Origin of the sequence: Salmonella sp. 3C, assembly GCF_025426275.1 — a bacterium.
Taxonomy (GTDB): domain Bacteria; phylum Pseudomonadota; class Gammaproteobacteria; order Enterobacterales; family Enterobacteriaceae; genus Salmonella; species Salmonella enterica.
In genome coordinates, this window is record NZ_CP104858.1 from 460,993 (window position 1) to 518,663 (window position 57,671).

Annotated in this window: 52 protein-coding genes and 1 pseudogene (2 of these 53 only partly in view); 19 read left to right on the forward strand and 34 right to left on the reverse strand. The window is 53.9% G+C overall.

Going from position 1 to position 57,671, the window contains the following annotated elements; genetic code table 11:
- A pseudogene (locus N7E69_RS02090) lies at nt 1–4,687 on the reverse strand (alpha-2-macroglobulin family protein); it reaches 248 nt to the left of the window's first position.
- A 208-nt stretch (nt 4,688–4,895) separates the two neighbouring features.
- On the opposite strand from N7E69_RS02090, the gene sseA reads away from it, so the two are divergent.
- Complete coding sequence (gene sseA, locus N7E69_RS02095) at nt 4,896–5,738, forward strand: 3-mercaptopyruvate sulfurtransferase (protein WP_000205241.1); 843 nt, start codon at nt 4,896–4,898, stop codon at nt 5,736–5,738.
- Here the strand turns inward: sseA and N7E69_RS02100 are convergent.
- The gene (locus N7E69_RS02100; RefSeq protein WP_012535673.1) at nt 5,718–5,942 is read right to left on the reverse strand and encodes a hypothetical protein; all 225 of its coding nucleotides are present in this window, start codon (nt 5,940–5,942) and stop codon (nt 5,718–5,720) included. The two genes, sseA and N7E69_RS02100, sit on opposite strands and share 21 nt — an antisense overlap.
- 41 nt (nt 5,943–5,983) lie before the next feature.
- Between N7E69_RS02100 and N7E69_RS02105 the strand changes: the two genes are divergently transcribed.
- Together N7E69_RS02105 and timP are read left to right on the forward strand one after the other, a co-directional pair.
- Nucleotides 5,984–6,652, forward strand: a complete 669-nt coding sequence (locus N7E69_RS02105) for a DUF5066 family protein (protein ID WP_000355382.1) — start codon at nt 5,984–5,986, stop codon at nt 6,650–6,652.
- A 415-nt stretch (nt 6,653–7,067) separates the two neighbouring features.
- Nucleotides 7,068–7,184 (forward strand): small toxic inner membrane protein TimP, encoded by a 117-nt coding sequence (gene timP, locus N7E69_RS02110; RefSeq protein WP_242627550.1) that lies wholly within the window; start codon nt 7,068–7,070, stop codon nt 7,182–7,184.
- A gap of 36 nt (nt 7,185–7,220) precedes the next feature.
- Here timP and sseB read toward each other — a convergent pair whose 3' ends face one another.
- From sseB to trmJ, 11 genes are all read right to left on the reverse strand, one after another.
- Nucleotides 7,221–7,997, reverse strand: a complete 777-nt coding sequence (sseB, locus tag N7E69_RS02115; RefSeq protein WP_001533245.1) for an enhanced serine sensitivity protein SseB — start codon at nt 7,995–7,997, stop codon at nt 7,221–7,223.
- Between the two features lie 109 nt (nt 7,998–8,106).
- The gene (pepB, locus tag N7E69_RS02120; RefSeq protein ID WP_000133534.1) at nt 8,107–9,390 is read right to left on the reverse strand and encodes an aminopeptidase PepB; all 1,284 of its coding nucleotides are present in this window, start codon (nt 9,388–9,390) and stop codon (nt 8,107–8,109) included.
- A 177-nt stretch (nt 9,391–9,567) separates the two neighbouring features.
- Nucleotides 9,568–9,768 carry a Fe-S cluster assembly protein IscX gene (iscX, locus tag N7E69_RS02125; RefSeq protein ID WP_000523621.1) on the reverse strand — a complete coding sequence of 67 codons (201 nt, stop codon included), beginning with the start codon at nt 9,766–9,768 and terminating at the stop codon, nt 9,568–9,570.
- An 11-nt stretch (nt 9,769–9,779) separates the two neighbouring features.
- Nucleotides 9,780–10,115, reverse strand: a complete 336-nt coding sequence (gene fdx, locus N7E69_RS02130) for an ISC system 2Fe-2S type ferredoxin (RefSeq protein ID WP_001124466.1) — start codon at nt 10,113–10,115, stop codon at nt 9,780–9,782.
- A 1-nt stretch (nt 10,116) separates the two neighbouring features.
- Complete coding sequence (hscA, locus tag N7E69_RS02135; protein ID WP_001196651.1) at nt 10,117–11,967, reverse strand: Fe-S protein assembly chaperone HscA; 1,851 nt, start codon at nt 11,965–11,967, stop codon at nt 10,117–10,119.
- Nucleotides 11,968–11,979: 12 nt separating this feature from the next.
- Nucleotides 11,980–12,495 (reverse strand): co-chaperone HscB, encoded by a 516-nt coding sequence (hscB, locus tag N7E69_RS02140; protein ID WP_000384398.1) that lies wholly within the window; start codon nt 12,493–12,495, stop codon nt 11,980–11,982.
- Nucleotides 12,496–12,690: 195 nt separating this feature from the next.
- A complete protein-coding gene (iscA, locus tag N7E69_RS02145; protein ID WP_000028952.1) occupies nt 12,691–13,014 on the reverse strand; it encodes an iron-sulfur cluster assembly protein IscA in 324 nt (107 codons plus the stop codon).
- A gap of 28 nt (nt 13,015–13,042) precedes the next feature.
- A complete protein-coding gene (iscU, locus tag N7E69_RS02150) occupies nt 13,043–13,429 on the reverse strand; it encodes a Fe-S cluster assembly scaffold IscU (protein WP_000331704.1) in 387 nt (128 codons plus the stop codon).
- A 27-nt stretch (nt 13,430–13,456) separates the two neighbouring features.
- On the reverse strand, nt 13,457–14,671 hold the full coding sequence (gene iscS, locus N7E69_RS02155) for a cysteine desulfurase (RefSeq protein ID WP_000775263.1): 1,215 nt from the start codon (nt 14,669–14,671) through the stop codon (nt 13,457–13,459).
- A gap of 180 nt (nt 14,672–14,851) precedes the next feature.
- A complete protein-coding gene (gene iscR / locus N7E69_RS02160) occupies nt 14,852–15,346 on the reverse strand; it encodes a Fe-S cluster assembly transcriptional regulator IscR (RefSeq protein ID WP_001241346.1) in 495 nt (164 codons plus the stop codon).
- Between the two features lie 159 nt (nt 15,347–15,505).
- Nucleotides 15,506–16,237, reverse strand: coding sequence for a tRNA (cytosine(32)/uridine(32)-2'-O)-methyltransferase TrmJ (gene trmJ / locus N7E69_RS02165; protein ID WP_000940039.1), 732 nt, complete (start codon nt 16,235–16,237; stop codon nt 15,506–15,508).
- 118 nt (nt 16,238–16,355) lie between these two features.
- On the opposite strand from trmJ, the gene suhB reads away from it, so the two are divergent.
- The 5 genes from suhB to asrC all read left to right on the forward strand — a co-directional run bounded on the left by suhB (nt 16,356) and on the right by asrC (nt 21,187).
- A complete protein-coding gene (gene suhB / locus N7E69_RS02170) occupies nt 16,356–17,159 on the forward strand; it encodes an inositol-1-monophosphatase (RefSeq protein WP_000553467.1) in 804 nt (267 codons plus the stop codon).
- Between the two features lie 144 nt (nt 17,160–17,303).
- Complete coding sequence (locus N7E69_RS02175) at nt 17,304–18,116, forward strand: alpha/beta hydrolase (protein WP_000174951.1); 813 nt, start codon at nt 17,304–17,306, stop codon at nt 18,114–18,116.
- A 181-nt stretch (nt 18,117–18,297) separates the two neighbouring features.
- On the forward strand, nt 18,298–19,341 hold the full coding sequence (asrA, locus tag N7E69_RS02180; protein ID WP_000985209.1) for an anaerobic sulfite reductase subunit AsrA: 1,044 nt from the start codon (nt 18,298–18,300) through the stop codon (nt 19,339–19,341).
- A 3-nt stretch (nt 19,342–19,344) separates the two neighbouring features.
- Nucleotides 19,345–20,163, forward strand: a complete 819-nt coding sequence (asrB, locus tag N7E69_RS02185; protein WP_000017587.1) for an anaerobic sulfite reductase subunit AsrB — start codon at nt 19,345–19,347, stop codon at nt 20,161–20,163.
- A gap of 10 nt (nt 20,164–20,173) precedes the next feature.
- Nucleotides 20,174–21,187, forward strand: a complete 1,014-nt coding sequence (asrC, locus tag N7E69_RS02190) for a sulfite reductase subunit C (RefSeq protein WP_000020685.1) — start codon at nt 20,174–20,176, stop codon at nt 21,185–21,187.
- On the opposite strand, the gene N7E69_RS02195 is transcribed toward asrC, so the two are convergent.
- A complete protein-coding gene (locus N7E69_RS02195; protein ID WP_000111020.1) occupies nt 21,188–22,174 on the reverse strand; it encodes a nickel/cobalt transporter in 987 nt (328 codons plus the stop codon).
- Nucleotides 22,165–22,803 carry a DUF1007 family protein gene (locus N7E69_RS02200; RefSeq protein ID WP_000805728.1) on the reverse strand — a complete coding sequence of 213 codons (639 nt, stop codon included), beginning with the start codon at nt 22,801–22,803 and terminating at the stop codon, nt 22,165–22,167. The genes N7E69_RS02195 and N7E69_RS02200 overlap by 10 nt, the downstream gene beginning before the upstream one ends.
- Before the next feature lie 125 nt (nt 22,804–22,928).
- On the opposite strand from N7E69_RS02200, the gene csiE reads away from it, so the two are divergent.
- Complete coding sequence (csiE, locus tag N7E69_RS02205; RefSeq protein WP_001751209.1) at nt 22,929–24,206, forward strand: stationary phase inducible protein CsiE; 1,278 nt, start codon at nt 22,929–22,931, stop codon at nt 24,204–24,206.
- Here the strand turns inward: csiE and N7E69_RS02210 are convergent.
- Together N7E69_RS02210 and glyA are read right to left on the reverse strand one after the other, a co-directional pair.
- Nucleotides 24,201–25,340: a 3-phenylpropionate MFS transporter gene (locus tag N7E69_RS02210; RefSeq protein ID WP_001173728.1), complete on the reverse strand. Its 1,140-nt coding sequence runs from the start codon at nt 25,338–25,340 to the stop codon at nt 24,201–24,203. The two genes, csiE and N7E69_RS02210, sit on opposite strands and share 6 nt — an antisense overlap.
- A 195-nt stretch (nt 25,341–25,535) precedes the next feature.
- Nucleotides 25,536–26,789 (reverse strand): serine hydroxymethyltransferase, encoded by a 1,254-nt coding sequence (gene glyA / locus N7E69_RS02215; RefSeq protein ID WP_000919178.1) that lies wholly within the window; start codon nt 26,787–26,789, stop codon nt 25,536–25,538.
- A gap of 324 nt (nt 26,790–27,113) precedes the next feature.
- Between glyA and hmpA the strand changes: the two genes are divergently transcribed.
- The 5 genes from hmpA to dtpD all read left to right on the forward strand — a co-directional run bounded on the left by hmpA (nt 27,114) and on the right by dtpD (nt 35,465).
- A complete protein-coding gene (hmpA, locus tag N7E69_RS02220; protein ID WP_000883146.1) occupies nt 27,114–28,304 on the forward strand; it encodes an NO-inducible flavohemoprotein in 1,191 nt (396 codons plus the stop codon).
- 181 nt (nt 28,305–28,485) lie between these two features.
- Nucleotides 28,486–30,030, forward strand: a complete 1,545-nt coding sequence (gene cadC / locus N7E69_RS02225; RefSeq protein WP_001187144.1) for a lysine decarboxylation/transport transcriptional activator CadC — start codon at nt 28,486–28,488, stop codon at nt 30,028–30,030.
- Nucleotides 30,031–30,390: 360 nt separating this feature from the next.
- Complete coding sequence (gene cadB / locus N7E69_RS02230; protein WP_000100008.1) at nt 30,391–31,722, forward strand: cadaverine/lysine antiporter; 1,332 nt, start codon at nt 30,391–30,393, stop codon at nt 31,720–31,722.
- A gap of 82 nt (nt 31,723–31,804) precedes the next feature.
- Nucleotides 31,805–33,949 (forward strand): lysine decarboxylase CadA, encoded by a 2,145-nt coding sequence (gene cadA / locus N7E69_RS02235; RefSeq protein WP_001100658.1) that lies wholly within the window; start codon nt 31,805–31,807, stop codon nt 33,947–33,949.
- Nucleotides 33,950–34,004: 55 nt separating this feature from the next.
- On the forward strand, nt 34,005–35,465 hold the full coding sequence (dtpD, locus tag N7E69_RS02240; RefSeq protein WP_000856793.1) for a dipeptide permease DtpD: 1,461 nt from the start codon (nt 34,005–34,007) through the stop codon (nt 35,463–35,465).
- Nucleotides 35,466–35,513: 48 nt separating this feature from the next.
- Here dtpD and glnB read toward each other — a convergent pair whose 3' ends face one another.
- The 5 genes from glnB to purL form a co-directional block, all read right to left on the reverse strand.
- A complete protein-coding gene (gene glnB / locus N7E69_RS02245) occupies nt 35,514–35,852 on the reverse strand; it encodes a nitrogen regulatory protein P-II (protein WP_000717694.1) in 339 nt (112 codons plus the stop codon).
- Nucleotides 35,853–35,928: 76 nt separating this feature from the next.
- On the reverse strand, nt 35,929–37,263 hold the full coding sequence (gene glrR, locus N7E69_RS02250; protein ID WP_024131115.1) for a two-component system response regulator GlrR: 1,335 nt from the start codon (nt 37,261–37,263) through the stop codon (nt 35,929–35,931).
- The gene (qseG, locus tag N7E69_RS02255; RefSeq protein ID WP_001054240.1) at nt 37,263–38,027 is read right to left on the reverse strand and encodes a two-component system QseEF-associated lipoprotein QseG; all 765 of its coding nucleotides are present in this window, start codon (nt 38,025–38,027) and stop codon (nt 37,263–37,265) included. The genes glrR and qseG overlap by 1 nt, the downstream gene beginning before the upstream one ends.
- A gap of 1 nt (nt 38,028) precedes the next feature.
- Entirely contained in the window at nt 38,029–39,459 is a 1,431-nt protein-coding gene (gene qseE, locus N7E69_RS02260) for a two component system sensor histidine kinase QseE/GlrK (protein WP_001676035.1), read from the reverse strand.
- A gap of 649 nt (nt 39,460–40,108) precedes the next feature.
- Nucleotides 40,109–43,996, reverse strand: coding sequence for a phosphoribosylformylglycinamidine synthase (purL, locus tag N7E69_RS02265; RefSeq protein WP_000970028.1), 3,888 nt, complete (start codon nt 43,994–43,996; stop codon nt 40,109–40,111).
- A 21-nt stretch (nt 43,997–44,017) separates the two neighbouring features.
- On the opposite strand from purL, the gene N7E69_RS02270 reads away from it, so the two are divergent.
- Entirely contained in the window at nt 44,018–44,251 is a 234-nt protein-coding gene (locus N7E69_RS02270; protein ID WP_001747289.1) for a hypothetical protein, read from the forward strand.
- Nucleotides 44,252–45,796, forward strand: coding sequence for a membrane-bound lytic murein transglycosylase MltF (gene mltF / locus N7E69_RS02275; protein ID WP_000734241.1), 1,545 nt, complete (start codon nt 44,252–44,254; stop codon nt 45,794–45,796).
- Nucleotides 45,797–45,846: 50 nt separating this feature from the next.
- Here the strand turns inward: mltF and tadA are convergent, their stop codons facing one another.
- The 4 genes from tadA to murQ are packed head-to-tail and all read right to left on the reverse strand — an operon-like array spanning nt 45,847 to nt 49,327.
- The gene (gene tadA / locus N7E69_RS02280; RefSeq protein WP_001134563.1) at nt 45,847–46,398 is read right to left on the reverse strand and encodes a tRNA adenosine(34) deaminase TadA; all 552 of its coding nucleotides are present in this window, start codon (nt 46,396–46,398) and stop codon (nt 45,847–45,849) included.
- 24 nt (nt 46,399–46,422) lie between these two features.
- A complete protein-coding gene (gene yfhb / locus N7E69_RS02285) occupies nt 46,423–47,058 on the reverse strand; it encodes a phosphatidylglycerophosphatase C (RefSeq protein ID WP_000253558.1) in 636 nt (211 codons plus the stop codon).
- A gap of 3 nt (nt 47,059–47,061) precedes the next feature.
- The gene (locus tag N7E69_RS02290) at nt 47,062–48,423 is read right to left on the reverse strand and encodes a PTS transporter subunit EIIC (protein WP_000361647.1); all 1,362 of its coding nucleotides are present in this window, start codon (nt 48,421–48,423) and stop codon (nt 47,062–47,064) included.
- Nucleotides 48,424–48,433: 10 nt separating this feature from the next.
- On the reverse strand, nt 48,434–49,327 hold the full coding sequence (gene murQ / locus N7E69_RS02295) for an N-acetylmuramic acid 6-phosphate etherase (protein ID WP_001048537.1): 894 nt from the start codon (nt 49,325–49,327) through the stop codon (nt 48,434–48,436).
- Nucleotides 49,328–49,442: 115 nt separating this feature from the next.
- Between murQ and N7E69_RS02300 the strand changes: the two genes are divergently transcribed.
- Nucleotides 49,443–50,291: a MurR/RpiR family transcriptional regulator gene (locus N7E69_RS02300; RefSeq protein WP_000995694.1), complete on the forward strand. Its 849-nt coding sequence runs from the start codon at nt 49,443–49,445 to the stop codon at nt 50,289–50,291.
- Between the two features lie 38 nt (nt 50,292–50,329).
- On the opposite strand, the gene N7E69_RS02305 is transcribed toward N7E69_RS02300, so the two are convergent.
- Together N7E69_RS02305 and N7E69_RS02310 are read right to left on the reverse strand one after the other, a co-directional pair.
- Nucleotides 50,330–51,247, reverse strand: coding sequence for an oxidoreductase (locus N7E69_RS02305; protein ID WP_000684029.1), 918 nt, complete (start codon nt 51,245–51,247; stop codon nt 50,330–50,332).
- Nucleotides 51,248–51,268: 21 nt separating this feature from the next.
- Nucleotides 51,269–52,465, reverse strand: coding sequence for an OFA family MFS transporter (locus tag N7E69_RS02310; RefSeq protein ID WP_001276364.1), 1,197 nt, complete (start codon nt 52,463–52,465; stop codon nt 51,269–51,271).
- Nucleotides 52,466–52,580: 115 nt separating this feature from the next.
- On the opposite strand from N7E69_RS02310, the gene N7E69_RS02315 reads away from it, so the two are divergent.
- Nucleotides 52,581–53,507 carry a LysR family transcriptional regulator gene (locus N7E69_RS02315; RefSeq protein WP_001022463.1) on the forward strand — a complete coding sequence of 309 codons (927 nt, stop codon included), beginning with the start codon at nt 52,581–52,583 and terminating at the stop codon, nt 53,505–53,507.
- A 37-nt stretch (nt 53,508–53,544) separates the two neighbouring features.
- On the forward strand, nt 53,545–53,805 hold the full coding sequence (locus N7E69_RS02320; protein ID WP_001196291.1) for a YfhL family 4Fe-4S dicluster ferredoxin: 261 nt from the start codon (nt 53,545–53,547) through the stop codon (nt 53,803–53,805).
- Between the two features lie 111 nt (nt 53,806–53,916).
- On the opposite strand, the gene acpS is transcribed toward N7E69_RS02320, so the two are convergent.
- From acpS to lepB, 6 genes are all read right to left on the reverse strand, one after another.
- Nucleotides 53,917–54,297 carry a holo-ACP synthase gene (acpS, locus tag N7E69_RS02325; protein ID WP_000986043.1) on the reverse strand — a complete coding sequence of 127 codons (381 nt, stop codon included), beginning with the start codon at nt 54,295–54,297 and terminating at the stop codon, nt 53,917–53,919.
- Entirely contained in the window at nt 54,297–55,028 is a 732-nt protein-coding gene (gene pdxJ / locus N7E69_RS02330; RefSeq protein WP_000818972.1) for a pyridoxine 5'-phosphate synthase, read from the reverse strand. Before pdxJ ends, acpS begins: the two co-directional genes overlap by 1 nt.
- Nucleotides 55,029–55,039: 11 nt before the next feature.
- A complete protein-coding gene (gene recO, locus N7E69_RS02335; RefSeq protein WP_000399387.1) occupies nt 55,040–55,768 on the reverse strand; it encodes a DNA repair protein RecO in 729 nt (242 codons plus the stop codon).
- Between the two features lie 11 nt (nt 55,769–55,779).
- A complete protein-coding gene (gene era / locus N7E69_RS02340; RefSeq protein ID WP_000102230.1) occupies nt 55,780–56,685 on the reverse strand; it encodes a GTPase Era in 906 nt (301 codons plus the stop codon).
- Nucleotides 56,682–57,362 (reverse strand): ribonuclease III, encoded by a 681-nt coding sequence (gene rnc, locus N7E69_RS02345; protein ID WP_001068341.1) that lies wholly within the window; start codon nt 57,360–57,362, stop codon nt 56,682–56,684. Before rnc ends, era begins: the two co-directional genes overlap by 4 nt.
- Before the next feature lie 273 nt (nt 57,363–57,635).
- Nucleotides 57,636–57,671, reverse strand: partial view of a signal peptidase I gene (lepB, locus tag N7E69_RS02350; RefSeq protein WP_000002559.1) — the 3' portion only. The gene runs 939 nt beyond the window's last position; only the last 36 of its 975 coding nucleotides appear in the window; the start codon falls outside the window, past its right edge — the gene reads right to left on this strand; the stop codon is at nt 57,636–57,638.

Consider the following 57,671-nt stretch of genomic DNA (forward strand, 5'->3'; position numbering starts at 1 on the left):
TCTCCGGCAGGCTGGCGCTGCTGTCAGCCAGATTCTGGTTTTCCAGCTCCAGCCCGGCCGGGAGCAGGTCCACCACCAGCGCATCCGGCACATTGCGATCGGCCACTACCGTTAACCAGACCAGCACCAGTTCGCCGCTACGCAACGAGGACAGCGATTTACGCTGACCATCGGTCCCCAGTATTTGTCGTTCAATCTGCAAAACGTTGCTGGCAGGCTCAGGCGCAGATGAGGGATAGCCGCTGCTATCCAGACGCAGCCATAGCGGCTGGCTACCGGTGTTCGTCACCTCAAGGGCGGCCAGCTGGTCAGCATCCAGATTACGGGTCAGCGCCTTGTCGCCCGACAGCGGCTGCGCCTCTAACGAGGTCTGCGCCTGCCAGGCGCCCGCGCTGGCCTGTCGCGAATGCGCGGCGAGGAACAAGGCATTGTTCTCCTGGGTAGAGAGCCAGCGCTGACCGAAGGCCTGCTCAGAAAGCGAGCTTAATAGCGCGTTTTGCGCGTCCGGTCTGAGGTTGTTCTCTTCCAGTAACGACAACATCAGAGCGTTATCGCGCAGAGAACTGCCGTAATCCGCTATCCATTGCCGTTCGTCCTGACGCGGCGTATTCAGAGTCAGCGTAATGGCCTCTTCGCCGCGTCTGGCATCACCCATCGTGTTTAACGCGATGCCCAATTGCATCAGCGGCAGTCCTGAAGCCGCCTGACTACGGCGCTCCCAGATTTCGCGCAGCGCGCCGAGCGGCGCTTTCTGCTGACGCGCCAGTACCAGCGCGGCGTAAGCCTGAGCGGCAAAAGTACTGGCCTGGGTATTATCGCTATAACGAATCAGCATCGTACCGGGATCCTGCAGATAGCGCAGCAGTCGCTCATTGCCCCGGTTAATGGCCTCCGGCGGGACGCTATATCCCTGCTCGCCCGCGCGAATGAGGAAATCCATCGCGTAGGCCGTTAGCCAGGGCTCTTCCGCCCCATTTTCATCCCATAGCGCAAAACCGCCGTTATCACGCTGCATCTGTAGTATGCGGGAGATGCCGATATCCACCGCGGCGCGCCGTTTTTCATCGCTATCGCCGGTAATACCGAGCGACTGCAATTGAGCGGCATTGGTATACAGCGCCGGGAATAACCCGCTGGTGGTTTGTTCCAGGCACCCGTACGGATATGCTTTCAGCTCGCGAATGTAGCGCGCCAGATTGAGCGGCGGTTTTCCGCTTAACAGCAGTTGTCCCTGTAACGTGGCTGGCGAGACGTTTGCCAGATGCTGCTCTGGTACATGCCAGCTCTCTCCCGGCGCCAGCGCAATGCCGCTATTTACCGTTTGGGCAGGCCAGGCCGGACGCACGCCGATTTGCCACTGCTTATGCTGCGCGCCGAGGGTTTCTCCCGGCAGATTCAGACCGCTAATGGTCGCCTGGATTTCGCCTTCGCCAAAACCTTCCAGCGCACGTACCGGAACGAATAAGGTGGTGCGCACGCCCGGCGCCAGGTTGACCGGTTGCGGCTGTTGACTAAGCAGTTCCAGTAACCCACTGGCGGCGAGCGCAATATTCAGCGTCTGCGGGCGGTCGGTCAGATTGGTGACGTCCAGCACCAGTCGCGAAACATCCCCTCCCGCCAGAAAACGCGGCATATTCAGCTCGGCAATCACTGGCGCGGCGACAACGACTTTGCTTTCGCCGCGACCAAAATCGTCCGCTGTCCATGCCTGCGCCATAACCCGCAGTTCGCCGTTAAAGTCGCCAATCGGCAGCGTTACGACCCCTTCGCCCTGCTCATTGAGCGTGATCGGCTGCGCCTGCTGCGCGATGATATTGACATGGTTTACCGGCGGTTTTCCGCCGCGCTTAAGGTCGTCGCCATCGCCGCCAAAACGCAACGCCGCCAGCCGCCCCTGCCCTTCAATGACCTGGCCGTAAATATCGTAGATATCCGCACCGTAGCGTTTTTGACCGAAGAACGCCTGCCACGGGTCCGGCGTCGCGTAATCGGTGATATTCAATACGCCGCTATCGACCGCGGAGACCAGCACGTTGATCTGTTTTGGCATTTCGCCGTGTTTAACGCTGGCTTTCACCCTGACGGTGAGCGGCTGATTCGGGCGCATTTTAGCCGGGCTTTCCAGCGCCAGATCGAGGCGGCGGTTTTCATCCCCCAGCGGTAGGTGTAGTAACCCCACGGCGCGTTTTGGCGTCGCGGAACGAGATTTATCGCCGGGACGCACCACCAGCGTACTGAGATAGAGATCGTGGCGATTCCAGGTTTTATCCACCGGAATCGTGAGCTCCAGACCTTGTGCCGGCACATCGATCGCCTGCCACCACAGCGGACCGTCGCTGGACTCCACCATCGCATAACCTTTACCAGCGACCGGCGCGGCGATATGCAATTTCATGGTATCGCCTGGACGATAACTCGCTTTATCCAGTTTGAGGGTGACGCGATCCGGACGCGCCGCGCCGCTACCGTCGCTGTTATCCTGCCAGCTATAGCCGGCCCAGAAACGAACGCTGCTGACCGTCTCATTCGGCGCTTTGACCTCCAGACGGTACGCGCCCCATTCCACCGGGAAGCTGACTTTTCCGGTTTCATCCGCGTTCAGATCCAGCGTCTGCTCGCCCTCCACCAGATCTTTTTGATCAAACTGCGACTGCCAGCCTTCGCTTTCCGACCAGTTCCAGTAATAGTCGCGACGCTCGCGGATGAGCCGCACCTGTAAACCGGACACCGCTTTTTTCTCGCCCTGCGCGTTGGCGTAAACAATATCGAATGCGGCGTTGCTGTCTTCGTCGACAATCGGTTGATTAACGGTGGTATCCGTACGGTAGTCGTATACCGCTTTGGCGGCGAACTGTGGACGAATTCCCGGTAACGTATCGGCAGGCCAAATCGCCTGCTCTACGCGACGAGTGACCGGACGACCGCCAGACTCCAGCAGGCTGGCCTGTAGAATTACCTGCAGCGGCGAATGCGCTTCTTGCCACTGGCTGGCAGCACTCACTTCACCACGTCCGCCTTTATCCAACGTCAGTTGAACTTCGTCCAGGCTGCGCGAAAGATTCTCTTCAGCAATATTGCCGAACTGGAAGCCAGGCAACGCCGCGACAGCGTCGCGCAGCGGACGCAGGAAAAGTTGCCCTTGCAGGGTATTGCCGTTAGCAGGCGCGCCATACAAGTAATAGCCGACAACGGAGAATTTCACCTCATCCGCAGGCGCCAGCGGCGTTTTTTGCGCCGTCAGGTTGAGCGCCATCCGCTCCGGCATAAAGTCTTCCACGTGGAAATCCCAACTCCGCAGCAAATTATCGCCGGTGTTGGCGCGGACATGCCACAAGCCGGTCGGCGCGTTGATATCCAGCGGATAATTCAAACGGTATAGCCCGTTTTCCGCCTGGCTGACGACGGTACGCATCACCTGTCCGTCTGGTTTTACCACTTCCAGCTTAACGGGTTGATCGGGCAGCGTTTTACCGTCGCTATCGCGCAGTAATCCGTTGAGGATAACCGTTTCGCCCGGGCGGTAGAGATCGCGCGGGCCGAACATAAAGAACTGCTTGCTGTAGCCGGGCGCGCCAGCGACATTAAATTCCGACAGATCCAGAGCCGGAAGCGTGAGATCGAGCAGCGTGGTCTGCTCCTCTTTACGCGCCAGTAATAGCGCCGCCGCTTTATCAGCCTCCAGTTGCACATGTCCCTGCGCGTCGCTCGTCGCCTGCGCCAGCGTCTGACCTTTATCATTCAGAAGAACGATCTCAATTCCCGACTGCGCCGCGCCGTTTTCCAGGCTTTGCGTAAAGATATCCAGCCGATTATGGTAACGGTGCGCGGACACGCCGATATCGCTAAGGGTAAACAACGTAGCGGCATTACTATAGTTGTAGTGTCCAGCCTGATTCATTACCGCCACATATACGCCCGCCTGTTGCAGCGGCTTAATATCGCTTAATGGCAGCAGCAGTTTCTCACGCGTATTGCGCGCCGGATTAAGATCAAAACGACCGGTATAAACCAGATCCGCCATTTTCAGCAGATGGTCGGACTCCCAGTTAGAGAGAGAACTACGGTACTCCCACTGGCTGACAAATGACGCCAGCGATCCGGGCTTAACGCGGAAAAAGTTCACATCAACGTGGTTGACGTTAAGCGCCATGACCGGCAGTCCTTCCGCTATTTTCCCCGGTAGCAGCGATCCCCGGCTGGCAAAGCCGACGCTGGGCTGGACATCACGCGTGGTAATCGTTTTTTCATAAGACTTGCCGAAGGTGGCGTTATTCAGCGCCTTAACGGCGGGATCAACCGTGACCACCAGCACGCGTTCAGGTTCCAGATGACGTAACCTTAGCTCTTTTAAATTTGGCGCCAGCTCCCATGCGCCGTCAACGCTGCCGCTTTTCTTATCAACCACGTGAACCACACGGGAGAAATCCTGTTCAGGATCTAAAGGAATTGAAAACGTCAGCACCAGCGTCGCCGCGCCGTCAAGCTGCGCTTCGGAGGCGTCTAATAGCGTGAGCGCTTTGCCCTAGCTTTGCTGCGCCAGCTTTTGTAGCTGTGCCGGGTCTTGCGCGGGCGAGGGCTGCGCTACGGCTGGCGCTTCGCTTTTAGTCGTCGGGGCGGTTTTATCGTTGTTATCGCATCCCGCCAGCGCCAGCATGATCATGCAGGCCACCACGCGTAAATGTTTCATCTTTCATCCCTGGCCTTAACGGCCTGTCAGCAACGGTTGATGAGATATTATGCGCGAGAAATTTTATTGTGTAAGTCCGTATTACTGTGATGATGCGAAAATTTTACGCAGAAATGTGGTTTCGCCAGCCAAAACAGCCTCTTCTACTTGTCCCTTTTCGGGAAACGTCCGACAATTTGACCATAATCAGGTAACAATGGAGATGCCCATGACCACCGCCTTTTTTGTCGCCGCCGACTGGCTTGCCGAACATATTGATGATCCGGAAATACAGATTCTTGACGCCCGTATGGCGCCGCCAGGACAGGAACATCGTGATATGGCGGGCGAATATCGCGCCGGACATATTCCCGGCGCGCTGTTTTTTGATATTGAAGCGCTTTCCGATCGCGCATCGCCGCTGCCGCATATGATGCCGCGCCCGGAAGCGTTTGCGGTGGCCATGCGTGAACTGGGTGTTCGCCAGGATAAACACCTGGTCATATACGATGAAGGCAATCTGTTCTCCGCTCCGCGGGCATGGTGGATGCTGCGCACGTTCGGTGCCGAGAAAGTGTCCATTCTGGCGGGCGGACTGGCGGGCTGGCAGCGCGACGAATGGCTATTGCGCGAAGGCGAAGAAGCGCATGAAGGAGGCGAGTTTGAGGCGAAATTCGCGCCGCAAGCCGTGGTGCGTCTCACCGACGTATTGCTGGCAAGCCATGAAAAAACCGCGCAAATCGTTGACGCGCGTCCGGCGGCGCGTTTTAACGCTCAGGCTGATGAACCGCGTCCGGGACTGAGGCGCGGACACATTCCTGGCGCGCTAAACGTCCCGTGGACGGAACTGGTGTATGAGGGCGAATTAAAGACCACTGACGAACTGAATGAGGTTTTTTTCAGCCACGGCGTGAGTTTCGACAGACCGATTATCGCCAGCTGCGGTTCCGGTGTGACGGCCGCGGTCGTGGTGCTGGCGCTCGCCACGCTGGATGTGCCTGACGTCACGCTTTACGATGGCGCGTGGAGCGAATGGGGCGCGCGTACCGATTTACCGGTTGAACCCGCTTAATATCTGCCATGCCGGATGGCGCTCACGCTTATCCGGCCTACCGTTCAGGCTGATGTAAAACGATCTACAGACATTGTTTTTATTCAGCTCTTTTCCACTGTCCTGCAAACGGGCATTATTTTCTCTTAATAAAATCCTATTTTTTATCGGTAAATACTTTACGCCGGGTATAAGGAGTATCATCACCGCTGTTTTGGTTTTCACCGGGAAATAACTCCTGTAAATATAATTTTTAAGGATGGAAAATGGATATTTCACGCGCTAATTTAATTGAGTTAGTTAAAAAGGTTAATCGCAATAAGGTGCCTAATCCTATGCCTGCCGAGGAAATAAGTCGTCTGCGAGTGCGTAAGTATCGCGATCCGCAAAATACGGAAACCACTGAGTTACCTGAAAGCCTGAAGGCGCTACTGGCCTACGACCGCGATCTACTTAGCAATTATAATATGCCTGTGATTGAAACATTACAAAGATCTATTGATAAAGAGGGAGTAATTCATTCTTACTCCCCTGATGAAGAGGCGTATTACGGCGCTGGCATGGATAGCTCAGGTATTGATATTGAAGATCTGATGCCTGTCTGGAGTAACGATCCCCGTCTTCCGGCATTAATTCGTATCGATCATGTCGGCGATCAGGCCATTTTTATCTATATCACAGAACGGGATGCCAACGGCGAATACCCTATTGCCCGCATGGAACGAAATGAATTCTGGCTGGCGGAGTCTTCTCTGGTGGAATATCTCTATAATATTATTTCGGGCGCTAAAGACATTGGCTTTACCGAAGAGGATTTACATTTTTCGCAATGGAAGGCACAGCAAAAAATGAATGAAAAACGCGATGCCGCTTTACTTGACCTGGAGGATTATCATGAGGCGTTTTGGGCAAAACTGGACGCGCTCGTCGATTAATCGACATGCTGTCGGGTGGCGCTCACGCTTATCCGGCCTACCGTTCAGGCTGATTTAAAACGAATCTACATAAATTCGGTTTAAGCAGGTCACAAAAAAACCGCTCAATTGAGCGGTTTTTTTGTGCTGGTCCGGTTCGCGGCCTTTCCAGCAGGCTTTGTTGCCATAGCAACGCAGGCACACCGTAGGGGATTAATACTCCCTTTTAAGGGAGCAAATGTCAATATAATTTATCAGGAAACTATTCAACATTTGAGGTATTATCTTTCCCGGCCCTTTCCGCCGTCTCGCAAACGGGCGCTGGCTTCAGGAGAGGATAACCCATGGCCGTAAGCGCAGGCACACCGTAGTGCCTGCTATCACGGCATTATCGCCAGCGGTGCTGCCGTGATGCGGTCTTCGCAAGGACCGCAACATGAAGGTACGATGCTTTTGTGTCGTGCTTCTTGTTTCTGGCACGTTGTGTCTTCACGCAGACAGAAGCTACCCAGGTAGCTCTGTTCCCGTAACGCTCAACGTCCAGAGCAGGTAAGCCAGGAGGCCGCCCTGTTGGGCGGCTTTCTTTTCTTCAGATGATGCGGTTCTGTTTAAAATCGCGCAGGAACCCGCCCCAGCGGCGCTCGTAGAACGGCGCGATATGCTCAGTGATAAAGTGGCTGATACCCTGCTCGCCCTTCCTCACCTGACAAATATCGATCGGTTCGTCACCCGGTAACGTGTCGGTCGCCACATTGCCCGCTGCGTGAATGATCTCTTCAATTTCGCCGTCAGCCTCAATGCCAATCAGCAGATTGGGTTGGGCGTCCGCATGTTCTTTAATCGCGCAGAGAAATGCGCGTTTCACCGGTTTGATGGTTTTAAACAGCGTAGTGAGGGAATCAATCATCTGCGACGGCGGCTCGGCCACTTCGGATAAAATAAGCGACTCGCCGCCTTCCAGCACTTCCTGCGTACTTAACGGACTGCCTTCCTCAGCGAGAAGCAGGCTGATTTCACGCGGCATAAACTCTTTGCCGGTCGGCAATTTAGCGTTGAGGAATAGCGTTTCGCCAAGCGTCATTTCAAACAGCGTGCGCGCCGGCATCACCACAAATGCCTGTTCGTCTTCCACGGCCTGCTGCAGCGCCTCCAGAGAAGTAAAGAAGGGAATGACGGTCGTGCCGTCTTCTTTTTCCCAGTGCTGCAAATCCAGAGCGCTGTCTTCCACTATCGCCTCGCCTTCGGCAGCGCTTCCCGGCACCCAGACGGTGGACTCCAGTAAGGTACGGAAAAATGCCGGACGATGCGCGGGCTCAGTCGCCGCTTTCTCCAGCAAGATTTCTAATTCATTTTTAGTTTCGGACATAGGAATCACAAATTATGTATATGGGTTGTAGGCCTGATAAGACGCACGGCGTCGCCATCAGGCAAAATGCCGGGTGGCGCTTCGCTTACCCGGCCTACAAAAACACCGCTCAGGCGGTCAGCAAATTCGCGATGGTGCGCACACCCAGACCGGTTGCCCCGGCAGCCCACTGCTCAACCGGCGCTTTGCGATAAGTGGCGGAACAGTCAATGTGCAGCCAGCCTTCGCGGTAATTTTCAACAAAGTGCGACAGAAAACCCGCGGCGGTGCTTGCCCCAGCGGGATACGCCGCGCTGCCGGTGTTGTTCAGTTCCGCAAAGTTAGACGGCAGCTGGTTACGGTGGAACTCCGCCAGCGGCAGACGCCAGAACGGTTCATTCTCTTGCGCCGCGCTGGTCAGCAAGCGCCCCGCCAGCGTATCGTCAAAACTGAATAGCGCATGATAGTCGTTACCCAGCGCCGTTTTCGCCGCGCCGGTTAACGTCGCCATATCAATGATTAGCTCCGGGTGTTGCGCGCTGGCGTCAATCAGGCCATCCGCCAGTACCAGTCGCCCTTCCGCATCGGTATTCATGACTTCGACATTCTTACCATTACGGTAGCGAATAATATCGCCCAGTTTAAACGCATTGCCGCTGATCAGATTATCGGCGCAGCACAGGAACAGTTTTACGCGTTTATTCAACCCACGGGTAATGGCGAACGCCAGCGCGCCCGTTACTGTCGCCGCGCCGCCCATATCGGATTTCATTGAGTCCATAAAAGCGCTTTGTTTGATACTGTAGCCGCCGGAGTCAAAGGTGATACCTTTACCGACCAGGCAGGCATAAACCGGCGCATCTTTGTCTCCCGTCGGGTTGTAATCCAGCGCCAGCAGCACCGGCGGACGCTCAGAACCACGGCCTACGGTATGCAACCCCATATAGTTCTGCTCGCGCAGATCTTCGCCTTTGGTGATACGGTAAGTGACGCTATCGCACGCGACGCTGCACAGCAGATCCACCGCGCGCTGCGCCAGTTGCTCCGGTCCAAGCTCTTCCGCCGGAGCATTAATGGTGTCGCGCACCCAGTCAATAATGGTCAGGCGGTTATCCAGCTCCTGACGTTGGGCATCGTCTAAATCCGGCCACATTACGGTACGGACGCCTTTTGGTCCTTTATAACCCGCCCAGAATGCCCAACAACGCTCGATATCCCATCCTTCGCCTGTCAGCGCGACCTGTTTTATTCCCAGGCCGTCGATTTTACGCGCCGCACGCTGGATCAACCCCAGATCGTCTTTACCGTTAAGATGCAAGGTAATACCGTCGTTATTAATACTGTAAGTGGCTTTATCGCCCCAGCGCGCATCGGCAGGCTGCGTGGAAAGCGTAATTTTCATGGCTTCTGTCATTGTTATTTTCCTTATTAGCAAACGGGCCGCCGTAGGGCAGCCCGTTAGATCTTTTGCTAAATGATTCGCGTTGCAGGAAGGCGGCAAGTGAGCGAATCCCCGGGAGCATAGCAAACTATGTGACTGGGGTGAGCGAACGTAGCCAACGCACCTGCGGCGAGGATCATGACGCAAAAATTACTCTGCTTCATCCAACCAGACTAGCAGAATCGCCTCCAGAATTTTTTCATTGGATGCGTTAGGGTCGTCGTCAAAATCGTCCAGTTCGCAGATCCACTGATGCAGATCGGTGAAACGAACGGTTTTAGGATCGACATCAGGATATGCGTCGTATAACGCTTCGCCGATCTCGCGGCTATCGGTCCACTTGAGTCCCATACTACCCTCTGTTAATGCTCACGCGCATGGTTGATTGTGTAACGTGGAATTTCGATAACCAGATCGTCGTCGGTAACGCGGGCCTGGCAGCTCAGTCGACTTTCCGGCTCCAGCCCCCACGCTTTATCCAGCATATCGTCTTCTTCTTCCGAACTTTCCGGCAAGGAGTCGAAGCCTTCACGTACAATACAGTGACAGGTGGTGCAGGCGCACGATTTCTCACAGGCGTGTTCAATCTCGATGCCGTTGCGCAGCGCAACGTCAAGAATGGTTTCACCGGTCTCAGCTTCCAGAACTGCGCCATCCGGACAAAGATCCTGATGAGGCAGAATAACAATCTTCGGCATGTTAAACCTCGTCTACGGAATGGCCTTTCAACGCGCGACGAACCGACTGGTCCATGCGGCGAGCGGCAAATTCCTGGGTTTGTTTATCTACGTTTTTAATGGCTTGTTCTATGGCGTCAACATCATCGCCTTGTGCGACCGCGCTTAAATGTGCGGCGGCATCATCAATGCATTGACGTTCTGCGGCGCTTAACAGCGCGGCGTCGGCAGTTAGCGCGCCGGTCAAACTTTCCAGCACGCGCGCGGCTTCGACTTTTTGCTCCGCCAGCATACGCGCTTTCACGTCCTGCTCGGCAAAACTCATGGAATCCTTGATCATCGAGGCGATTTCGCCATCGGTCAGGCCATAGGAAGGTTTGACCTGAATGGAGGCCTCGACGCCGGTGGATTTTTCCATTGCGGTGACGCTCAACAGGCCATCGGCGTCTACCTGGAAGGTCACGCGAATATGCGCCCCGCCCGCCGGCAGCGGCGGAATCCCGCGCAGCGCAAAGCGCGCCAGCGAGCGGCAGTCCTGCACCAGTTCGCGTTCGCCCTGCATCACATGGATAGACATCGCGGTCTGGCCGTCTTTGAAGGTGGTGAAATCCTGCGCGCGCGCCACCGGGATAGTGGTGTTGCGCGGAATGACTTTTTCCACCAGGCCGCCCATCGTTTCCAGCCCAAGAGAGAGTGGAATCACGTCCAACAGCAACATTTCGCTGTCCGGCTTGTTGCCGACCAGAATATCGGCCTGAATCGCTGCGCCGATAGCGACCACTTTATCCGGGTCAATAGCGGTTAACGGCGTGCGGCCAAAAAATTCGCCCACCCGCTCACGCACCAGCGGTACACGGGTCGAACCGCCGACCATGACCACTTCCAGAACGTCCTGGGGATCAACGCCGGCATCTTTCAATGCGCGACGGCAGGCCAATAGCGTGCGCTTAACCAGCGCGGAAATGAGATCGTTAAACTGCTCGCGAGTGATCTCCCCCTGCCAGCCCGCAACGTTAACTCGAACAGTATCGGCATCGCTTAAGGCGATTTTCGCGGCAATCGCGGCATCCAGCAATTCGCGCTGAACGCGATTGTCGCTACGATCGGCAATTCCCGCCTGCTCGCGAATATAGTCCGCCAGCAGATGGTCAAAGTCGTCGCCGCCGAGCGCAGAATCACCGCCCGTCGCCAGCACTTCAAACACCCCGCGGCTCAGGCGTAAGATAGAGATATCGAAGGTACCGCCGCCGAGATCGTAAACAGCAATAACGCCTTCTTTGCCTGAGTCCAGACCGTAGGCAATCGCCGCCGCCGTCGGTTCGTTGAGCAGGCGCAGTACATGCAGGCCTGCCAGCCGCGCGGCGTCTTTCGTTCCCTGACGTTGGGCATCATCGAAATAGGCGGGAACGGTAATCACCACACCATCCAGCTCGCCGGAGAGCGATTCGCTAGCCCGCGCGGCCAGAGCTTTGAGAATATCAGCCGATACGCGTACCGGATTGAGCAATCCAGCCGCCGTGTCAATCATCGGCAGTCCATTAACGCTTGCCTTAAACCGGTAAGGCAGATGCGGATAGCGCGCCTGGATATCCGCCAGCGAGCGTCCCATCATGCGTTTCACAGAGCTGATAGTGTTGGCCGTATCCTGCGCGGCATTGTCACGCGCAGCGTAACCGACCGTATGGCCCTGCTGCTGATAGTGAACCACTGAAGGCAACAGGTGGCGCCCTTCGTGGTCAGGCAGAGTTTCCGCCTGGCCGCTGCGAACCGTCGCAACCAGAGAGTTGGTAGTGCCTAAGTCGATGCCCGCCGCCAGACGACGCTGATGCGGCGCGGCGCTCAGACCAGGCTCACTAATTTGTAATAAGGCCATGTTAGATTCCAGTTAAAAATCGAGCAGCTTTTCTTCGAGTTGTTCTGCGCTGCTTCGCAGTTTATCGAGAAACCGCAGTTTGCGCACCGTATCCGCCGCCGCGTCCCACGCGGCGTTGTCCAACTGTTCCACCATTTGCTGAAGACGAGCATCAAACATCTTTTGTACGCGTTTGATGAAGCTTTCCAGCCGCACGTCGTCTTTTGATTGTTCGATATCGTCCAGCTCTTCGCGAAGCGTGAGTTGTTCCATCAGAAACGCGGTGTCGCGTACCGTATGTTGCTCGCTGGCCAGATCGAACCCGTGTAAGGAAAGCAGATACTCCGCGCGCGTCAAAGGGTGACGCAGCGTTTGCCAGGCCTGGTTGATCGTGGCGGATTGCTGGACGGCGGCAAGCTGCTGCGCCTGAGTGCCGTTGGCAAATTTGTCAGGGTGATACTGGCGTTGCAGATCCTGAAAACGAAGGCTCAGCGCCTGGGTGTCAATCTGATAACGGGCTGGTAAGCCAAAGAGGGTGAAGTAATCCATAACATTCTCAGGGATAGCCTGTCAGAACAAACCCCACACGCAGGCGACCACGGTGGGGTTATACCTTCTTACTTCGCGCCGCAGATGCGTTGTCTGCGCGGGTTCCCCCAGTCATTTACTCAAGTAAGCGCCTGGGGATTCACTCGCTTGCCGCTTTTCTACAGCACGAATGCTCGATATAACAGCGGAACACGGTTACACGTGGAAGCTTTCGCCGCAACCACACTCATCTTTCACATTCGGGTTGGAGAATTTAAACCCTTCGTTCAGACCTTCTTTTACGAAGTCCAGCTGTGTACCGTCCAGAAATTGCAGGCTCTTGCCGTCAACCACTACCTTAACGCCTTTGTCTTCAAACACGGTGTCTTCCGCCGTTGGCTCGTCAACAAATTCCAGTACATAAGCCATACCTGAGCAGCCGGAGGTTCTCACGCCCAGACGCAGACCAAACCCTTTACCACGGTTGGCCAGGAAGGTATTAACTCGCGCTGCTGCACTGTCGCTAAGTGTAATCGACATAACAAAACCTCAATGTTAACGTTCTATTTTATTTCGCTTCGCGTTTGCTTTTGTAATCCGCAATAGCGGCTTTAATCGCGTCTTCCGCCAGAATAGAGCAGTGAATTTTCACCGGCGGCAGTTCCAGTTCGTCTGCAATGTCGGTGTTTTTAATCGCCTGCGCTTCGTCCAGGGATTTCCCTTTCACCCACTCCGTTACCAGAGAACTGGAGGCGATAGCGGAACCGCAGCCGTAAGTCTTGAAGCGCGCGTCTTCAATGATACCTTCATCGTTAACTTTAATCTGCAACTTCATGACGTCGCCGCAGGCCGGCGCGCCAACCATGCCGCTTCCCACGTTATCGTCGTTGTTGTCAAACGACCCTACGTTACGCGGGTTCTCATAGTGATCGATTACTTTTTCGCTGTAAGCCATTATAAATTCTCCTGATTCCGATACCGATTAATGATGTGCCCATTCGATGCTGTTCAGATCCACACCCTGCTTGTACATTTCCCACAGTGGAGAAAGGTCACGCAGACGGCCAATGGATTTACGAACCAGATCAATGGTGTAGTCGATCTCTTCTTCAGTGGTAAAACGACCTAAAGAGAAACGGATAGAGCTATGCGCCAGTTCGTCATTCATGCCCAACGCACGCAGCACGTAGGACGGTTCCAGACTGGCGGAGGTGCAGGCGGAACCGGAAGAGACCGCCAGGTCTTTCAGCGCCATGATCAGCGACTCGCCTTCAACGTAGTTAAAGCTCACGTTGAGAATGTTTGGCGCGCCCTGCTCAAGGTCGCCGTTCAGGTAAACTTCTTCAATATCTTTGATGCCGTTCCACAGACGGTTACGCAGACCGCGCAGACGGGCCATTTCGGTCTCCATCTCTTCTTTCGCGATACGGTAAGCTTCGCCCATGCCGACAATCTGGTGGACAGGCAGAGTACCAGATCGCATACCGCGTTCGTGCCCGCCGCCATGCATCTGCGCTTCAATGCGAATACGCGGCTTACGACGCACATACAGCGCGCCAATGCCTTTCGGACCATAAATTTTATGACCGGAGAAGGACATCAGATCCACTTTCAGTTGGCTCAGATCGATAGGCAGTTTGCCCACGCTCTGGGTGGCATCAACGTGGTAGATGATACCGCGCGCGCGGCACATTTCGCCGATGGTCGCGATATCCTGCACCACGCCGATTTCGTTGTTCACGTGCATGATGGAAACCAGAATGGTGTCGTCACGCATCGCTGCTTCGAGCTCGTTGAGATCGATGATGCCGTTGCGCTGCGGCGCCAGGTAGGTCACTTCAAACCCTTCGCGCTCAAGCTGACGGCAGGTGTCCAGCACCGCTTTGTGCTCGGTCTTGCTGGTGATGATGTGCTTGCCTTTTTTCTGATAAAAGTTGGCAGCGCCTTTGATCGCCAGGTTATCGGACTCCGTCGCCCCTGAGGTAAAGACGATTTCACGCGGGTCGGCGCCGACCAGTTCAGCAATCTGGTTACGGGCGATATCTACCGCCTCTTCAGCCTGCCAGCCAAAACGGTGTGAACGAGACGCCGGGTTCCCAAAGGTTCCGTCCAGGGTCAGAAACTGCATCATTTTCTCGGCAACACGCGGGTCCACCGGCGTGGTTGCGGAGTAGTCGAGATAAATCGGTAATTTCATTGCTCTTAAACTCCGTACATCACTCAATGCAAGGAATCAGGCAACCGGCTGGATGTACGACCGTGTTGACGGGACGTCCGCGTCCCGGCCTGATTCTGAATTCTTTTTTACGCTTCATCCTTCAGACGACCGCGGCATTCACCGCATGAGGCCGCCAGAAGAGATGGCGTAATATTTTAATTAAGCGCGTAATTTAACGTCGATAGCGTCCTGCGCACGACCACTGGCGCGCGGCGCGTCATGCGTGTGCTGGCGACCAGACACATCCAGAACTTCCTGGTTATTCACCAGCTCGCCTAAGGTAATATTGTTGAGAAAACCGGTCAGGCGATCGCTTAAATCACGCCACAGCGCATGGGTCAGGCATTTATCGCCGCCCTGGCAGCCGCCTTTGCCCTGGCAACGGGTCGCGTCAACGGATTCATCAACCGCGCTGATCACTTCGCCGACCGCGATACTGCCAGCATCTTTACCCAGCAGATAACCGCCGCCCGGCCCGCGTACGCTGGAAACCAGACCGTTTTTACGTAAACGGGAAAATAGCTGTTCCAGATAAGAAAGGGAAATCCCCTGACGTTCAGAAATATCAGCCAACGGTACCGGGCCCGCTTCGGAGTTGAGCGCAACGTCTAACATTGCGGTCACGGCATAACGCCCTTTAGATGTCAGTCTCATGTCTTACTTAACCTCAAACTCGCCCCTGCCCGGGGTTTTTTATTGTAAAATGGGGGTATTGCATAGCAGGGACAAGTCTGACATTCCCGAGTAATTTGGTCAACTATTTACTTGAGTAAATTAGTCAGGTATTTAGCGTTCCGTGCGATATTGATGCGGTTACTTGCCTTTATTCTGCTGCTCAATAGACGCCAGAATCCCACGCAGAATATTCAACTCCTGGCTTTCCGGGCGGGCGCGGGTAAACAGACGGCGCAATTTATTCATCACCTGCCCCGGATGGTTTTCGCGAATAAAGCCAGTGGAGAGCAACGTCTGCTCCAGATGGCCGTAGAAGCGTTCAAGATCGTCCACCAGCGGATACGGCGTCTCTTCATGATCTGCCGCGTCGCCGTTTTCCTGCGTCGCCAGCCAGGCCATGCGGACTTCATACGCGATGACCTGTACCGCCATCGCCAGATTCAACGAGCTGTACTCCGGGTTAGCGGCAATAGCGACGTGATAATGGCATTTTTGCAACTCATCGTTAGTCAGCCCGACACGCTCACGACCAAAAACCAGCGCAACCGGCGTATTTGCCGCTTCCGCCACGCTTTTTAAGCCGCACTCGCGCGGATCAAGCATCGGCCACGGCAAAGTGCGGGAACGGGCGCTGGTGCCGACCACCAGGCTACAGCCAGCCAACGCTTCATCCAGCGTATCGACGATCTGCCCATTACCGATCACATCGCTGGCGCCTGCCGCCAGGGCGATGGCCTGGGAGTCCGGTTTCACCAACGGGTTTACCAGCCACAGGTTGGTTAAGCCCATGGTTTTCATAGCGCGAGCCACAGAGCCCATATTGCCGGTGTGGGAGGTTTCCACCAGCACAATTCGAATGTTTTGCAGCATTGTCTTTCTTCAGCTAAAGATTATTCTGACATCTTACCATAAAACCAAGACAGATTCCGATCTCGCTGCTATACTCTGCGCCGTTTTCCCGTTCTTTAACATCCAGTGAGAGAGACCGATGCATCCGATGCTGACCATCGCCGTGCGCGCAGCGCGCAAGGCGGGTAATGTAATTGCCAAAAACTATGAAACTCCGGACGCTGTAGAAGCGAGCCAAAAAGGCAGTAACGATTTTGTGACCAATGTAGATAAGGCCGCTGAAGCGGTGATTATCGACACCATTCGCAAATCTTACCCGCAACACACTATTATCACCGAAGAAAGCGGTGAGCACGTTGGCACAGATCAGGATGTTCAATGGGTTATCGATCCGCTGGATGGCACCACCAACTTCATCAAACGTCTGCCACACTTCGCTGTTTCCATTGCTGTACGCATTAAAGGCCGTACTGAAGTGGCTGTCGTGTACGATCCGATGCGTAACGAACTGTTCACCGCCACCCGCGGTCAGGGCGCGCAGCTGAACGGCTACCGTCTGCGCGGCAGTACCGCTCGCGATCTGGACGGCACTATCCTCGCTACTGGCTTCCCGTTCAAAGCCAAACAATACGCGACCACCTACATTAATATTATCGGCAAGCTGTTCACCGAATGCGCCGATTTCCGCCGCACCGGTTCCGCCGCGCTGGATCTGGCCTATGTGGCTGCAGGTCGTGTCGATGGTTTCTTTGAAATTGGCCTTCGTCCGTGGGATTTCGCCGCGGGCGAACTGCTGGTTCGTGAAGCGGGCGGTATCGTCAGCGATTTCACCGGCGGTCATAACTACATGATGACCGGTAATATCGTGGCGGGGAATCCGCGCGTCGTTAAAGCCATGCTGGCGAATATGCGCGACGAACTGAGCGATGCGCTGAAGCGCTAAGTCTCTTCGGCGGATGGGGCCACTCATCCGCCGTGCCTTTTCAGGCGTTTTTCCTAAACACAGCCTCATCGCTTTGCTTGCCTGCATGTTTTTGTACGATCGCTCCCTGCTCCGCTATTGGCATAAAGCGGCAAGGAAGCGAACATGACCCTTCAACATACCCGACGCATCGTCAAATCCCTTTTTATTCTGTTTATCATTGTGGTCTGTATTTATCTGCTACCCCGCGTAGCGATCAATGCCTTTTATTACCCGGACAATAAAGTCTATGGGCCAACCCCTGCCGAAGCTGAATCCATTACCTTTACCGCCAAAGATGGCACGCATCTGCACGGCTGGTTTATTCCCACTGCTTTCGGCAGGCCGGAAAACGCCGTCGCGACGGTGATTCATGTCCATGGCAACGCCGGAAATATGTCGGCGCACTGGCCGTTAGTCAGTTGGCTGCCAGAACGCAACGTAAACCTGTTTATGTTTGATTACCGTGGTTTTGGGCGGCATCGCGCCGACGTTAACCCCGAGCGCCTGGTACTGCTGGGGCAGAGCCTGGGCGGCAATAATGTACTGGCCGCCGTAGGCCACTGCGTAGGCTGCGCAAATATGCGCTACGCCGACCAGGCGGGCATACGTGCGATTATCCTTGACTCAACGTTTTTATCCTATTCCTCCATCGCCAACCAGATGATCCCGGGCAGCGGCTATTTGCTTGATGACCGCTATAGCGCGGATCGCAATATTGCCAGCGTCAGCCCCATTCCGGTATTGATTCTTCATGGCACGGCAGACCATGTTATTCCCTGGCAGGACAGTGAGAAATTGTATGCCCTCGCCCGGGAGCCCAAACAAAAAATCTTCATTCCTGACGGCGATCACATTGATGCTTTTTCCGGACGTTATGCAAACCTTTACCGTGATGCAATGATTAAATTTATTCAGACCGCGCTATCCGCTAAATAGCGCGACGCTGTATATATGCATATTTTATGATTAAGAATATATTTATTATACCGATAGTAAAAACCATTTTTTCCCGTTAGCGAAGGCGGTGGATTAGCGCTAGCGTAACAGTAATATTCAACTGATTTTTATAACAATTTATTTTCATTTGTTTTTCCTGAATATTACTGTGGAGTATGTGATGGCTATCAAAATTACGCCTGACGAGTTTAGTTTGCTTATCCAGCGATTAAACAAAAAATGGCGCGTGTTTGCCCCGTCCGCAGAGTTTCGCGGCGGACGTTTTTCCGACACTGACAACATTATTTATCAACGGATTAGCGGCTGGCGCGATCTCATCTGGCACGAGAAATCGCACATGTCGCCGAATACCATTATCGCCCCTATCACCGAAACGCTCTTTTATTTCGATAAAGACACCATTCAAATTGCCGAGACAGACACTTCCCCGATAATCATCTTTGCCCGCGCCTGCGACATTAACGCCATGTCGCGGCTGGATTATATGTATTTATCAAATGGGAATAATTCCGATTACAGTTACCAACTGCTACGGGAGCATATTCGTTTCGTCCTTATTGAGTGTGAAGAAAGCTTCGAAAATTGTTTCTGCGTCTCAATGGGTACCAATAAAACTGACTGTTATAGCGCCGCCATGCGTTTTAGCGATGAGGGCGCGCTTGTCAGCATCCGCGATCCCTTTATCGAGGCGGCGATACAAGGGCTGGGGCAGGAGGCTGACTATACCCCCTCTTTCGTCAGCGAAAACCGGGAAACCGTCGTCACGCCGGACAGCGTTTGCCGCGATCCGCAAAAAATTCGCGACATTCTCACCCGCCACCCGCTATGGGACGCCTACGACAGCCGCTGCATCAGTTGTGGCCGCTGCACTACCGGGTGCCCAACCTGTACCTGCTATAGCGTCTTTGACGTCGCCTATGATGAAAATCCGCAGCGCGGCGAACGCCGTCGCCAGTGGGCAAGCTGCATGGTGCCGGGCTTTAGCGACATGGCCGGCGGTCATGGTTTTCGCGAAAAACCCGGCGAGCGTCTGCGCTACCGCGCCCTGCATAAGGTCAATGACTACAAAGCGCGCAACGGCATTGAACATATGTGCGTCGGCTGCGGCCGCTGCGACGATCGCTGCCCGCAATACATCAAATTTTCTTTGATTATCAATAAAATGACCGCTGCCGTTCGGCAGGCGCTGGCAGAGGAGGCATAACGCATGTCACATTGTTCCTGTCATGATAAACCGCAGCACAGTTTGCTGCCTGCGGCGTACCGCATCCTCAGTATTACTCGCCACACGCCGCTGGAGTGGAATTTCCGCGTGGCCGTCGATTTTCCCGCGCACTGGGGGCAATTTGTTGAGGTGTCGCTGCCGCGCGTCGGCGAAGCGCCCATCTCCGTTTCCGACTACGGCGACGGCTGGATAGATCTGCTGATTCGTAATGTCGGAAAAGTGACCAGCGCCCTCTTTACGCTGAAAGAAGGCGACAACGTGTGGCTACGCGGCTGCTATGGCAATGGCTATCCGGTCGATACGCTGCGCCATAAGCCCTTACTGGTTGTCGCAGGCGGTACGGGCGTCGCGCCGGTGAAAGGCTTAATGCGCTATTTCGTTGAGAATCCCCAGGAAATTGGTCAACTGGATATGATTCTCGGCTATAAAAATCGCGATTGCGTGCTGTACAAAGAAGAAATGGCGACGTGGCGCGGCAAACATAATCTGGTACTCACGCTGGATGAAGGCGAGGCTGATGACCGTTACCAGATTGGCCGGGTGACCGATCGGCTTGCCGACATGACGCTTAGCGATATCGACACTATGCAGGCCATCGTCGTTGGGCCGCCAATAATGATTACCTTTACCGTAAAAATGCTGCTGCAAAAAGGGCTCAAGCCGGAGCAAATCTGGGTGGACTACGAACGCCGGATGGCCTGCTCCGTCGGGAAGTGCGGCCACTGCCGTATGGGCGAAGTGTATGTCTGCACCGACGGTCCGATATTTAACTACGCCGTCGCGCAACGTTTTGCCGATTAAGGAGAACATCATGAGCATTGATATTGATATCATTAAAGCCCGTGCGAAAAACGAATATCGCCTGTCAAAAGTGCGCGGCGAAGCCATGATCAGCGTCCGCATTCCCGGCGGTATTTTGCCCGCGCATTTGCTAACGGTGGCGCGTGACATCGCCGAAACCTGGGGCAACGGACAAATTCACCTCACTACCCGCCAGAAGCTGGCGATGCCGGGTATCCGTTACGAAGATATCGACAACGTGAACGCTGCGCTGGAGCCGTTTCTTCGCGAGATTGAAATAGAACTGTGCGACGTCCAGGTTGAGGATACCAAAGCGGGCTATCTCGCTATTGGCGGGCGAAATATTGTCGCCTGTCAGGGGAACCGCATTTGCCAGAAAGCCAACACTGACACGACCGGTCTGTCCCGTCGTCTTGAAAAACTGGTCTATCCCAGCCCTTATCATCTCAAAACGGTCATCGTTGGCTGCCCGAATGATTGCGCGAAGGCGTCAATGGCCGATCTGGGAATTATTGGCGTGGCGAAAATGCGCTTCACTGCCGATCGCTGTATCGGCTGCGGCGCCTGCGTGAAGGCCTGTAGTCACCACGCGGTAGGCTGCCTGGCGCTGAAGAACGGCAAAGCGGTCAAAGAAGAGTCCGCCTGTATCGGCTGCGGCGAGTGCGTGCTGGCCTGTCCGACGCTGGCCTGGCAACGTAAGCCGGATCAGCTCTGGCAAGTCCGTCTGGGCGGACGCACCAGTAAAAAGACGCCGCGCGTCGGCAAGCTCTTCCTCAACTGGGTGACTGAAGATGTGATAAAGCAGGTGATCGTTAACCTGTATGAATTTGAAAAAGAGATGCTCGGCGGAAAACCGATCTATCTACATATGGGCCATCTGATCGACAAAGGCGGCTATCTGCGTTTTAAAGAACGGGTACTGCGCGGCGTTCAGCTCAATCCGGAAGCGATGGTCGCCGAACGCATTTACTGGGCCGAAGACGAATCCGTCGCGCGGATGCATCTCAAACCCGCCGGACACTAATCAACCACGCCATGGCCGCAGCCCGCCCACAGGCTGCGGCACGCTAAACCACATGACCAGCGCCGCAACAAGCAGTATGCCCCCTCCGGCCAGCGCCAGCGTTGACCAGCCTACCTGCCGCCATAACGCCGGCGCTTTGTTTCCACTGAGTTTCACCGCCAGATCACGAAAAGTGTGTACCAGCAGCGCCAGCGAGGTAATCGTTAGCGAGGTTCCCGCCGCCATCGCCAGTACCGACGCCATTCCCCAGCTAAAAACGCCAATCACTTTACTGAATAACAGCACCATTATCGCGCCGGAACAGGGCCGCATCCCCATAGACAGTACGATCATGAGTCGCGCGCGCCAGTCATCGCCGCTATGCAATTGTTCCTGCGTCGGTAAATGCTGATGTCCGCAGCCGCATTTTTCATGGTGAACATGGCGCGGCGTAAAAGCGATAAAGACAGGTTTACGTAGCAGCGCGCGTAACCTTTTTATGGCCCGCCAGCACAGCAAAATGCCCAGCCCGCCAACTAACGCATAGCTCCCCTTTTCCAGCCAGAAGCCGCTCAGATGGAGCTGCCTGGCCGGAAGTTGCAATACGGTCAGCACGCCCACCACCAACCCGATAGCCACGAGCCCCTGTAATAACGCGGCGGCGAGGGTTAACACGATACTCGATTTCAACTTCGAAGGATGCGTCGCCAGCCATGTCGCGATCACCACTTTGCCGTGTCCCGGCCCCAGCGCATGAAGCACGCCATACATAAAACTCAGCAGAAGCAACGATCCGCCCGCCCGCTCAGGATGCGTCGCCACCGCATTAAGCAGCGCGCTCAACTGCTGATTTACGTCCCGCTGCCAAAGAGCGCTTTTCAACATCACCTGCGGCCAGGCCTGCCATATCCACAGACCGCCAACCAGCATCAGCAGCAGGAATAACGCCAATGGCCACAGCGAGAGCCAGCGTCGCCCCGGAGTGCGTTGAGAAAAAATTACTGACATTGCAAGGTCACCGTTTGGGCAAACTGTTTACCTAAATCCATATCCTCCGGCGGCGCGTCCTCTTTATCCAGCGACTGGGCGAAACGTAGCGTCTCTTCGCCGGGCGCAGGAGTATAAACCTGAATCCGACACTTTTCGCGCAGCGGTTCCGGCATCGTGATATCGCTGTCCTGGTCATAATGCATATCGACATAATAAGAGGGATCAAACGTTGAAAAGGTATAAGTCTGTCCGCTTAACGGCTGCGGTTCAGCCAGCGGTAGCGTAAAGGTCAATACCGCCTGATGCGCGTCACGCGTCATACCGTATTCTGTCGGCCTGTTTTTAAACTTCACTTTCGCGCCATTGCGCCACACTTCTGTAAAGTAGTGCTGCCCAAGTACGTTAGCCATCACTTCCGCCGCCAACTTTTTCCATATTTCTGACCCCGGTGCCGCGTTTCCGGCGTCATACAGCAGATCTGCGGACGTCAGCGCGTCCATTGTCCAGCGCATTTTTAACGCCACAAATTGCTCATTTTCACTGACCACCTGCGTTTGCAGACGGATGAAGCTGTGCGGATGCGCCGCCGCCACGAAAGATAAAACGGCAAGAAATAGTGTTAAGGCGCTGCGTTTCACTGGCTTCATCTGTTCCTCGCGATAAAAATTCTGTGACACTCCTCAGCATTCCTGGCCTAAAAGCACGCTTATCACATTTTTCACACGCAAACTTTAGCTATCCTTACCAGACAAACTAACGGGAGACCTGACAGATGATGCCGACAATTGCCCCACCATCTGTACTTTCCGCTCCCCAGCGCCGCTGTCAGGTATTGCTGACGCTTTTCCAGCCGGAGCCAATTGCCACGGTGGAAATCTTCAGCGCGCTTAATGGCGTTGATGATGATACTGCCCGTGAGGATATCACTGAGACAAGCCTGGAGATCCAGCGCTATCATCGCCTTGCCATCACAACATGCCAGAACGGTTGCTATCGGATCGAAGGTACAGCACTCGATCAGCGCCTTTGCCTTTTACACTGGCTCAGGCGCGGCCTGCGTTTATGCCCGACCTTCGTCACGCAACAGTTTACCCCGGCCTTAAAAAACGCGCTAAAGCAGCGCGGTATCGCGCGTCCGCTGTATGACGATATTAATCTGCACGCGCTCATCAATCTGTGCGCCCGCCGGTTGCAAAAACCATTTGAACATCGCGACGTGCAGTTCCTGCGTCTCTTTTTACAGTATTGTCTGCTACAACACCATGCCGGCATCACCCCGGAATTCAACCCTGTGCAGCAGATTTGGGCGCAGTCGTGCGCGGAATATCCACTCGCCCAGGAAATTGGTCGTCACTGGCAGCGCCACGTGATGCAGGCCGCACCGCTCAATGAAGCGCTGTTTATGGCGTTACTGTTTTCAATGATTCGCCTCCCCGACCCGATTCGCGACACGCATCAACGGGCGCAGCAACTGCGACTGGAGGTGGCGCGGCTGGTGCTGCGCTTTCGAGAAAAAGGGAACGTACGCTTCAGCGACGAACAAGGGCTTAACGATCAGCTGTATGTCCATCTCGCCCAGGCGCTGAACCGAAGTTTATTCACGATTGGCATCGATAATACGCTTCCGGAAGAGTTCAACCGTCTTTATCCGCGTCTGGTTCGCACCACACGTGAGGCGCTCGCCGGGTTTGAAGCCGAATATGGTATCCACTTTTCCGAGGAAGAGACGGGGCTGGTGGCAGTGATTTTCGTCGCCTGGCTAATGCAGGATAACGATTTGCATGAGAGACAGATCGTATTGTTAGCGGATAAAAATGATGCGCTGGAGACGCATATTGAGCAGCAACTGCGTGAACTGCCCCTGTTGCCGCTGAATATCAGACGGCTATCGCTCCAGGCATTTCAAAAAGAGGGATGCCCGCGCGGCGTAGCGCTGATTGTTACCCCTTACGCCACGCCGCTACCGCTCTTCTCACCGCCATTAATTCATGCGGATCGCACCCTCACAGAGCACCAACAGCAGCAGATCCGCAAGATCCTGGAATCATGACGCGGCAACCACTTTGGGCCGAAGGAAGATAGCGGGCAATGCCACCAGCGCCATAATCCAGAACACGCCGCCGCCCAGATGTTGATACAGAAAACCGGCAAATACCGTCATAATCGCGATGCTGCCGCCCATCGCCACAGCGGAATAGACGGCCTGCAAACGAATCACCTCGCTTCCCTGACGCGCAGCGATATAGCGCATGGCGGCCAGATGGCAAACGGTAAACGTGCCACAGTGCAGGATTTGTATCACAATCAGCCACGGAAACGCCGTACTCCAGCCCATCAGTCCCCAGCGTACCACGCCGCACACAGCGGAAAGCAACAGCAAGTCGCGGGCGCTAAACCGGCGAAATAGCTTTTTACTCAGGGCGAAAATGATCACTTCCGCCACCACGCCCAACGACCATAAATAGCCGACCGCCGATGCTGAATAGCCAGCCCCCTGCCAGTAGATGGCGCTAAAACCGTAGTAGGCGGCGTGCGCCCCTTGCAGCAAACAGACGCAGGCGAGAAAACGCCAACTTTGTGCCACCAGCGTACGCCAGGCGGGCCAGCCTGCGCTCTCCTGCTGACGGCTTTCCCCTTGCGGCGGCACGCTGGGACGTAACAACATACCCAGCAACATCGAGGCGACGCCGAGCGTCAGTAGCGCCAGAATCGCCTGGTAATCGTATAAACTCACCAGCTTACCGGTCAGCGCCGACCCTATCACGAAGGCGATGGACCCCCACAGCCGCACCCGACCATAGTCCAGGGTAATTTGCTTTTGCCAGGTATTGGCCAGCGCATCGGTCAGCGGCACCAGTGGTGAAAAGAAGAGGTTAAACCCAACCATCACCACCATTAGCCACGCGACATGCGTTCCTGCCCAAAATGCCAGCGCAAATACCAGCGTCAGCAATGCCAGTACGCGCAGCGCGGAGATCAACCGCGAAGGATCGCTTACGCGAGGCGCAATGAGCAGACTACCGAGAAAACGCGCGACCAGACCCACGCCCAGCAGAAGACCGATGGTTTCCGGCGTTAGCCCAAGACCTTTGAGCCAGACGCTCCAGAAGGGCAGAAAAATACCGTAACTAAAGAAGTAGGTGAAATAACTGAGCGCCAGCCAGCGCGTGGAATGCAATGCCATGATTCCCTCCCGTTTGGAGGCGATAGTCTGGCGGTAAACGGTTGCGCTGGCAAGGGTAACATAAGGTTAACAGGCGGAGGGAGAAGTTCAAACGGCAACGCCGCCGGATAATGACTTCCGGCGGCGTCACGTTATGGCGCATAAGTAATGCCCGACAGACGCAGCGCCATCGGGCCATTTACACAACACAAACGCTTACGCGTAAACCGGGAAGCGGGCGCAGATATCCAGCACTTTCGCTTTCACGCGTTCAATGGTGGCTTCATCATTGATGTTGTCCAGCACGTCACACATCCAGCCAGCCAGCTCTTTCACTTCCGCTTCTTTGAAGCCGCGACGAGTAACCGCCGGAGAACCAATACGGATACCGGAGGTCACGAACGGGCTCTTAGGATCGTTCGGCACGCTGTTTTTGTTCACGGTGATGTTAGCACGGCCCAGCGCGGCGTCAGCTTCTTTACCGGTCAGGTTTTTATCCACCAGGTCCAGCAGGAACAGGTGGTTCTCAGTGCCGCCAGACACCACTTTGTAGCCGCGGTTCAGGAACACTTCCACCATCGCTTTGGCGTTTTTCGCCACCTGCTGCTGGTAAACTTTGAACTCCGGCTCCATCGCTTCTTTCAGCGCTACCGCTTTACCCGCGATCACGTGCATCAGCGGGCCGCCCTGCGCGCTTGGGAAGACGGCGGAGTTCAGTTTTTTATACAGCTCTTCATCGCCGCCCTTCGCCAGGATCAGGCCGCCGCGCGGACCCGCCAGGGTTTTGTGGGTGGTGGTGGTGACAACGTGAGCGTGCGGAACCGGGTTCGGGTAAACGCCTGCGGCAATCAGGCCCGCCACGTGCGCCATGTCGACAAACAGGTATGCGCCGATGCTGTCAGCGATTTCACGCATTTTTGCCCAGTCAACCACGCCGGAGTAGGCAGAGAAGCCACCGATAATCATCTTCGGCTTGTGCTCTTTGGCCAGCTTCGCCATCTCGTCATAGTCAATTTTACCGGACTCATCGATACCGTAAGGTACGATGTTGTACAGTTTACCGGAGAAGTTAACCGGGGAGCCGTGAGTCAGGTGGCCGCCCTGCGCCAGGTTCATACCCAGAACGGTGTCGCCCGGCTGCAGCAGCGCGGTGTAAACAGCGAAGTTAGCCTGAGAACCGGAGTGCGGCTGCACGTTAGCGTAGTCGGCGCCGAACAGTTCTTTCGCGCGGTCGATAGCCAGCTGCTCAACGACATCAACGTATTCGCAACCGCCGTAGTAGCGCTTGCCCGGATAACCTTCAGCGTATTTGTTGGTCAGCTGAGACCCCTGCGCCTGCATCACGCGCGGGCTGGTGTAGTTTTCGGAGGCGATCAGTTCGATGTGCTCTTCCTGACGTACTTTTTCCTGCTCCATAGCCTGCCACAATTCGGCATCATAATCGGCAATGTTCATTTCACGCTTTAACATCCGCATCTCCTGACTCAGCTAACAATAAAATTTGTGCCTGAAAAGGCAGTCCGTGGGACTTCGGCCAACAGTATAACCGAATCATTCTTCGATAACAGGTCTTGACAAAGGTTTTTACGCAAACGATTACCTATGCGTCAGATAAGGGTTTCCTGAACGAGAGCCTGACGAATTTCAACGGATTTCTTTTCAGCTTTGTGATGCAGATTTTTCACGTTGTTACCTCCATAACGTAAAGCAGAGAAGATCCATTTACAATGCAAGGGTATTTTTATAAGATGCATTTGATATACATCATTAGATTTTCACATAAAGGAAGCACGTATGCTTGACGCACAAACCATCGCTACAGTAAAGGCCACCATTCCCCTGCTGGTTGAAACAGGACCGAAACTGACCGCCCACTTCTACGACCGTATGTTTACGCATAACCCGGAGCTCAAAGAAATCTTCAATATGAGCAACCAGCGTAACGGCGATCAGCGTGAAGCCCTGTTTAATGCTATCGCGGCCTACGCCAGCAATATCGAAAATTTACCGGCGTTGCTGCCGGCGGTAGAAAAAATCGCGCAGAAGCACACCAGCTTCCAGATTAAGCCGGAGCAGTACAACATCGTCGGGACGCATCTGCTGGCGACGCTGGACGAAATGTTCAACCCGGGCCAGGAAGTGCTGGACGCGTGGGGCAAAGCCTATGGCGTACTGGCTAACGTCTTTATTCATCGGGAAGCCGAGATTTATCACGAGAACGCCAGCAAAGACGGCGGCTGGGAAGGCACGCGCCCCTTCCGCATCGTTGCGAAAACCCCGCGTAGCGCACTGATCACCAGCTTTGAGTTTGAACCGGTCGACGGCGGTACGGTGGCGGAATACCGTCCCGGGCAGTATCTGGGCGTCTGGCTGAAGCCGGAAGGTTTTGCGCATCAGGAGATCCGCCAATATTCACTGACCCGTAAACCCGATGGCAAAGGGTACCGTATTGCCGTGAAGCGTGAAGACGGCGGCCAGGTATCAAACTGGTTACACCATCACGCCAGCGTAGGCGATGTGGTACATCTGGCTGCGCCGGCAGGTGACTTCTTTATGAATGTCGCCGCTGATACCCCCGTTTCGCTGATTTCCGCTGGCGTCGGCCAGACGCCGATGTTAGCGATGCTCGATACGCTGGCGAAAGAACAGCATACCGCGCAGGTGAACTGGTTCCACGCGGCGGAGAACGGCGACGTCCATGCGTTTGCCGACGAAGTGAGCGAGCTGGGCCGTACACTGCCGCGTTTCACTGCCCATACCTGGTACCGCGAGCCGACTGAGGCCGATCGCGCCCAACGCCTCTTCGACAGCGAAGGGCTGATGGATTTAAGCAAACTGGAAGCCGCGATCAGCGATCCGGCAATGCAGTTCTATCTTTGCGGCCCGGTAGGCTTTATGCAGTTTGCCGCAAAACAACTGGTTTCACTTGGCGTGAATAACGAAAACATTCATTACGAATGCTTCGGCCCTCATAAAGTGCTGTAATTGCAAGAAATCCGCTGAAAAAACGGGCGTTATCGTTAAGGCGAACGCCCGTTTTCCTCCCTGTTCTCCTGCTTATTGCGCTGCTTTTTATGCCTTTCTTTTACAAAAAAGGGGAATAAAAAAAGTCTGTGCAAATCGTGTTATTATTAACGTTTGACTTAGCTCGTTAGGGCATCTTTTTATGCAGCAACCTGTTGTACGCATTGGAGAGTGGCTGGTTACACCTTCTGTTAATCAGATCAGTCGTCAGGGACGCCAGATTACTCTTGAACCACGGCTGATCGATCTTCTGATGTATTTTGCGCATCATCCGGATGAAGTGTTAAGCCGGGATAACATTATTGATCATGTCTGGATGCGCACCATCGTGACCAACCATGTTGTCACCCAAAGCATTTCTGAACTACGCAAATCATTAAGAGATGGCGGAGACAGCAATGCTGAATACATCGTTACCGTACCTAAACGCGGCTATAAGCTGACGGCGCCGGTTATCTGGTGCGAAGAAAATAGCGATGAGATCGATAATTCATCAACGTCGCCGCCGCCGCCGATCGCAGCAACGAATGCAGAACCGACAGAGGGGGCTACTGCCGCTACGCCTGTGCCGCCCGCTTCTTTGCAAACGCCGACTAAAAAGGCGAAAAAGCCGCGTATCGCCGCTTTCTGGACGTGGGTGATGTTCCTGCTCTCGCTGGCGACGCTGGTGGTATTTATCGTGATGTCGGTGGTAGATCATAATGCCGCGGTAACAAAAACGCGGTTATTACTTAACCCACGAGATATAGATGTTCGTTTTGAAGGCGGCAATTCCTGTAATAACTGGGTCTCGCAGGAGTCCTACGCCATCGGTCTGGGCGGCTTAATCACCGACCTGCTGAACACCTACTCGACTTTTATGGTGCACGATAAAACCAATTACCGGGTCAATGAGCCAAGCAGCTCCGGTAAGACGTTAACCATTCAGTTTGTCAATCAGCGCCACTATCGGGCGCAGCAGTGCTTTATGTCTGTAGTGCTCATTGATAACGCCGATGGTTCAACCATGCTGGATAAGCGTTATTTCGTCACCAATACTAACCAGTTGTCCATCCAGGATGATCTGTTTAATAGCCTGTCTTTCGTTTTAACACAGCCCTGGCCTAATCGTATGCGAGAACAACTGGCCCTGTTCAGAACGCCGCAAAATACCGCGCTGATGCGTTTTTATGAGGCGCGCCAGCTTATTCTGAGCGGCGATGCGCAGGCGCTAGGTAAAGCCAGCGATATTCTGAATGGCATTATTAAGGAAACGCCTGATTTCAACTATGCCTATGAATATAAAGTGCTGGTAGATGTATTACGGCAATCACAGCAGCCGTTTGATAAAGAACAAGTGGCCGCACTGAACGAAGAGTTTAAAAAAATAGATCAAATTCCGGGCGTTGAGAAAACGTCTGTTTATTATAAAATCAAGACCGTCGATCTGTTAGGCAAAGGTGATATCGATGCAGCGTATGAGGAAATCAATAAAAGCATCGAGCTTGAAATGTCGTGGTTTAACTATGTCCTGTTGGGGAAAGTTTACGAAATGAAAGGTGAGAATCGTCTGGCCGCTGATGCCTATCTGACCGCCTTTAATTTACGTCCAGGTGAAAACACTCTGTACTGGATCGAGAACGGCGTATTTCAGACATCCGTTCAGAAAATTGTCCCTTATCTGAATAGTTTTCTGGCAGAAGATTAAATTTAACGCTAAACCATGACAAATAAAAGCGAAAAGATATTAAATTTTTCGCTTTTATTTTGTGAAAAACATGTTGCCAAAAATAGCTTATGTTAATTTTGGCAACATATTCATTGCAAAGATATGTAAATATAACTCTTTGTAATTAAACGATGTTTATCCTTTCATGATATTTTCCATGATATTTATATGTTAATTCAAAAAAATCAATCTATCAGTTTTTTCATGTTTGTGTTTATTTCACTTTTTCTTTAGGACTTATCTCAACCCATTCGTTAATCTTGTCGACAGTTGAACGGGCACGCAGCATATATGAAGCATAAGCCCGGTTCTTAAAAATACAGCTCAGGAGAAATGAACATGAGTTCTGTCAAAAAGATCGGGCTATTTGCCTGTACTGGCGTCGTTGCCGGTAATATGATGGGGAGCGGGATTGCATTATTACCCGCCAACCTTGCCAGTATTGGTGGCATTGCCATCTGGGGCTGGGTAATTTCTATTATTGGGGCAATGTCGCTGGCTTATGTTTATGCGAGGCTGGCAACCAAAAACCCTCAACAGGGTGGCCCTATCGCTTATGCTGGGGAAATATCTCCGGCGTTTGGTTTCCAGACCGGCGTTCTTTATTATCACGCAAACTGGATTGGTAACTTAGCCATCGGTATTACCGCTGTTTCTTATCTTTCTACGTTCTTCCCGGCATTAAATAATCCAATACCGGCAGGTATTGCCTGTATTGCTATCGTCTGGCTGTTCACCTTTATTAATATGCTGGGTGGGGCCTGGGTCAGCCGCTTGACAACGATTGGCCTATTCCTGGTGCTGATCCCGGTAGTCTTGACCGCAGTCGCCGGCTGGCATTGGTTCGATATCGCGACCTATCACGCGAACTGGAACACGTCCACGACGACCGACTCTCACGCCATTGTTAAAAGTATTCTGCTCTGCCTGTGGGCGTTCGTTGGCGTTGAGTCTGCCGCCGTCAGCACCGGCATGGTGAAAAACCCGAAACGCACCGTACCGCTGGCAACCATGCTGGGTACCGCGCTGGCAGGCATCATCTATATCGCCGCGACTCAGGTTATCGCCGGGATGTTCCCAGCTTCCGTTATGGCCTCTTCCGGCGCGCCGTTCGCTATCAGTACCTCCACGATTCTGGGTGGCTGGGCTGCGCCGCTGGTTTCCGCCTTTACCGCTTTCGCCTGCCTGACGTCTCTGGGCTCCTGGATGATGCTGGTCGGCCAGGCTGGGGTTCGCGCCGCCAACGACGGCAACTTCCCGAAAATTTACGGTGAAATGGATAAAAACGGTATTCCGAAAAAAGGTCTGCTGTTGGCTGCGGTGAAAATGACGGCGCTGATGATTCTGATCACCATCATGAACTCCAGCGGCGGTAAAGCGTCCGACCTGTTCGGCGAACTGACCGGGATTGCCGTACTGCTTACCATGCTGCCGTACTTCTACTCCTGTGTTGACCTGATTCGCTTCGAAGGGTTCAACATCCGTAACTCGGTAAGCCTGATTTGTTCTGTACTGGGCTGCGCATTTTGCTTCATCGCACTGATGGGCGCCAGCTCCTTCGAACTCTCCGGCACCTTTATCGTCAGTCTGATCATCCTGATGTTCTACGGTCGCAAAATGCACCAGCGCCAGAACAACGACAGCGACAACAATACGGCTGAAGCGCTTTAACCGCTAACTCCTTTTTCTCAAAGCCCCTTTCGTCACCTGCTATAGCGTAGCGGGAGGGGCCCACTTTACCAGGAACAAGACTATGAACGTTATTGCTATCATGAACCACATGGGCGTCTACTTTAAAGAAGAGCCTATTCGTGAACTGCATCGTGCACTGGAAGGTTTAAATTTCCGTATCGTCTATCCAAACGACCGAGAAGACCTGCTGAAGCTGATTGAAAATAACTCCCGCCTTTGTGGCGTCATTTTCGACTGGGATAAATATAACCTTGAGCTTTGCGAAGAGATTAGCAAGCTGAACGAGTATATGCCGCTGTACGCCTTCGCCAACAGCTACTCTACGCTGGACGTCAGCCTCAACGATCTGAGAATGCAGGTTCGCTTCTTTGAATATGCTTTAGGCGCCGCAGCCGATATCGCGGCGAAAATTCGCCAGAATACCGATGAATACATCGACAATATTCTACCGCCGCTGACAAAAGCGCTGTTCAAATATGTGCGCGAAGGGAAATATACTTTCTGTACGCCTGGCCACATGGGCGGGACCGCTTTCCAGAAAAGCCCCGTCGGCAGCATCTTTTATGATTTCTTCGGCCCGAACACGATGAAATCCGATATTTCGATTTCCGTTTCTGAACTGGGTTCGCTGCTGGACCACTCCGGCCCGCATAAAGAAGCGGAAGAGTATATCGCCCGCGTCTTTAACGCCGAACGTAGCTACATGGTGACGAACGGCACCTCTACGGCGAACAAAATCGTCGGTATGTACTCCGCGCCGGCAGGCAGCACGGTACTGATTGACCGTAACTGCCATAAATCGCTGACCCATCTGATGATGATGAGCGACATTACGCCGATTTATTTCCGCCCAACCCGTAACGCCTACGGTATTCTTGGCGGTATTCCGCAAAGCGAGTTCCAGCACGCCACTATCACTAAACGGGTAAAAGAGACGCCTAACGCGACCTGGCCGGTCCATGCTGTTATTACTAACTCAACCTATGACGGTCTGTTGTATAACACTGACTACATCAAGAAAACTCTGGATGTGAAGTCCATTCATTTTGACTCCGCCTGGGTGCCTTATACCAATTTCTCCCCTATTTATCAGGGTAAATGCGGTATGAGCGGCGACCGTGTAGAAGGCAAAATCATTTATGAAACCCAGTCCACGCATAAACTGCTGGCGGCGTTTTCACAGGCATCCATGATTCATGTTAAAGGCGACATTAACGAAGAAACCTTTAACGAAGCCTACATGATGCATACCACCACTTCTCCGCACTACGGTATCGTAGCGTCTACTGAAACCGCAGCGGCGATGATGAAAGGTAATGCGGGTAAACGCCTGATTAACGGCTCTATTGAACGTGCGATTAAATTCCGTAAAGAAATTAAACGCCTGAAAAGCGAATCCGACGGCTGGTTCTTTGACGTATGGCAGCCGGAACATATCGATGGAGCTGAGTGCTGGCCGCTGCGTTCAGATAGCGCATGGCATGGCTTCAAAAATATCGATAACGAACACATGTACCTCGACCCGATCAAAGTCACTATCCTGACGCCGGGGATGAAGAAAGACGGTACGATGGATGAATTCGGTATTCCGGCAAGTCTGGTCGCCAAATATCTCGATGAACGCGGCATCATCGTAGAAAAAACCGGTCCATACAACCTGCTGTTCCTGTTCAGCATTGGTATCGACAAAACCAAAGCTCTGAGCCTGCTGCGCGCGCTCACTGAATTTAAACGCGCCTTTGACCTGAACCTGCGCGTCAAAAACATTCTGCCGGCACTGTACCGCGAAGCGCCTGAGTTTTATGAAAATATGCGCATCCAGGAACTGGCGCAGAATATTCATAAACTGGTCGAACATCATAATCTGCCGGACTTAATGTACCGTGCGTTTGAAGTGCTGCCGAAAATGGTGATGACGCCGTATACTGCGTTCCAGAAAGAGCTGCATGGCGAAACGGAAGAGGTGTATCTTGAAGAGATGGTTGGACGCGTCAACGCCAACATGATCCTTCCTTACCCTCCGGGAGTGCCGCTGGTGATGCCTGGTGAAATGATCACCGAGGAAAGCCGTCCGGTACTGGAATTCCTGCAAATGCTGTGCGAAATCGGCGCCCACTATCCGGGCTTCGAAACCGATATCCACGGCGCCTATCGTCAGGCAGACGGACGTTACACCGTTAAAGTGCTGAAAGAAAATACGAAATAAGTACCAAAGGGAAGTGGCTTGCCACTTCCCTTTTTTCACGCAGCAAGGAGACTTTATGAAAACACCCTCACAACCGCGCGCGATTTTTTACATCGTGGCGATTCAAATTTGGGAATACTTCAGCTTTTACGGCATGCGTGCCTTACTCATCCTTTATCTTACCCACCAGCTTGGTTTTAATGACAGCCACGCGATCAACCTCTTCAGCGCCTACGCCTCTTTAGTTTACGTTACCCCTATTCTTGGCGGCTGGCTTGCCGACCGCCTGCTTGGCAACCGCGTGGCGGTTATCACCGGCGCCTTATTGATGACGCTGGGTCATGTGGTATTGGGCTTAGAATCTGATTCAACGCTGAGTTTATATGCGGCGCTGGCCATTATTATCTGCGGCTACGGCTTGTTTAAATCCAATATTAGCTGTCTGCTGGGCGAACTTTACGCCCCTGATGACAACCGCCGCGACGGGGGATTCTCGCTGCTCTACGCCGCCGGGAATATTGGATCGATAGCCGCGCCGATCGCCTGTGGTCTGGCGGCGCAGTGGTATGGCTGGCATGTCGGCTTTGCGCTGGCGGGCGTGGGAATGTTCATCGGCCTGCTCATCTTTTTAAGCGGTCATCGCCACTTTCAGCAGACGCGTGGGGTTAATCGCCCCGCGCTGCGGGCGGTTAAATTCGCCCTTCCAACCTGGGGTTGGCTGGTATTAATGCTGTGTATCGCGCCGGTATTCTTCACCCTCCTGCTGGAAAATAACTGGTCTGGCTATGTGCTGGCCATTGTCTGCGTCTTCGCGGCGCAACTTATCGCCCGTATTATGGTTAAATTTCCCGAACACCGTCGCGCCTTGTGGCAAATCGTTCTGTTAATGATCACCGGCACTCTCTTTTGGGTTCTGGCGCAGCAGGGCGGAAGTTCGATCAGTTTATTCATCGACCGTTTTGTCAACCGCCACTGGCTGAATATGACCGTCCCCACCGCATTGTTCCAGTCGGTCAATGCGATTGCGGTGATGGCGGCGGGCGTGGTGCTGGCGTGGCTGAGCAGCCCGAAAGAGAGCGCCCGCTCGGTGCTGCGCGTCTGGCTTAAATTTGCCGTGGGGCTGGTATTAATGGGCGGCGGTTTTATGCTGCTGGCGCTAAACGCGCATCAGGCCCGGTTAGACGGGCAGGCATCAATGGGAATGATGATCGCAGGGCTGGCACTGATGGGCTTTGCAGAGCTGTTTATTGATCCGGTCGCGATGGCGCAAATTACCCGCCTCAACCTGCCTGGCGTCACGGGCGTGCTGACCGGTATTTATATGCTGGCGACCGGCGCGGTCGCTAACTGGCTGGCTGGCGTCGTCGCGCAACAAACCACGGAATCGCAAATTAGTGATACGGCGGTAGCCGCCTACGGACACTTTTTCTCGCAAATGGGCGAGTGGACGCTAAGTTGCGTGGCGCTGATCGTCGCCATTGTCGGCCTGAGATGGGTTTGCACCCGGACTACATCGGCGCTACCGCAGGGCGATTAAACGGTGGTTCGCTGCCCACAAGGAGGGGACGGGCAGCGAATCGGCACATCAGATAGCCGCGTCGTCTTCTTCGCCAGTACGGATACGAATAACGCGGGCGACATCAAAGACAAAGATCTTACCGTCGCCGATTTTCCCCGTCTGCGCGGTACGAATGATGGTGTCAACACAGGTATCCACGATGTCGTCAGGCACAACGATTTCAATTTTTACCTTCGGCAGAAAATCCACCATATATTCCGCGCCGCGATACAGCTCGGTGTGGCCTTTTTGACGGCCAAAGCCTTTGACTTCAGTGACCGTCATCCCGGTAATACCTACCTCGGCCAGCGCTTCACGGACATCGTCCAGCTTGAAGGGTTTAATAATCGCATCAATCTTTTTCATGCTATTCCTTGAAAAGGTCGCCTGTGTTTTGATCGGTTAAACGTAACATATTTCGCGCTACTTTACGGCATGAAAACTACTCTTTGAAATCATTCGCATCCAGTTCGTGGCGGGAGAGTAGCTTATAGAATTCCGTGCGGTTGCGCCCCGCCATCCTTGCCGCGTGCGTCACGTTACCTTTGGTAATTTGCAGTAACTTGCGCAGATAGTTCAGTTCAAATTGGTTTCGCGCTTCGGCAAAAGTTGGCAACGCGGTGTTTTCGCCTTCCAGCGCCTGCTCGACCAACGCATCGCTGATCACCGGCGAAGAGGTTAACGCCACGCATTGTTCAATGACGTTGACCAGTTGGCGCACGTTGCCCGGCCAACTTGCCGTCATCAGCCGTTTCATTGCATCAGTAGAAAAGGCGCGAACAAACGGTTTATGCCGCTGTGCCGACTGTCTGAGCAGATGATTAGCCAGCAGCGGAATATCCTCGGTACGCTCCGCCAGCGCCGGAATTTTCAGGCTCACGACATTCAGCCGGTAGTACAAATCTTCACGAAATTCGCCCCGCGCCATCGCCTTCGGCAGATCGCGGTGCGTCGCGGAAATAATTCGCACGTCGATATCAATATCGCGATTGCTGCCCAGCGGCCTGACTTTACGCTCCTGTAACACCCGCAGCAGCTTCACCTGTAACGGCGCGGGCATATCGCCAATTTCATCCAGAAACAGCGTGCCGCCTTCCGCCGCCTGGAACAACCCTTCACGATTGCTCACTGCGCCGGTAAAGGCGCCGCGCGCATGGCCGAATAATTCGGACTCCAGCAACTGTTCCGGCAACGCGCCGCAGTTGATGGCGACAAACGGCTTGTTACTGCGCGGGCTGGCATTATGAATCGCCTGTGCGAAAATCTCTTTCCCGGTGCCGCTTTGTCCGTTAATCAATACGCTGACATCCGACTGCGCGACCATGCGCGCCTGTTCAAGCAGTCGCAGCATCAACGGGCTACGGGTAACGATAGCGTTGCGCCAGCTATCGTCCGTCGCGGGAGCGGACTGCTCCAGCGCTTCATCTATCGCTTTATATAACGCGTCTCTGTCGATCGGCTTCGTCAAAAAGCTGAATACGCCTTTCTGGGTAGCGGCCACCGCATCCGGAATAGAACCATGCGCCGTCAGAATGATAACCGGCATTCCCGGCTGTACTTTCTGAATTTCTGTGAACAGTTGCATACCATCCATTTCATCCATGCGCAGGTCGCTTATTACCAGATCCACTTTTTCCCGATGCAGTACCCGCAGTCCTTCCTGGCCGCTCTCTGCGGTCACTACACTGTATCCTTCACTGGTCAGGCGCATACCGAGCAATTTCAGTAATCCGGGATCGTCATCGACCAGCAGCAGGTGCGCCGGTTTACGGCTTATCATGGCGTTACCTCATCTTGTGACGGCGACGGCGCCGCGCCATCTTCAGACGTCGCGGGTTTGTCATTCGTATGCGACGTATCGGCGTTGTAATTCCCTGCCGGTTTTCGTGTCGAAAGCTGGCGCTCAATATCGGTTAAACTCTCCAGCTTACGGGTGGTAAGATCGAGCTGCGTTTGCAAGGCCTGTTGCTGCTGGCGCAGCGCATCAAGCTCACTATCTGACGTTTGCTGGAGCTTGCTATAACGCTGACGTTCGGCAGAAAGTGCTAATTGCAGCGCCTGACCGTCATGCCAGATTTGGTAGACGGGCCGTACCTGAGCCGGTATTTGCGCGCTTAACGCCTCCAGACGGGTCACTATGGCGCGCCGCTCCGGCGGCGTAATTTTTGCATCCGCCAGTAAAATCCCGCGCCTGAAGGCATTTTGCCAGTTATCATCCGTCAACGCGCGCGCCTCTGCGCGCGACTGAACCGGCATCAGACGATCGGCGCAGTCAATCGTGCGTAGCCAGTACAGCGGATTCGTCTCCACCGCCTGCCCGCGTAGCGACCAGATATCCGCGCACGCCGTCGGGAGATAATCCGCCAGTTGATAATGGGGGAGCGTGTCCTGCGCTGCGCTACCGGGCAGTTGCTGTGAAGCATGGGGAACACATGCGGTCAGCGCCAGACACGATATGCCCACCGGTATTCCCCACCGCAAAAGGCATCGTTTAATAGTTTGGACGAAAACGTGTGACATACGCACCAGGCTTAAATTCATATTAGTGTTTGTCAGATGCAGGCAGCGGCAGCGAGATGCGAAAACAGACTTCCTGCGCTTTGTCATCCACCAGTTGGATCTCTCCCTGCATTCGACGAATACAATCTCTGGCGATACTCAGCCCTAGCCCACTGCCTTTTACCGCCCCTTTTCGCTGGTGGCTTCCCTGGAAAAAAGGCTCAAAAATCATTTCTCTTTCGGTTTGCGGAATCGGCTCGCCGCTATTAACCACATCGATATAAACCGTGGAGCCCTGAGAGCGACTACGGATACAAATGTTACCGGATTCAGCGCCATAGTGCACCGCGTTGGAATAGAGATTATCCAGCACGCTCATCAGCAACATGGGCTCTGCTATGCAGCGTTCGGCCTCCAGGTCGACATCGGTATGCATCATTTTAGCGCGGGCAGGCAAACTGTGGGCGGAAACCACCATATCCACAAGCGGCGCGATATCGACCGCTTCCAGCTCTGTGGCACTGTCTACCAGTTTCCGGTTGTAATCAAGCAATTGCTCAATCAATTTTTGTAAATTACGACTGCTGTCATCCAGAATATCGACCACCTCTTTTTGCTCCGGCGTCAGCGGCCCAACCACCTGATCGGCCAGCAGCTCTGTCCCCTCGCGCATACTGGCCAGCGGGGTTTTCAGCTCATGGGACAAGTGACGTAGAAACTGATGGCGCTGGGATTCCAGCCACGCCAGACGCTCACTCAGCCAGATAATGCGCTGCCCCACCGATCGTAATTCACGCGGACCGGTAAAGGTGACGGTATTCCCTAAAGAACGGCCTTCGCCCAGGCGATTAATCATCCGTTCAATTCCTTTCACCGGCCCGATAATCATGCGGGTAAAAAGTAGCACCATCGCCAGGCTCACCAGAAATAGCACCAGCGCCTGCCAGCCGAAAAATTGTCCGCGCTCGGCGATTTCTTGTTGTAACTGTTGCCCACGCGAATAAACCACAGTACGCGTCGCCTGCACCATTTCCGTATTCGCGTTGGCAAAGGCCTCCAGACGCGCGGCCGCTGCCGCTTCCGGGCCGCTATCTTTACACTGCAATTGCGCCAGCGCGTTTAAATCCTGGCGTAACGCCTGATACAACTTATCATCCGGCAAGACGCCGGCATGGGCGTCCAGCATATCGCTATAGCGCTTACGCTGGCTTTGATACACTTTTGCCAGCGTCGGATCGTCAAGCACACAATACTGTCGGTAGCTTCGCTCCATCTCCAGCGCGACGTTGGTCATCGCCTCGCTGCGCCGGGCGTCAATAAGCGTGCTGCGGTTAGTCACCGCAGCCTGATCGCTTAACGCGTTAAGGCTTTGCCACGCCTGCCAGGCCAGAACCAGCAACGGCAGCAGGATCAGCAAAAAGGCCAGCATGACCAATTGTCGTAAAGAACGGGGGAAAACAGACCAGCGCTTCAACGTGTCGCTCACATAAAAGAAGAATAAAAAAGATGCTAACCGAGGGAAGCGCCAGATACAACAAAGCCGGGCTAAACCCGGCTTTGTTATGGAATAAGGCGGTGCCTAACTCGACGTTTCGCCCGGAGGTTGATAAAGCTACGCTATTATCAGAAGTTGGACGGCAGGCACCTTGTTGTGCGTCATTCGAAGTTTATGTAGCGCGTCCCTAAGGGGCTGACATAAGAAGGTGAATGAGCCACTGGTTATCATTATGCAGTAATTGTGCCAACATTCAAAAGACTTTGTTAACACAATGATAGATATGAAAAATATCGTTATTCATGCTAAAAATGGCTCTGTCTGTTTTTTGCCCTTTCTGTCGCCAATCAGCAACACCTGCAACACCTAAAAATAAAACAATTTAAAATCAAATAGTTAAATATCTCTTTTTGGCGACAACCTATCCCCCACTCATGTCGGGATTTCCCGACACTTTAATCTTGCGGCATAAGCACTAGTTTATTGCCGGATGACGGCGTAAACGCCTTATCCGGCCTACCGCTTGACGTTCAAGACGGTAGCTTCAACCGCGCTTCCCCGTGGGCCTGATAAGCGCCGTCTACAAAAAAGCCCCTCGTGAATAGGGGCTTAATGGCTATCGGGCTAATTAACCAAGCTGCTTACGCGCATTACGGAAGATACGCATCCACGGGCTATCCTCGCCCCAGTTTTCCGGGTGCCAGGAGTTGGCGACGGTGCGGAATACGCGTTCCGGATGCGGCATCATAATCGTCACCCGACCGTTTTCGGTCGTCACCGCCGTGATGCCGTTCGGCGAACCGTTCGGGTTAGCCGGATAGGTTTCAGTCACCTTACCAAAGTTATCAACGTAGCGCAGAGCGACCAGGCCTTTGCTCTCAAGCGCGGCAAGATGCGCATCGTCACGTACCTCAACGCGCCCTTCCCCATGGGAAACCGCAATCGGCATCTGTGAGCCTACCATTCCTTGCAGCAGCAGCGATGGGCTTTGCGTCACTTCCACCAGGCTGAAGCGGGCTTCGAAGCGGTCAGAATGGTTACGTACAAACCGCGGCCACAGTTCGCTGCCCGGGATCAGCTCGCGCAGATTCGACATCATCTGGCAACCGTTGCACACGCCCAGCGCCAGTGTCTGCGGACGATGGAAGAAGGTTTCGAATTCGTCGCGCACCCGATGGTTAAACAGAATGGATTTCGCCCAGCCTTCGCCCGCCCCCAGCACGTCGCCGTAGGAAAAGCCGCCGCAAGCCACCAGCGCATGGAAGTTGCCCAGACCGATACGACCGCCCAGCAGGTCGCTCATATGGACGTCAATCGCGTCAAAGCCCGCACGATGGAACGCCGCCGCCATCTCCACGTGAGAGTTCACCCCCTGCTCGCGCAGTACAGCGACTTTCGGTCGTGCGCCTGTCGCAATGTACGGCGCGGCGATATCTTCATTAATATCAAACGACAGCTTCACGTTGAGGCCCGGATCGGCATCATTCGCTTTCGCCTCATGTTCCTGATCAGCACATTGCGGATTGTCGCGCAGACGCTGCATCTGCCAGGTGGTTTCCGCCCACCAGACACGCAGCGTAGTGCGGCTTTCGCTGAATACCGTCTGGTCATTAGCGGTAATCACAAAGCGATCGCCAGCCAGGGCCTGACCAAGGTAGTGGACGCAGTCAGCAAGACCGTACTGCGCCAACAGCGCTTCGACCGCGTCTCTGTCTTCAGCGCGTACCTGAATCACGCCGCCCAGCTCCTCGTTGAACAGTGCGGCCAGATGGTCATCGCCCAGCGCGGCGATATCGACCTGCACGCCGCAGTGGCCGGCAAAGGCCATCTCGGCCAGCGTCACCAGCAGACCGCCGTCGGAACGGTCGTGCCAGGCCAGTAATTTACGCGCAGCGACCAGCGCCTGCATGGCGTCATAGAAGCCTTTCAGTTGCGCGACGTCACGCACGTCCGCGGGTTTGTCGCCAAGCTGACGATAGACCTGCGCCAGCGCCGTTGCGCCCAGCGCGTTGTGGCCCTTGCCAAGATCGATCAGCAACAAGGCGTTATCTTCCGTTGACAGCTGCGGCGTAAGGGTGTGACGCACGTCTTCCACGCGGGCAAACGCGGAAATCACCAGCGACAGCGGCGAGGTCATTTCGCGCTGTTCGTTGCCTTCCTGCCAGCGGGTTTTCATCGACATCGAATCTTTGCCCACCGGAATCGTCAGGCCAAGCTGCGGACAGAGTTCCTCTCCCACCGCTTTAACCGCGTCATATAAACCGGCATCTTCGCCAGGATGACCGGCTGCCGCCATCCAGTTAGCGGAAAGCTTAATGCGCTTGATATCGCCAATCTGCGTCGCGGCAATGTTAGTCAACGCTTCACCGACGGCCAGACGGGCGGAGGCGGCAAAGTCCAGCAGCGCCACCGGCGCGCGCTCGCCAATCGACATCGCTTCGCCGTAGTAGCTGTCGAGGCTGGCGGTAGTGACCGCGCAGTCAGCCACCGGGACCTGCCACGGGCCAACCATCTGGTCACGCGCCACCATACCGGTGACGGTACGGTCGCCAATAGTGACAAGGAAGGTTTTTTCCGCCACGGTCGGCAGATGCAGAACACGATTTACCGCGTCGGCAATCGTGATATCCGCGCGGTTCAGCGCATCGCCTTTCGCCTTCAATGTTTGCACATCGCGGGTCATTTTCGGCGTTTTGCCCAGCAGGACATCCAGCGGCAGGTCGATCGGCTGATTGTCGAAATGGTTATCATGCAACGAGAGATGCTGTTCTTCGGTAGCATCGCCAATGACCGCATACGGCGCGCGTTCGCGCTTACACAGTTCGTCGAACAGCGGCAACTGGTCAGCCGCGACCGCCAGTACGTAGCGCTCCTGGGATTCGTTACACCAGATTTCCAGCGGGCTCATGCCCGGCTCGTCGCTAAGAATGTCGCGCAGTTCGAATTTCCCGCCGCGCCCGCCGTCGCTCACCAGCTCCGGCATCGCATTGGAGAGACCGCCCGCGCCCACATCATGGATAAACAAGATTGGGTTAGCGTCGCCCAACTGCCAGCAGCGGTCGATCACTTCCTGGCAGCGGCGTTCCATTTCCGGGTTGTCGCGCTGAACAGAGGCAAAATCGAGATCCGCATCAGACTGGCCGGAAGCCATTGACGATGCCGCGCCGCCGCCGAGGCCGATATTCATCGCCGGGCCGCCAAGGACGATCAGCTTCGCGCCCACGACGATCTCGCCTTTCTGCACGTGATCGGCGCGAATATTACCGATCCCGCCCGCCAGCATGATCGGCTTATGGTAGCCGCGCAGCTCTTCGCCGTTGTGGCTGTTCACTTTCTCTTCATAAGTACGGAAGTAACCGGTCAGCGCCGGGCGACCAAATTCGTTGTTAAACGCCGCGCCGCCCAGCGGACCTTCGGTCATGATATCCAGCGCGGTGACAATACGTTCCGGCTTGCCAAAATCCTCTTCCCACGGCTGTTCAAAGCCCGGAATACGCAGGTTGGAAACGGAGAAGCCTACCAGCCCGGCTTTTGGTTTCGCGCCACGCCCGGTGGCGCCTTCATCACGAATTTCGCCGCCGGAACCGGTCGCCGCCCCCGGCCACGGAGAGATGGCGGTTGGGTGGTTATGCGTTTCGACCTTCATCAGAATGTGCGCGGGCTCCTGATGAAAATCGTAACGGCCAGTATTGTGGTCGGCGAAGTAGCGCCCCACCGCAGATCCTTCCATCACCGCGGCATTGTCTTTATAGGCAGAGAGCACATAGTCCGGCGTGGTTTCGAAGGTGTTTTTAATCATTTTAAACAGCGACTTCGGCTGCGGTTTACCGTCGATAATCCAGTCGGCGTTAAAAATCTTGTGGCGGCAGTGCTCGGAGTTCGCCTGGGCGAACATGTACAATTCGATATCGTTCGGGTTGCGCCCCAGTTTGGTAAACGCCTCCTGCAAATAGTCGATTTCATCTTCCGCCAGCGCCAGACCAAGACGCAGGTTGGCGTCAATTAACGCCTGACGGCCTTCTCCCAGCAGATCGACACTGGAAACCGGCGCAGGCTGATGGTGGATAAACAGTTTTTCCGCATCGGTTAAAGAAGAGAACACCGTCTCCATCATACGGTCGTGCAGCTCTGCGGCCACTTGTCGCCACTGTTCCGCCGTCAACGTCGAAGCCTCGATATAGTACGCTACGCCGCGCTCCAGCCGATCAACCTGTTGCAGGCCGCAGTTGTGGGCGATATCCGTTGCTTTTGAAGACCAGGGGGAGATGGTACCAGGACGCGGTGTGACCAACAGGAGTTTACCCGCCGGCGTATGGCTGTTAAGCGCCGGGCCGTATTGCAACAGACGGGTAAGCTGCGCCTGCTCGCTATCATTTAACGGGGCGTTCAGGTCAGCAAAATGGACATACTCAGCGTATATATTGTGGACCTGGAGGTTGGCAGCCTGAAAGCGCGCCAGCAGTTTATTGATACGGAATGCAGACAGTGCAGGCGAACCACGCAGAATTTCCATCATAAGTCTCTCGTCTTCTAAGCTTTGGTGTGCGCAAGGGGGGAAACGGCCGTCATTATAAAGAATCTGACGCGCCGACGAAACCGTTTGCGTAGAAATAAAATCACCGCTTTTTCTTGTCATACGGTGCGGCTATCGTTGCGAATAAGTTGCCAACTGGCGCATTGTTACGCAAAATGCCGCTCATTAATGACTTATCTATTGCAGCAAAACATCTTTTTCAGCCCGAGGCAACGCACGATCCAGAGAATTAACTAATTGAAAAAATTAAAGATTAATTATCTGTTCATCGGCATATTGACGCTGCTGCTGGCAGCAGCCCTTTGGCCCTCAATCCCCTGGTTCGGTAAAACCGAAAACCATATCGCCGCGATTCAAGCCCGGGGGATACTGCGCGTCAGTACGATCGACTCGCCATTAACCTATTCCGTTATCAACGGTAAAAAATATGGTCTGGACTATGAACTGGCGCAGCAGTTCGCCAACTATCTCGGCGTGAAGCTGAAAGTGACGGTGCGCCAGAATATCAGCCAGTTGTTTGACGATCTGGATAACGGCAATGCCGACCTGCTCGCGGCAGGGCTGGTCTACGACAGCGCACGCGTTAAAAACTATCAGCCCGGTCCCATGTATTACTCGGTTTCGCAACAGCTCGTCTACCGGGTCGGACAATATCGCCCACGTTCGCTGGCGACCGTTAACGAGAATCAGCTTACCATTGCGCCAGGGCACGTCGTGGTCAATGACTTACAGCGTTTAAAAGAGACAAAGTTTCCCGACCTGAGCTGGAAAGTGGATGATAAAAAAGGCTCGACGACGCTGCTGGAAGAGGTCATCAGCGGCAAACTGGATTACACCATTGCCGATTCAGTGGCGATCAGTCTGTTTCAGCGCGTTCATCCCGAGCTGGCCGTGGCGCTGGATGTCACGGATGAACAGCCCGTGACCTGGTTTAGCCGACTGGACGACGATAATACGCTCTCCGCCGCGCTGCTCGATTTTTTCAATTCGATCAATGAAGACGGGTCGTTGGCGCGGATCGAAGAGAAATATCTGGGACATGGCGATGATTTCGACTACGTTGATACCCGCTCTTTCCTGCGAGCGGTAGATAACGTCCTGCCGGAGCTGGAACCGTTATTTAAAAAATATGCCAAAGAGATAGACTGGCGCCTGCTGGCGGCGATTTCTTATCAGGAATCACACTGGGACCCGCTGGCGACCTCGCCAACCGGCGTGCGCGGCCTGATGATGCTGACTAAAAATACCGCCCAAAGTCTGGGGCTGACCGACCGTACCGATGCGGAGCAAAGCATCAGCGGCGGCGCTCGCTATCTTGAAGATATGATGGCTAAAGTTCCCGAAACCGTTCCGGAAGACGAGCGTATCTGGTTTGCCTTAGCCGCCTACAATATGGGTTATGCGCACATGCTCGATGCCAGATCGCTGACGGTAAAAACCAAAGGCAATCCGGATAGCTGGACCGATGTGAAGCAGCGTTTGCCGCTATTAAGCCAAAAACCGTATTACAGTAAGTTAACCTACGGTTACGCGCGTGGACATGAGGCTTATGCTTATGTGGAAAATATCCGTAAATACCAGATAAGTTTGGTGGGGTATTTGCAGGAAAAAGAAAAGCAGGAAGCGGAAGCTATGAAACTGGCGCAGGATTACCCGGCGGTGTCGCCGGAGGAGCTGAATAAAGCACCCTTCCCCTTCCTGTCGTTTTTATCGCAGTCATCAGGCTACCTGACGCATTCGCCGTCTTTACTGTTTACGCCGCAGAAGAAAGAAGAAAAATAGCGCGATGGTCTTATTGGATGGCGACGCGCAACCTCTTATCCGGCATTGCGCTATACTGCCGGCCCCGCGCCTTCCGCACGGTCGGCTTTCTTCAGGGCTTTAATTTCCTGACGACGCATACGGAAAAAATCACTGAGCAGCGTCGCACATTCATCGCGCAGCACCCCTTCAATAATGTCGACCCGGTGATTCATTCCCGGATGGTGCAGCACATCAATTAGCGATCCGGCCGCGCCGGTTTTTGCATCGCGCGCGCCAAAGACAACGCGTCCAATGCGGCTATGCACCATAGCGCCTGCGCACATCACACAGGGTTCCAGTGTGACATACAGCGTGGTATCCAGTAACCGATAATTCTGCAATACCAGACCGCCCTGACGCAGCGCCATTATTTCAGCGTGCGCAGTAGGATCGTGGCGGCCAATGGGTCGGTTCCAGCCTTCGCCAATGACGCGATGGTTATGCACCAATACCGCGCCAACCGGAACCTCGCGTTCGTCCCAGGCGCGTTTCGCCAGCGTCAGCGCGTGGCGCATCCAGTATTCGTGATCTAATTCGACATCAGACAAAGAGGTAACTCCGGTAATGAAAGCGGGCGGCATTATACACAGACGCTATGCGTTTCACTATTCGAGCTGCTGCAACTCGCCGTGCGGCGTCACCCGCCAGCGATGCTGGCAAAAATAAAGCAGCGGGTTATCCTGTTTGCTGTCGCTGTAGCCGCTATAAAGACGCAGCGGCGTACCGATTTTACGTTCCAGTTGCGCGACTTTTTCATGGCCCAGACAGCGCACGGTTAATACCCAGCCGCCATACCGTCGCGCCATCTGGCTGGCGATGAGGTTAACGCGCGGCAGCCACGGCGTATCAAAATAGACTTGCTCTACCAATGATTGCGGAGAACCGGTAATAAGCCAGATATCCGCGTCAGAGCTCAATAGATAGGTGGTCAGACGCTCCTGTACTACCGGAAACGCCGTGACGTTAGCGCGAAACCAACGGACAAAATCCGCCTGATGCGCCTGCAAACGCGTTTCGCTATGGCCAAAAGTACAGCCCCACAATAACAGACTCATCGGCCAGCGGGCCGCACGCCCTTTTACCAGTAAACCGATACCGATAATGGGCAACAGCGGCAGTACGAGCAGCGCATTTAGCGGCTGACGGCGCAGCAAATAACGCAGAAAACTGCCGAACATATCCTGTTGATGTAACGTTCCATCCAAATCAAAAAAGACGACACGACGCTCGTGGCTGACCAAACCTTACTCCTCTGGATCATTGAACCCCAGCAGCCAGGTAAAAATAAACCCGGCAATTACCGCTATTAAATAGCCTAACAGATAGAACAGGACTTTTCCGGCAACAATTGTTAATGCCAGCGGCAAACCGGAAATACCAAAGGTAATTACCGTCGCCACTTTCCAGTAGCTGATCAACGCCCCGCCTACCGCGCCGCCGAGGCAAGCGCCAATAAATGGCTTACCCAATGGCAGCGTGACGCCAAAAATCAGCGGCTCGCCAATCCCCAGCAGTCCGACCGGAAGCGCGCCTTTAATCACCTTTTTGAGCCGCGCATTGCGGGTTTTCATCAGTACGGCAATGGCCGCGCCTATCTGACCAACGCCCGCCATCGCCAGGATGGGAAACAGCGCGTTATAGCCGTGCGCTTGCACCAGCTCCACATGAATAGGCACCAGCCCCTGATGCAGCCCGGTCAGTACCAACGGCAGGAAAGTTCCGGCTAGCACCGCGCCCACCAGAAAACCGCCGCGATCGATAGCCCAGGACGCGCCGTGAGCGATAGCGTCTGAAATCCAGCCGCCAAGCGGTTGCAGAGCGACAATCGCTACCGCGCCGGTGATAACAGTCGTCAATAAAGGGTTAAGAATTAACTCCAGCGACCCCGGCAGCAGCTTACGGAACTGGCGCTCAATCCAGCACATTAACGCCACCACCAGCAGGACGGCGATAACGCCGCCCCGTCCCGGCTGAAGCGCCTCGCCAAAGAGCGTAATCTGCGCCAGTTGCGGGCTGGAAAGGATCCCCGCCATCACGCCGCCTAACGCCTGCGATCCGCCAAAGACTTTCGCGGTATTGACGCCAACCAGAATGTTCATGATAGCGAACACCGCGCTACCAAATATCCCCATCAGGCCCAGCAGGTTAGGATAGTGGACGGCAACATCGCCGACGATATCCGGACGTTTAAGAATGTTGATAATGCCGGTAATCAAGCCGGATGCGATAAAGGCGGGGATAAGCGGTATAAAAACATTCGCCAGCTTACGCAACGCATCGCTCATCGGCGCTTTATACTTCGCTTTCGCCTCGGATTTGGTACGCGCCATAGCGTCATCCGGCTTTACACCACCTGCGGCAATCTGCACGCGCATCGCATCAACCACCTGTGCAGCCTTCCCCGGCCCAACGATCAGCTGATGTTGCTCCCCTTGCTTTACGTATCCACTGATGCCAGGCAACGCTTTTAAGCGCGGAATATCCAGTTGGCTGTCGTCCTGTACCTCCACCCTGACTCGCGTCATACAGTTTTCCAGGCGCAGAATATTTTGCTCTCCGCCGATACCACGTAAAATGTCGCTGGCGAGCGCTGCCGTCTTATCCATACACACCTCTTTAGTGTTCTAACGCCGCCCTTAAAAAGCCCTGATGAGCGGCGAGTTTTTCCCTGGCGGCTGCAGCATCCAGCCCCGTAAGCGCCATCAAAATGGCGGGCTTAACCTCAAAATCGGTCTGTTTCAGCAACGTTTCCGCCTCTTCACGACCTATCCCGGTCGCTTCAACGACCATCCGACACGCGCGATCGACCAGTTTGACGTTGGTGGCTTTCATATCCACCATCAGGTTTTGATAGACCTTGCCGAACTTCACCATCGCGCCGGTAGAAATCATATTGAGTACCATTTTCTGCGCGGTGCCGGATTTCAGCCGCGTGGAGCCGGTAAGCGCTTCCGGCCCGACAACGGGCGAAATGGCGATATTAGCCTCCCGCGCAATAGGCGAATCTGGATTACAGGAGACGGCAACAGTGGTACAACCGGACTGTCGCGCATAGCGCAGGCCGCCAATCACATAGGGTGTACGACCCGACGCCGCGAGCCCCACGACCAGATCCTGTTCTTGCAGATTTAGCGCGACAAGATCGTCTTCGCCTGCCTGTTGGCTGTCTTCCGCGCCTTCGACCGCCTTCAGCAACGCGCCCGGCCCACCGGCAATCAGCCCGACGACCAGACCGTGCGGAACGCCAAACGTCGGGGGGCATTCTGAGGCATCCAGTACGCCAAGCCGACCACTGGTGCCCGCGCCCATATAGATGATACGTCCGCCAGACTTCAGCGCCGCCACAGCGGCATCCACCGCACGCGCAACGTCAGGCAGAGTGGCTTTTACCGCTTCCGCTACCCGCGTATCCTGTTCATTAAAACGCTTAACTAATTCAGGAGTAGGCAACGCATCCAGATCCATCGTTTGCGGGTTACGGGTTTCAGACACTAAGGTACCAAGATTCATTTTTGTCCCTCTGGAATTTTTAATTCATAATAAGCGTCCATGATGGAATAGAATATTCCCCCAGGCGAGTGAAATTTCGTTTTGTCGTCGCCATCACGTTTCGCAGGAGCTGCCCATGAACTGTTTGATTCGTATTCGCCAGCGTTATCCGGATCTCGCGCAAAGCGACAGGAAACTGGCGGATTATCTGCTCGCGCAACCGGATACAGCGCGACATCTGAGCTCGCAGCAACTGGCGGCCGAAGCGGGCGTCAGCCAATCCAGCGTAGTCAAATTCGCGCAAAAACTGGGGTTTAAAGGGTTTCCTGCATTGAAACTGGCTATCAGCGAAGCGTTGGCCAGCAATCCTAATCCGCATTCCGTTCCCGTTCATAACCAGATTCGCGGCGACGATCCGATGCGCCTGGTCGGGGAAAAATTAATTAAAGAGAATGTGGCGGCGATGCACGCCACGCTGGACGTTAACAGTGAAGAAAAGCTGTTAGAAAGCGTCACGATGCTGCGCCACGCCCGCCGTATTGTGATCACCGGGATTGGCGCCTCTGGGCTGGTGGCGCAAAATTTTGCCTGGAAGCTACTGAAGATTGGCATTAACGCGGTGGTTGAGCGCGATATGCACGCCCTGCTGGCAACAGTGCAGGCGCTGGCGCCGGAGGATCTGCTGCTGGCGATCTCTTATTCCGGGGAACGGCGCGAGCTGAACCTGGCGGCGGACGAAACATTACGCGCAGGCGCGAAGATCCTGGCCATTACCGGTTTTTCTCCCAACGCCTTGCAGCAGCGCGCCACCCGCTGTCTGTATACGATTGCCGAAGAGCAGGCGACGCGCAGCGCCGCTATCTCCTCGACACATGCGCAAATGATGTTGACCGACTTACTGTTTATGGCGCTGGTACAACAGGATTTAGAGCGGGCGCCGGAGCGTATTCGCCATAGCGAGGCGCTGGTAAAAAAACTGGTTTGAAAATGGCTCTTCCGCCTCATGCAGAAGAGCCATCAAGTTTATTGCGCTTCTTTCGCGTGAATCAATTGCGTCAGGAGTGTGTTAACCGGTACGGCAATATTGTTCTGAGCGCCGATTCGCGCAATCGCACCATTTAAATAGTCGATTTCAGTCAGTCGGCCTTTATGTAAATCCTGATGCATAGAAGGATAGTGGTGGCCGCTCTCACGCGGATCGAACACTTTCTTCACCGTATTCATCACCATTTGCTCAGTCAACGGAATATTCTGGCTGGCAGCAACCAATACAAACTCATCAACTACCGCTTGCGCTAAATCTAAAGCACCAGGCCGCTGACCAAATCCGCCGACATTACAATCCAGTAGCGCGCAATAGGTGTTCATTACGCTATTAAAGGCTGCTTTCTTCCAGATCGATAATAATACGTCAGGGCTTATTTCAGCATTCAATCCCGCGCTATTAAGAGTGGCAATGACCTTAGCCTCTTGAGCCGAATCCTGGCTGGCAATCGGCTGCAGTTCAATCGTTCCGGTACCGGTGGCCATAATATGCCCAGCCCCCTCCAGTTCGCTGGACCATAACGTCACACCCGCATAGATTTTCTGCCGATCGACATATTTCTCCAGCGTTTCAATATTTCCCAGGCCGTTAGATAAAATCATCACGACCTTCGCGGCTGGCAGCAGCGGCTTAATACGCAGTAACATGCTATCCAGCTGCATGGCTTTGGTAAACAGAATAACCAGCTCAAACTCCCCCTGGGATTCATCAGCCAACATAGCAGGGATGGGGTAATACTTCTGAGTCGTTTCCGTTTCGACAAACAACCCCTTGCTACGAATAGCGTCGACATGCTCCTGCCAGCTATCGATAAGCGTCACGTCGTGCCCGGCCTCCAGCAGCATATAGCCAAAACGACACCCCATAGCGCCTGCACCTGCGATTGCAATTTTCATTTTTATTTCCTTATTATCTGATTAATGAATTTTGGCTAAAACCGTTGCGACATATTTTTTCGTTATCAGGGTCAACACGACTCCAATAAGCAATAGCACCGTTGTCAAAATAAATACTGTATTGTAGCTTCCGGTATATTTTGCAATAGCGGACGTTACATAAGGAGCAATAACCGCACCGACGGCAAAACCAAAATACATAAAGCCGTAGTTTAGCCCCTGGTTACGCATACCAAAATTCTGGCTGGTCAAACCAGGGAAGATAACTAATATACCGGCATAAGCAAAGCCCACGCCCAGAGCGCTGAAATAAAATACCGAAGTATTGCCATTGAAGAAAAATAACAGCAGCATACACAAGCAGGTAAAGAGGTAAACAATAACCAGCGTATTATAGCCGCCTAATTTATCGGTTAACCCTCCCCAGAACAGGCGACCGATCGAGTTAAATATCGAGACCAGGCTAACGACTAATGCACCGGACAGTAAACCGTACTGCGTCATACCAATTTGCGCAGAGCTTGAGCTAATTACCATCCCAGAGAACACGCCCAGCGCCAGAATCATAAACAGCAGCCAGAAGCGCAGATCTTTCAGCATGTGCCGATAGTCTTTATCCAGTGGCGACGCTTTAATTCCTCCGCTATCTTTTGCTGGCGCGCTACGAATAAAGAACTGGACGATAAAAATAACCACCAGATAAACAATACCCAGATATAACAACGCCCGACTAACATCGTGAGTTTGCGCCATAAAATATTCGGCCAGGCGGGTGCAAAGTAGCGTCCCGACGCCAACACCCGCCAGTACGATACCGCTGGCAAGACCGCGACGGTCAGGGAAAAATTTCAGAATATTATTAAGATTACCCGTAAAAGCCAGGCCCGATCCCAACCCGGCAATGACGCCGTAGGTTAAAAACAGCATGGGCAAATTATCCACAAACCCGGACAAGATAAAACCTAAAGAAAACAGGATACCACCGATAACTATCGCCTGCTTTCCTTTACCATTGTCGATCATTCTCCCGCCCCAAATCATCGGTAAAGGAATGATCCCCATATTGATAGAGAATGCTAACGCCAGCGTAGCCGGATCCCAGTGATATTGCGCCATGAGTGGTGTTTTGAAATAGCTAAATGCGTAGACGCCCCCGAGCACAAAATTGATGCACACGTGAGCGGCAAGCATTCCCCAGCGGTTGATTGATGCCGACATAATTTTCCCTTTTTAAAATGCACTGATCACAGTTTAAAAAAAGCAAAATAGGCAAACAATTTGGTATTTTTTATAATCGTTATAACAAAACCCAATCGATTGGCATTAAATTTTAATGAATATCAAACAACTACACTCCTTCCTGATATTGTGTGATGAATTACATTATGGTCGGGCAGCCAGTCGCCTGTTTATCACTCAGCCATCATTAAGTCAGCAAATCAAACAACTTGAGTCATCACTTAAAACAATATTATTTAAGCGAAAAGGTAGAGGAATTAAATTAACAAAAGCAGGCATTATTTTGCAACGACACGCTAACAAAATAATGCTGGATTTAAAAAATGCCGAAAATGAACTTCTTCCCTATCAGGACCAACAGCGCGATACTATTTCAATCGGGGTGTCAGGCAGTTACCTGGTCCTGCCCGCTTTTCGCAACTTTATGGCGCACCATCCGGAAATATCTTTAAATGTTAAAGAGTTCTCAACTGAGCAAACCATTAAAAAGCTGACGGATAGCGCCGTTGATATTGGCATTGTTTATCGAACAGCGCTCCCTGCCCAGCTAAGCTCGACCATGCTGTTTGAAGATGAAATTATCGCTGCAATCCCACTTTCTCATCCTCTGGCGACACGCGAACGTCTGCATTTAAAAGATTTAAACGACCAGCCCATTATCGTGCTTAATGACTCTCTGCTATTAAGAGGGATCATCACCACAGAATTTAATAACCGCAAAGTCGTTCCTAACGTCATCTGCGAACTGGATAACCACTACTCATGCCTTGAGTATGCCGAAGCGCAGATTGGCATCGCATTTATTACCCGCTCGCTAACCCATTTATCGACACCCAAAAATGTTCGCCTGGTTTCACTGGGCATCCCCGCATTCTTTATTCCTGTCATGCTGGTGCACAGTAATGACCTTTCACTGGATAACGCAACCATCTGCCTGCTCAAGCAGATCAAAAATTTTTACACGGTAGATAACAAATCAGCGCCAGAAAAGAGCTGGCCCGAGCAGAAAATAGGCGTATAATGCCCGCCCGATTTGTGTTGTTTCTGAGAATTTCCTGATGGCGCTGTTAATCACCAAAAAATGTATCAATTGCGATATGTGCGAGCCGGAGTGCCCGAATGAGGCGATTTCAATGGGCGACAGCATTTATGAGATTAACAGCGACAAATGCACCGAGTGTGTAGGCCATTACGAAACGCCGACCTGTCAGAAAGTCTGCCCGATCCCCAATACGATTTTGCAGGATCCCGCCCATGTCGAAACCGAAGAACAGTTGTGGGATAAGTTTGTTCTGATGCATCACGCAGATAAACTGTAAGCGGGTTAACGCATTTCCAACGCAACAATGTCTGATGGCGCTATGCTTATCAGGCCGACAATATATCGGCCTGTAGGTCAGATAACGTGTTTACGCCGCCATCCGGCAAATCTAACTTTCCAGAATGACCGTAGCGCAGGCGTAATGGCGTTCATCGGCCAACGTGACATGCATATGCGCCACACCGAGTTTTTCCGCCAGCGTTAACGCCTCGCCCCACAGCCGCAAACGTGGTTTTCCCAGCTCATCGTTAAACACTTCGAACTGATTGAACGCCAGACCGTTGCGGATGCCGGTGCCAAAAGCTTTCGCTGCCGCCTCTTTGACCGCAAAACGCTTGGCGAGAAAACGCACCGGCTGCTGATGCGTCTCCCAGATAGCCCACTCGTTGTCACTGAGCACACGCCTTGCCAGACGTTCGCCGGAACGGGAGATCACTGCCTCAATGCGGGCAATCTCTACAATATCCGTTCCCAGGCCGAGAATCGCCATTAGCCGCGCGCTTCCAGCATCAAACGTTTCATTTCAGCCACCGCCTCTTTCAGCCCCGTCATCACCGCCCGACCAATAATGGCATGACCGATATTGAGCTCGTGCATTTCCGGCAGTGCGGCAATAGCTTTGACGTTATGGTAGGTCAGACCATGACCCGCATTTACTTTTAGCCCCAGACGGGCCGCCAGGGTCGCGGCGCTGGCGATACGCGCCAGCTCTTTTGCCTGTTCCGCATCGGTTTCTGCGTTGGCGTAGCAGCCGGTATGGATTTCGATAAACGGCGCGCCGACTTCCGCCGCCGCGTTGATTTGCGTTTCATCGGCATCGATAAAGAGCGAAACCTGGATGCCAGCCGCCGCCAGGCGCGCACAGGCATCACGCATTTTATCGCGCTGTCCGGCCACATCCAGACCGCCTTCGGTGGTGACTTCCTGGCGTTTTTCCGGCACCAGACAACAGAAATGCGGCCTGGTTTCTACGGCGATCGCCAGCATCTCTTCGGTCACCGCCATCTCCAGATTCATACGCGTATGCAGCGTCTGACGCAGAATGCGCACATCGCGATCGGTAATGTGGCGACGATCTTCGCGCAGGTGTACGGTAATGCCGTCCGCGCCTGCCTGTTCAGCAATAAACGCCGCCTGTACCGGATCCGGATAGTCGGTGCCGCGCGCATTACGTAACGTGGCAATGTGGTCAATATTGACGCCTAACAGTAATTCAGCCATGACAATCCTCGTTAATCTTTCTTCATTTTTACTGTGCGTTTGGGCATAAATTGCCGGAACAGCTCCCGGCTTTTTAACGGTTTTCCCCCAAGATACGGCTTTAATGCCATACGGGTAAAGCGTTTAGCGGCACGCAGGGTATCTACATCCGGAAATTCCCGCTCCTCCAACGCTTTCAGGTGCCGTCCGGTAAAGGTGTTGTTATCGATGACGACGCTGGCGAAAAAGCCTTTTTCTTCGCGGTAACGGTAGGTCATGGTGTCATCCACCCGTTCGCCGCTGCCTGCACAGTGGGTGAAATTGACGCCATACCCCAGATGACCCAGCAACGCCAGTTCGAAACGTCGCAACGCCGGTTCAGGCGAGCCGGTGGTTCCCGCCAGCGCCTGAATACAGTTCAGATAATCAAAAAAGAGTTCGGAGAAGCGCGTTTCATATTCCAGTACGCGAGAGAGGAGTTCGTTGATGTACAGGCCGCTATAGAGCGTAATACCGCTTAACGGCAGCGCCAAAGAAACTGCCTCGGCACTGCGCAGGGTTTTCACCTCGCCGCGTCCGCTGTAGCGTAGCAATAACGGCGTAAAAGGCTGCAACACGCCTTTCAGATTGGAACGTTTAGATCGCGCGCCTTTGGCGACAAGGCGCACGCGCCCCGATTCTTCCGTGAAGACGTCCAGCATCAGGCTGGTTTCGCTCCAGGGGCGACTGTGCAGGACAAATGCGCGCTGCCACCCTTCCACGCTGTGTTAACTCACAGATCGTCTACGTAACCGAGACTGCGCAGAGCGCGTTCGTCATCGGCCCAGCCGGATTTCACTTTCACCCACAGTTCCAGGTGTACCGGCGCCTCAAACATCTCCTGCATGTCTTTACGCGCTTCAATACCAATGGTTTTGATTTTGGCGCCTTTGTTGCCAATCACCATCTTCTTCTGCCCTTCGCGCTCGACGAGGATCAGCCCGTTGATATCATAGCCGCCGCGTTCGTTGGTAACAAAACGTTCAATCTCAACGGTAACGGAATACGGCAGCTCGGCGCCGAGAAAACGCATCAGCTTTTCACGAATGATTTCAGACGCCATAAAGCGCTGAGAGCGATCGGTGATGTAATCTTCCGGGAAGTGATGAATCGCTTCCGGTAAATGTTTACGCACGATACCGGCAATGGTATCGACGTTCATACCCGTTTCAGCAGAGATGGGTACGATATCAAGAAAGTTCATCTGGCTTGCCAGGAACTGGAGGTGCGGCAGCAAATCGGCTTTTTCCTGCACGTTATCCACCTTGTTAACGGCGAGAATAACCGGCGCTTTGCCATCGCGCAGTTTGTTCAGGACCATTTCGTCGTCCGGCGTCCAACGGGTGCCTTCCACAACGAAAATCACCAGCTCAACGTCGCCAATCGAACTGCTCGCCGCCTTATTCATCAAACGGTTAATGGCGCGCTTTTCTTCCATATGCAGTCCCGGGGTATCGACATAAATTGCCTGATACGGGCCTTCGGTATGAATACCGACAATGCGGTGGCGCGTGGTCTGCGCTTTACGGGAAGTGATCGAAATCTTCTGCCCAAGCAGTTTGTTCAGCAAGGTGGATTTGCCAACGTTCGGACGTCCGACGATGGCAATAAATCCGCAGTAAGTTTTGTCAGTGCTCATTCCAACTCCAGTTTTTTCAGCGCCTGTTCGGCGGCAGCCTGCTCCGCCTTACGACGGCTGGAACCCGTGCCAACCACCGGTTCGCTCAGGCCGCTGACCTGGCAGTGGATAGTAAATTCCTGATCGTGCGCCTCGCCGCGTACCTGCACAACCAGGTAAGATGGCAGCGGCAGATGGCGACCCTGCAAATACTCCTGCAAGCGCGTTTTAGGATCTTTTTGTTTATCGCCCGGGCTTATCTCATCCAGACGGGTTTTATACCAGTTAAGGATTAACTGCTCGACGGTCTGGATATTGCTATCGAGAAATACTCCGCCGATTAACGCTTCCACGGTGTCCGCCAGAATGGACTCTCGACGGAATCCGCCGCTTTTTAATTCGCCCGGCCCTAAACGCAGGCACTCGCCTAAATCAAATTCACGGGCTAATTCCGCCAGCGTATTACCACGTACCAACGTGGCGCGCATACGGCTCATATCTCCCTCATCCACCCGTGGAAAACGGTGATAAAGCGCGTTAGCGATAACGAAGCTCAGGATTGAATCGCCTAAAAATTCCAGGCGTTCGTTATGTTTACTGCTGGCGCTGCGGTGAGTTAATGCCTGCTGCAACAGCTCCTGATGATTAAAAGTGTAGCCCAGCTTCCGTTGAAGCCGATTAATTACGATGGGGTTCATGCGATACCAATAAATGAATGCGTCAACAATCCAGCACACGAAACAGACCTGATACACGTCATCTGTCCTGCCGCATCGCTGCAGCGGAAAGAAGGTTGTCTATAACCAACGCTGTTTCGTGTGCCGTGGCGACCAAACGGCGCCAACCTAAAACTTCGGGGGAATATTCTATACACAACGACAGGGGATGTCGTTAGTCTTAGGGAATTTATCCAGGAAATAATTCACGCTGCCGCTAAAAAGACGGCAGCGTGAACGATCATTTCATCACAGTTAGTGAATACCGCCGATACGACTCAGGCGTACGCC

What these genes read in the sequence shown, in the direction of transcription:
- sseA (WP_000205241.1), top strand. Translation starts at nt 4,896, where the DNA reads ATGACCACCGCCTTTTTTGTCGCCGCCGACTGGCTTGCCGAACATATT.
- N7E69_RS02105 (WP_000355382.1), top strand. Translation starts at nt 5,984, where the DNA reads ATGGATATTTCACGCGCTAATTTAATTGAGTTAGTTAAAAAGGTTAAT.
- timP (WP_242627550.1), top strand. Translation starts at nt 7,068, where the DNA reads ATGAAGGTACGATGCTTTTGTGTCGTGCTTCTTGTTTCTGGCACGTTG.
- sseB (WP_001533245.1), bottom strand. Translation starts at nt 7,997, where the DNA reads ATGTCCGAAACTAAAAATGAATTAGAAATCTTGCTGGAGAAAGCGGCG.
- pepB (WP_000133534.1), bottom strand. Translation starts at nt 9,390, where the DNA reads ATGACAGAAGCCATGAAAATTACGCTTTCCACGCAGCCTGCCGATGCG.
- iscX (WP_000523621.1), bottom strand. Translation starts at nt 9,768, where the DNA reads ATGGGACTCAAGTGGACCGATAGCCGCGAGATCGGCGAAGCGTTATAC.
- fdx (WP_001124466.1), bottom strand. Translation starts at nt 10,115, where the DNA reads ATGCCGAAGATTGTTATTCTGCCTCATCAGGATCTTTGTCCGGATGGC.
- hscA (WP_001196651.1), bottom strand. Translation starts at nt 11,967, where the DNA reads ATGGCCTTATTACAAATTAGTGAGCCTGGTCTGAGCGCCGCGCCGCAT.
- hscB (WP_000384398.1), bottom strand. Translation starts at nt 12,495, where the DNA reads ATGGATTACTTCACCCTCTTTGGCTTACCAGCCCGTTATCAGATTGAC.
- iscA (WP_000028952.1), bottom strand. Translation starts at nt 13,014, where the DNA reads ATGTCGATTACACTTAGCGACAGTGCAGCAGCGCGAGTTAATACCTTC.
- iscU (WP_000331704.1), bottom strand. Translation starts at nt 13,429, where the DNA reads ATGGCTTACAGCGAAAAAGTAATCGATCACTATGAGAACCCGCGTAAC.
- iscS (WP_000775263.1), bottom strand. Translation starts at nt 14,671, where the DNA reads ATGAAATTACCGATTTATCTCGACTACTCCGCAACCACGCCGGTGGAC.
- iscR (WP_001241346.1), bottom strand. Translation starts at nt 15,346, where the DNA reads ATGAGACTGACATCTAAAGGGCGTTATGCCGTGACCGCAATGTTAGAC.
- trmJ (WP_000940039.1), bottom strand. Translation starts at nt 16,237, where the DNA reads ATGCTGCAAAACATTCGAATTGTGCTGGTGGAAACCTCCCACACCGGC.
- suhB (WP_000553467.1), top strand. Translation starts at nt 16,356, where the DNA reads ATGCATCCGATGCTGACCATCGCCGTGCGCGCAGCGCGCAAGGCGGGT.
- N7E69_RS02175 (WP_000174951.1), top strand. Translation starts at nt 17,304, where the DNA reads ATGACCCTTCAACATACCCGACGCATCGTCAAATCCCTTTTTATTCTG.
- asrA (WP_000985209.1), top strand. Translation starts at nt 18,298, where the DNA reads ATGGCTATCAAAATTACGCCTGACGAGTTTAGTTTGCTTATCCAGCGA.
- asrB (WP_000017587.1), top strand. Translation starts at nt 19,345, where the DNA reads ATGTCACATTGTTCCTGTCATGATAAACCGCAGCACAGTTTGCTGCCT.
- asrC (WP_000020685.1), top strand. Translation starts at nt 20,174, where the DNA reads ATGAGCATTGATATTGATATCATTAAAGCCCGTGCGAAAAACGAATAT.
- N7E69_RS02195 (WP_000111020.1), bottom strand. Translation starts at nt 22,174, where the DNA reads ATGTCAGTAATTTTTTCTCAACGCACTCCGGGGCGACGCTGGCTCTCG.
- N7E69_RS02200 (WP_000805728.1), bottom strand. Translation starts at nt 22,803, where the DNA reads ATGAAGCCAGTGAAACGCAGCGCCTTAACACTATTTCTTGCCGTTTTA.
- csiE (WP_001751209.1), top strand. Translation starts at nt 22,929, where the DNA reads ATGATGCCGACAATTGCCCCACCATCTGTACTTTCCGCTCCCCAGCGC.
- N7E69_RS02210 (WP_001173728.1), bottom strand. Translation starts at nt 25,340, where the DNA reads ATGGCATTGCATTCCACGCGCTGGCTGGCGCTCAGTTATTTCACCTAC.
- glyA (WP_000919178.1), bottom strand. Translation starts at nt 26,789, where the DNA reads ATGTTAAAGCGTGAAATGAACATTGCCGATTATGATGCCGAATTGTGG.
- hmpA (WP_000883146.1), top strand. Translation starts at nt 27,114, where the DNA reads ATGCTTGACGCACAAACCATCGCTACAGTAAAGGCCACCATTCCCCTG.
- cadC (WP_001187144.1), top strand. Translation starts at nt 28,486, where the DNA reads ATGCAGCAACCTGTTGTACGCATTGGAGAGTGGCTGGTTACACCTTCT.
- cadB (WP_000100008.1), top strand. Translation starts at nt 30,391, where the DNA reads ATGAGTTCTGTCAAAAAGATCGGGCTATTTGCCTGTACTGGCGTCGTT.
- cadA (WP_001100658.1), top strand. Translation starts at nt 31,805, where the DNA reads ATGAACGTTATTGCTATCATGAACCACATGGGCGTCTACTTTAAAGAA.
- dtpD (WP_000856793.1), top strand. Translation starts at nt 34,005, where the DNA reads ATGAAAACACCCTCACAACCGCGCGCGATTTTTTACATCGTGGCGATT.
- glnB (WP_000717694.1), bottom strand. Translation starts at nt 35,852, where the DNA reads ATGAAAAAGATTGATGCGATTATTAAACCCTTCAAGCTGGACGATGTC.
- qseG (WP_001054240.1), bottom strand. Translation starts at nt 38,027, where the DNA reads ATGAATTTAAGCCTGGTGCGTATGTCACACGTTTTCGTCCAAACTATT.
- purL (WP_000970028.1), bottom strand. Translation starts at nt 43,996, where the DNA reads ATGATGGAAATTCTGCGTGGTTCGCCTGCACTGTCTGCATTCCGTATC.
- tadA (WP_001134563.1), bottom strand. Translation starts at nt 46,398, where the DNA reads ATGCCGCCCGCTTTCATTACCGGAGTTACCTCTTTGTCTGATGTCGAA.
- N7E69_RS02290 (WP_000361647.1), bottom strand. Translation starts at nt 48,423, where the DNA reads ATGGATAAGACGGCAGCGCTCGCCAGCGACATTTTACGTGGTATCGGC.
- murQ (WP_001048537.1), bottom strand. Translation starts at nt 49,327, where the DNA reads ATGAATCTTGGTACCTTAGTGTCTGAAACCCGTAACCCGCAAACGATG.
- N7E69_RS02300 (WP_000995694.1), top strand. Translation starts at nt 49,443, where the DNA reads ATGAACTGTTTGATTCGTATTCGCCAGCGTTATCCGGATCTCGCGCAA.
- N7E69_RS02305 (WP_000684029.1), bottom strand. Translation starts at nt 51,247, where the DNA reads ATGAAAATTGCAATCGCAGGTGCAGGCGCTATGGGGTGTCGTTTTGGC.
- N7E69_RS02310 (WP_001276364.1), bottom strand. Translation starts at nt 52,465, where the DNA reads ATGTCGGCATCAATCAACCGCTGGGGAATGCTTGCCGCTCACGTGTGC.
- N7E69_RS02315 (WP_001022463.1), top strand. Translation starts at nt 52,581, where the DNA reads ATGAATATCAAACAACTACACTCCTTCCTGATATTGTGTGATGAATTA.
- N7E69_RS02320 (WP_001196291.1), top strand. Translation starts at nt 53,545, where the DNA reads ATGGCGCTGTTAATCACCAAAAAATGTATCAATTGCGATATGTGCGAG.
- acpS (WP_000986043.1), bottom strand. Translation starts at nt 54,297, where the DNA reads ATGGCGATTCTCGGCCTGGGAACGGATATTGTAGAGATTGCCCGCATT.
- pdxJ (WP_000818972.1), bottom strand. Translation starts at nt 55,028, where the DNA reads ATGGCTGAATTACTGTTAGGCGTCAATATTGACCACATTGCCACGTTA.
- era (WP_000102230.1), bottom strand. Translation starts at nt 56,685, where the DNA reads ATGAGCACTGACAAAACTTACTGCGGATTTATTGCCATCGTCGGACGT.
- rnc (WP_001068341.1), bottom strand. Translation starts at nt 57,362, where the DNA reads ATGAACCCCATCGTAATTAATCGGCTTCAACGGAAGCTGGGCTACACT.